This window comes from Pseudomonas sp. PDM13, assembly GCF_025685765.1.
In the GTDB taxonomy this organism is placed as follows: Bacteria; Pseudomonadota; Gammaproteobacteria; order Pseudomonadales; family Pseudomonadaceae; genus Metapseudomonas; species Metapseudomonas solani.
Map to the genome: position 1 here is coordinate 1 of NZ_JAOTQU010000034.1, position 56953 is coordinate 56953.

General features: G+C 67.5%; 45 protein-coding genes and 1 pseudogene (1 of these 46 cut by a window edge). 22 read left to right on the forward strand and 24 right to left on the reverse strand.

Features of this window, described 5'->3' with window-relative positions; translation table 11 throughout:
* From OEJ36_RS27030 to OEJ36_RS27045, 5 genes and pseudogenes are all read right to left on the reverse strand, one after another.
* A partial coding sequence (locus OEJ36_RS27030; RefSeq protein WP_411861061.1) for an RHS repeat domain-containing protein occupies positions 1-582 on the reverse strand: 582 nt, incomplete at its 3' end.
* A 315-nt stretch (positions 583-897) separates the two neighbouring features.
* Positions 898-1533, reverse strand: a pseudogene (locus tag OEJ36_RS30745) (DUF6531 domain-containing protein); the annotation flags it as partial.
* A 127-nt stretch (positions 1534-1660) separates the two neighbouring features.
* Positions 1661-3259: a DUF6531 domain-containing protein gene (locus tag OEJ36_RS27035; RefSeq protein WP_263404141.1), complete on the reverse strand. Its 1599-nt coding sequence runs from the start codon at positions 3257-3259 to the stop codon at positions 1661-1663.
* 256 nt (positions 3260-3515) lie between these two features.
* Complete coding sequence (locus OEJ36_RS27040; protein ID WP_263404142.1) at positions 3516-4241, reverse strand: TrmH family RNA methyltransferase; 726 nt, start codon at positions 4239-4241, stop codon at positions 3516-3518.
* Between the two features lie 11 nt (positions 4242-4252).
* On the reverse strand, positions 4253-5890 hold the full coding sequence (locus OEJ36_RS27045; protein ID WP_263404143.1) for an NAD(P)/FAD-dependent oxidoreductase: 1638 nt from the start codon (positions 5888-5890) through the stop codon (positions 4253-4255).
* A gap of 264 nt (positions 5891-6154) precedes the next feature.
* Between OEJ36_RS27045 and rlmE the strand changes: the two genes are divergently transcribed.
* Positions 6155-6775: a 23S rRNA (uridine(2552)-2'-O)-methyltransferase RlmE gene (gene rlmE / locus OEJ36_RS27050; RefSeq protein ID WP_021218112.1), complete on the forward strand. Its 621-nt coding sequence runs from the start codon at positions 6155-6157 to the stop codon at positions 6773-6775.
* A 45-nt stretch (positions 6776-6820) separates the two neighbouring features.
* Here the strand turns inward: rlmE and OEJ36_RS27055 are convergent, their stop codons facing one another.
* On the reverse strand, positions 6821-8314 hold the full coding sequence (locus OEJ36_RS27055; protein WP_263404144.1) for an aldehyde dehydrogenase family protein: 1494 nt from the start codon (positions 8312-8314) through the stop codon (positions 6821-6823).
* A 407-nt stretch (positions 8315-8721) separates the two neighbouring features.
* Here OEJ36_RS27055 and peaA point away from each other — a divergent pair, with 407 nt between their 5' ends.
* The 5 genes from peaA (at position 8722) to OEJ36_RS27080 (ending at position 15097) form a co-directional block, all read left to right on the forward strand.
* Complete coding sequence (gene peaA / locus OEJ36_RS27060; protein WP_263404145.1) at positions 8722-10287, forward strand: quinohemoprotein amine dehydrogenase subunit alpha; 1566 nt, start codon at positions 8722-8724, stop codon at positions 10285-10287.
* 49 nt (positions 10288-10336) lie between these two features.
* On the forward strand, positions 10337-11767 hold the full coding sequence (gene peaB / locus OEJ36_RS27065; protein ID WP_263404146.1) for a quinohemoprotein amine dehydrogenase maturation protein: 1431 nt from the start codon (positions 10337-10339) through the stop codon (positions 11765-11767).
* A 1-nt stretch (position 11768) separates the two neighbouring features.
* Positions 11769-12092 (forward strand): quinohemoprotein amine dehydrogenase subunit gamma, encoded by a 324-nt coding sequence (gene qhpC, locus OEJ36_RS27070; protein ID WP_263404147.1) that lies wholly within the window; start codon positions 11769-11771, stop codon positions 12090-12092.
* Between the two features lie 28 nt (positions 12093-12120).
* On the forward strand, positions 12121-13245 hold the full coding sequence (gene peaD, locus OEJ36_RS27075) for a quinohemoprotein amine dehydrogenase subunit beta (RefSeq protein ID WP_043245717.1): 1125 nt from the start codon (positions 12121-12123) through the stop codon (positions 13243-13245).
* A gap of 178 nt (positions 13246-13423) precedes the next feature.
* A complete protein-coding gene (locus tag OEJ36_RS27080; protein ID WP_263404148.1) occupies positions 13424-15097 on the forward strand; it encodes an AMP-binding protein in 1674 nt (557 codons plus the stop codon).
* Positions 15098-15388: 291 nt separating this feature from the next.
* On the opposite strand, the gene OEJ36_RS27085 is transcribed toward OEJ36_RS27080, so the two are convergent.
* Positions 15389-16150 (reverse strand): DUF695 domain-containing protein, encoded by a 762-nt coding sequence (locus OEJ36_RS27085; protein WP_263404149.1) that lies wholly within the window; start codon positions 16148-16150, stop codon positions 15389-15391.
* A 143-nt stretch (positions 16151-16293) separates the two neighbouring features.
* Between OEJ36_RS27085 and OEJ36_RS27090 the strand changes: the two genes are divergently transcribed.
* Both OEJ36_RS27090 and OEJ36_RS27095 read left to right on the forward strand, forming a co-directional pair.
* On the forward strand, positions 16294-17379 hold the full coding sequence (locus OEJ36_RS27090) for a DUF1615 domain-containing protein (RefSeq protein WP_263404150.1): 1086 nt from the start codon (positions 16294-16296) through the stop codon (positions 17377-17379).
* 120 nt (positions 17380-17499) lie between these two features.
* Positions 17500-18153, forward strand: a complete 654-nt coding sequence (locus tag OEJ36_RS27095) for a ferritin-like domain-containing protein (protein ID WP_263404151.1) — start codon at positions 17500-17502, stop codon at positions 18151-18153.
* An 18-nt stretch (positions 18154-18171) separates the two neighbouring features.
* Here the strand turns inward: OEJ36_RS27095 and OEJ36_RS27100 are convergent, their stop codons facing one another.
* The gene (locus OEJ36_RS27100) at positions 18172-18597 is read right to left on the reverse strand and encodes a VOC family protein (protein ID WP_263404152.1); all 426 of its coding nucleotides are present in this window, start codon (positions 18595-18597) and stop codon (positions 18172-18174) included.
* A 108-nt stretch (positions 18598-18705) separates the two neighbouring features.
* Here OEJ36_RS27100 and OEJ36_RS27105 point away from each other — a divergent pair, with 108 nt between their 5' ends.
* The 3 genes from OEJ36_RS27105 (at position 18706) to OEJ36_RS27115 (ending at position 20733) form a co-directional block, all read left to right on the forward strand.
* Positions 18706-19566 (forward strand): LysR family transcriptional regulator, encoded by an 861-nt coding sequence (locus OEJ36_RS27105; protein WP_184489352.1) that lies wholly within the window; start codon positions 18706-18708, stop codon positions 19564-19566.
* A 169-nt stretch (positions 19567-19735) separates the two neighbouring features.
* Positions 19736-20098 carry a DUF3509 domain-containing protein gene (locus tag OEJ36_RS27110; protein ID WP_043245722.1) on the forward strand — a complete coding sequence of 121 codons (363 nt, stop codon included), beginning with the start codon at positions 19736-19738 and terminating at the stop codon, positions 20096-20098.
* A 200-nt stretch (positions 20099-20298) separates the two neighbouring features.
* Positions 20299-20733 (forward strand): carboxymuconolactone decarboxylase family protein, encoded by a 435-nt coding sequence (locus OEJ36_RS27115; protein WP_263404153.1) that lies wholly within the window; start codon positions 20299-20301, stop codon positions 20731-20733.
* A gap of 590 nt (positions 20734-21323) precedes the next feature.
* Here the strand turns inward: OEJ36_RS27115 and tam are convergent.
* A complete protein-coding gene (tam, locus tag OEJ36_RS27120; RefSeq protein ID WP_263404154.1) occupies positions 21324-22094 on the reverse strand; it encodes a trans-aconitate 2-methyltransferase in 771 nt (256 codons plus the stop codon).
* A gap of 153 nt (positions 22095-22247) precedes the next feature.
* Between tam and OEJ36_RS27125 the strand changes: the two genes are divergently transcribed.
* On the forward strand, positions 22248-23444 hold the full coding sequence (locus OEJ36_RS27125; protein ID WP_411861060.1) for an MFS transporter: 1197 nt from the start codon (positions 22248-22250) through the stop codon (positions 23442-23444).
* Between the two features lie 364 nt (positions 23445-23808).
* Here OEJ36_RS27125 and OEJ36_RS27130 read toward each other — a convergent pair whose 3' ends face one another.
* The 5 genes from OEJ36_RS27130 to OEJ36_RS27150 all read right to left on the reverse strand — a co-directional run bounded on the left by OEJ36_RS27130 (position 23809) and on the right by OEJ36_RS27150 (position 28106).
* On the reverse strand, positions 23809-24678 hold the full coding sequence (locus OEJ36_RS27130; RefSeq protein WP_263404155.1) for a DMT family transporter: 870 nt from the start codon (positions 24676-24678) through the stop codon (positions 23809-23811).
* A gap of 212 nt (positions 24679-24890) precedes the next feature.
* Complete coding sequence (locus OEJ36_RS27135; protein ID WP_263404156.1) at positions 24891-25304, reverse strand: PaaI family thioesterase; 414 nt, start codon at positions 25302-25304, stop codon at positions 24891-24893.
* A gap of 25 nt (positions 25305-25329) precedes the next feature.
* Positions 25330-26193, reverse strand: coding sequence for a PAM family subclass B3 metallo-beta-lactamase (blaPAM, locus tag OEJ36_RS27140; protein WP_263404157.1), 864 nt, complete (start codon positions 26191-26193; stop codon positions 25330-25332).
* Between the two features lie 100 nt (positions 26194-26293).
* Positions 26294-26779: a GNAT family N-acetyltransferase gene (locus OEJ36_RS27145; protein ID WP_263404158.1), complete on the reverse strand. Its 486-nt coding sequence runs from the start codon at positions 26777-26779 to the stop codon at positions 26294-26296.
* Between the two features lie 67 nt (positions 26780-26846).
* Entirely contained in the window at positions 26847-28106 is a 1260-nt protein-coding gene (locus tag OEJ36_RS27150) for an HD-GYP domain-containing protein (RefSeq protein ID WP_263404194.1), read from the reverse strand.
* A gap of 294 nt (positions 28107-28400) precedes the next feature.
* Between OEJ36_RS27150 and OEJ36_RS27155 the strand changes: the two genes are divergently transcribed.
* The 5 genes from OEJ36_RS27155 to OEJ36_RS27175 all read left to right on the forward strand — a co-directional run bounded on the left by OEJ36_RS27155 (position 28401) and on the right by OEJ36_RS27175 (position 38266).
* Positions 28401-29528, forward strand: coding sequence for a response regulator (locus OEJ36_RS27155; RefSeq protein WP_263404159.1), 1128 nt, complete (start codon positions 28401-28403; stop codon positions 29526-29528).
* Between the two features lie 392 nt (positions 29529-29920).
* Positions 29921-31642 (forward strand): EAL domain-containing protein, encoded by a 1722-nt coding sequence (locus tag OEJ36_RS27160; protein ID WP_263404160.1) that lies wholly within the window; start codon positions 29921-29923, stop codon positions 31640-31642.
* Complete coding sequence (locus OEJ36_RS27165) at positions 31639-36543, forward strand: PAS domain S-box protein (RefSeq protein WP_263404161.1); 4905 nt, start codon at positions 31639-31641, stop codon at positions 36541-36543. The genes OEJ36_RS27160 and OEJ36_RS27165 overlap by 4 nt, the downstream gene beginning before the upstream one ends.
* A 79-nt stretch (positions 36544-36622) precedes the next feature.
* Complete coding sequence (locus OEJ36_RS27170) at positions 36623-37198, forward strand: hypothetical protein (RefSeq protein WP_263404162.1); 576 nt, start codon at positions 36623-36625, stop codon at positions 37196-37198.
* Between the two features lie 93 nt (positions 37199-37291).
* Positions 37292-38266 carry a sensor domain-containing diguanylate cyclase gene (locus tag OEJ36_RS27175; RefSeq protein ID WP_263404163.1) on the forward strand — a complete coding sequence of 325 codons (975 nt, stop codon included), beginning with the start codon at positions 37292-37294 and terminating at the stop codon, positions 38264-38266.
* A 382-nt stretch (positions 38267-38648) separates the two neighbouring features.
* On the opposite strand, the gene nirD is transcribed toward OEJ36_RS27175, so the two are convergent.
* The 3 genes from nirD to OEJ36_RS27190 form a co-directional block, all read right to left on the reverse strand.
* Positions 38649-39029: a nitrite reductase small subunit NirD gene (gene nirD / locus OEJ36_RS27180; RefSeq protein ID WP_263404164.1), complete on the reverse strand. Its 381-nt coding sequence runs from the start codon at positions 39027-39029 to the stop codon at positions 38649-38651.
* Complete coding sequence (nirB, locus tag OEJ36_RS27185; RefSeq protein ID WP_263404165.1) at positions 39029-41587, reverse strand: nitrite reductase large subunit NirB; 2559 nt, start codon at positions 41585-41587, stop codon at positions 39029-39031. Before nirB ends, nirD begins: the two co-directional genes overlap by 1 nt.
* Before the next feature lie 415 nt (positions 41588-42002).
* A complete protein-coding gene (locus OEJ36_RS27190) occupies positions 42003-42290 on the reverse strand; it encodes a hypothetical protein (protein WP_263404166.1) in 288 nt (95 codons plus the stop codon).
* Between the two features lie 232 nt (positions 42291-42522).
* Here OEJ36_RS27190 and OEJ36_RS27195 point away from each other — a divergent pair, with 232 nt between their 5' ends.
* Positions 42523-42726, forward strand: coding sequence for a DUF6021 family protein (locus tag OEJ36_RS27195; protein WP_263404167.1), 204 nt, complete (start codon positions 42523-42525; stop codon positions 42724-42726).
* Between the two features lie 257 nt (positions 42727-42983).
* Here OEJ36_RS27195 and treS read toward each other — a convergent pair whose 3' ends face one another.
* The 3 genes from treS to OEJ36_RS27210 all read right to left on the reverse strand — a co-directional run bounded on the left by treS (position 42984) and on the right by OEJ36_RS27210 (position 46866).
* Positions 42984-45053: a maltose alpha-D-glucosyltransferase gene (gene treS, locus OEJ36_RS27200; RefSeq protein ID WP_263404168.1), complete on the reverse strand. Its 2070-nt coding sequence runs from the start codon at positions 45051-45053 to the stop codon at positions 42984-42986.
* Positions 45054-45143: 90 nt separating this feature from the next.
* Complete coding sequence (locus OEJ36_RS27205; protein ID WP_263404169.1) at positions 45144-45812, reverse strand: HAD family hydrolase; 669 nt, start codon at positions 45810-45812, stop codon at positions 45144-45146.
* 271 nt (positions 45813-46083) lie between these two features.
* Positions 46084-46866: an AraC family transcriptional regulator gene (locus OEJ36_RS27210; RefSeq protein ID WP_263404170.1), complete on the reverse strand. Its 783-nt coding sequence runs from the start codon at positions 46864-46866 to the stop codon at positions 46084-46086.
* Positions 46867-46968: 102 nt separating this feature from the next.
* Here OEJ36_RS27210 and OEJ36_RS27215 point away from each other — a divergent pair, with 102 nt between their 5' ends.
* Entirely contained in the window at positions 46969-48156 is a 1188-nt protein-coding gene (locus OEJ36_RS27215) for an MFS transporter (RefSeq protein WP_263404171.1), read from the forward strand.
* Between the two features lie 103 nt (positions 48157-48259).
* The gene (locus OEJ36_RS27220) at positions 48260-48727 is read left to right on the forward strand and encodes a hypothetical protein (RefSeq protein WP_263404172.1); all 468 of its coding nucleotides are present in this window, start codon (positions 48260-48262) and stop codon (positions 48725-48727) included.
* Positions 48728-48883: 156 nt separating this feature from the next.
* Here the strand turns inward: OEJ36_RS27220 and pobA are convergent, their stop codons facing one another.
* A complete protein-coding gene (gene pobA, locus OEJ36_RS27225; RefSeq protein WP_263404173.1) occupies positions 48884-50068 on the reverse strand; it encodes a 4-hydroxybenzoate 3-monooxygenase in 1185 nt (394 codons plus the stop codon).
* A 134-nt stretch (positions 50069-50202) separates the two neighbouring features.
* Here pobA and OEJ36_RS27230 point away from each other — a divergent pair, with 134 nt between their 5' ends.
* Positions 50203-51066: a helix-turn-helix domain-containing protein gene (locus OEJ36_RS27230; protein WP_263404174.1), complete on the forward strand. Its 864-nt coding sequence runs from the start codon at positions 50203-50205 to the stop codon at positions 51064-51066.
* A gap of 152 nt (positions 51067-51218) precedes the next feature.
* On the opposite strand, the gene OEJ36_RS27235 is transcribed toward OEJ36_RS27230, so the two are convergent.
* A complete protein-coding gene (locus OEJ36_RS27235; protein ID WP_263404175.1) occupies positions 51219-51944 on the reverse strand; it encodes a metalloregulator ArsR/SmtB family transcription factor in 726 nt (241 codons plus the stop codon).
* 79 nt (positions 51945-52023) lie between these two features.
* On the opposite strand from OEJ36_RS27235, the gene OEJ36_RS27240 reads away from it, so the two are divergent.
* Positions 52024-53289 (forward strand): MFS transporter, encoded by a 1266-nt coding sequence (locus OEJ36_RS27240; protein WP_263404176.1) that lies wholly within the window; start codon positions 52024-52026, stop codon positions 53287-53289.
* Between the two features lie 100 nt (positions 53290-53389).
* On the opposite strand, the gene OEJ36_RS27245 is transcribed toward OEJ36_RS27240, so the two are convergent.
* Together OEJ36_RS27245 and OEJ36_RS27250 are read right to left on the reverse strand one after the other, a co-directional pair.
* A complete protein-coding gene (locus OEJ36_RS27245; RefSeq protein WP_263404177.1) occupies positions 53390-55852 on the reverse strand; it encodes a TonB-dependent siderophore receptor in 2463 nt (820 codons plus the stop codon).
* Between the two features lie 129 nt (positions 55853-55981).
* Positions 55982-56953, reverse strand: partial view of a FecR domain-containing protein gene (locus OEJ36_RS27250; protein WP_263404178.1) — the 3' portion only. 9 nt of this gene lie beyond the right edge of the window; only the last 972 of its 981 coding nucleotides appear in the window; its start codon lies beyond the right edge, outside the window; its stop codon occupies positions 55982-55984.

Consider the following 56953-nt stretch of genomic DNA (forward strand, 5'->3'; position numbering starts at 1 on the left):
CTGGCTTACGCTCTGGCTGAGTGGTCGTCCTTGGTCGTCGTAGCTGTAGGTGGTGGTGCGGTCGGGCTCGGTCACGGTGGCCGGCAGGAACAGGGTCGGGTGCCAGGTGGTGGTGACGGTGCGCGCCTGGGGCGTGCCGAAGGCTTCGGTGCGGGACACTTCGAGGCCACGGTCGTTGTAGTCGAAGGTGGTGACGTTGCCCTTGTTGTCGGTGCGGGTCTTCACCAGGCCACGGTCATCGTAGGTGAAGGTGGAGTTGCTGTTGGGGCAGTTGGTCGAGGGTTCGCCTTCGATGGCGGTAATGCGCCGTATGCCCTGAATGGTCTGGAAGCGGTAGGTAGTGCGCTTGCCCAGAGCGTTGGTGACGGTGGAAGAGCCATCGGCGTTGTAGCTCACCAGGGTGCGCTCGGCGCCGCCGGCGTGCTCGCTGGAGATGGCGCGGCCCTGGTCGTCATAGGCCCAGGTGGCGAAGCGAACGCCGCGTTCGTCGGTGATGCCGGTGAGGAGGTTGGGGTTGGCGTCTTCGTATTGATAGGTCTGATTGGAAATGGCCGCACCCCGAGTCGTCGTTACAGCGGTCAATCTCCTTATGGAGTTGTATGTGTAGCTGACGGACGTTTCTCCCATTGCAAATAGCTTGGGCTGATACTCAGCATCTTGGCGAAGAGTCGCCGTGTTGCCGAAAGAGTCGGTAATGGTTATGACCGCATCGAGATACGTCAACGTTTGCCATTGACCATTTTTTTCAGTGATTTTTGAAAGCCGAAGTGCCGAATTGAAGGCGAGTTTAGTGCCGTTAGGTTCTTCAAAAGACCACTCTTCCCCTTGGCGGGTGAGGATGCCGCTCGCAGCTATGCCATAGCTATTCACGCCATCCTGCAGCTGGAATTTTGTTTCGCGACCATCGGCACGAACAAAAATTAAAGAATTTTCATTTTTTTCGAGATGAGTCGAGTAGCTGTGCCGCCATACGCCATCAGCGCTGTTGTAGGTTCTCGTGAGGCCGATGAGCGAGTTGCTTGCAGCTGGGGCGTCTACAATAGTCTGGACCTTGTTTCCAATAGAGATATTTATTGGGTTTCCCTTGCGGTCACTGGGTATTGCGCAGGTTAAATCATTGGGTGGCAAGCCTTTGTTGGCATCCAGTATAGGAGGTTCAGTGCAGGTAGTTCCGCCGTTTGCGGAAGCAGTACCGGGCGGGCAGTTCTGTGGGTCGGGCTTACAAATTCCAGTATTGACATCCATTTTTGTATATTGGGAACATGCATGGCCCAAAAGAAGAATAGGGATGCTGCGATTAATGCCGGGAGGCCCCCAGTAAGATTCATTAAAGTTGCAGTAAGCAAAGCGACCGGCAATATCAATGGGGGTGTCAATATAAAAGCCAGAGTTGTAAGAGGCATTAAAAACACTCTTGCAGATGGCTAGGGGGTCTGGGCCTCTTTGGTTGGCATATTCCCAGTAATAATCAGCAGCTTTGGAATTCGAAACGAGAAGGAATGTGGAAATAAAGAAAGTTACGAGGTATCGCATATAGCGCCCTGCTACCAGTCCCTGGGCTGCGCCCGCAACTGGTAGCAGGGCGCTATCTTGAAATGAAATTCGAATCTGCAATTTAAATCATCCTTGTTTGCATGTTGGGCTTTGACCGTGTTAGCACTCAACGCTGGGTAGTGGTTTGCCCAATCAGTCTTCCCTGAGTGTCATAACTGTAACGGGTGGTTCTGTCAGGTTCTGTGATGGTCACCGGCAGAAACAGAGTCGGGTGCCACTCCGTAGTGACGGTGCGCGCCTGGGGCGTGCCGTAGGCTTCGGTGCGGGAGACTTCGAGGCCACGCTCGTTGTAATCGAACCTAGTGACATTGCCCTTGTTGTCGGTACGGGTTTTCACTAGGCCACGGTCGTCGTAGGTGAAGGTGGAGTTGCTGTTGGGGCAGTTGGCCGAGGGTTCGCCTTCGATGGTGGTGATGCGCCGTATGCCCTGGATGGTCTGGAAGCGGTAGGTGGTGCGTTTGCCAAGGGCGTTGGTGACGGTGGAAGAACCATCGGCGTTGTAGTTCACCAAGGTGCGTTCGGCGCCGCCGGCGTGCTCGCTGGAAATGGCACGGCCTTGGTCGTCATAGGTCCAGGTGGCGAAGCGGATGCCGCGTTCATCGGTGATGCCGGTGAGAAGCCGGGAGCCGGGCGTGGGGTCGTAGTGATAGGTGCGTTCGTTTACTTGGCCGTTGAGCGTCCTGGTGAGCTTCGTGAGGCGGCTGAGATAATCGTATGTGTACTGGATCTCGATCGAGTCGCCTGCAAGCCGGGTCGGGTGATGCTGTTCATCCTCGGTCAATGCAAGGCTGTTTCCCGCATCATCCTGCAAGGTGATCGCGCTGGCTCCATAGCTCAGCGTTGTCCTTTCCCCCGAGGGTTGAATGGCATAGCTGAGGCGCCCCTGGCTATCGAAGCCCATGCGTCGATTATCGGGCGCGGTGTATTCCCAGACCCCCGCAGTCTTACGCAGCTCCCCGACACCTTCACGGGTGGCGTGGGCCTGGTCGCCAGATACCTGGAAATAGATTTCCTTTCCGTCAGGCAGTGTGATCAGCGCGAAGCTCGTGCCGGCGCTCAGGTTTGCCGAGTAGTTGTGGCGCCAGAAACCATCGATGCTGTTGTAGGTTCGCTGCAAGGCAAGGGGCGAGTTCCCCTGAACGGTGAAATCCAGCTCGGTCTGGACCTTGTTTCCCGAGGCGAAGTTGATTGGGTTCCCTGCCGTCGCACCGCAGGAAGGGCCCGCTTCATACCCTTTCTGGCTGGGGGAGCGCGAAAGGCTCTTGCAGCTTCCGTCGATTTGCTTGAGAAGTGGATTGCCCGCAGTGGCTCCGGATTGGTCCAGGCACAAGGAGCCGGCGGAGGCATCCGGCATCGTGCACTTGAGCTTGGTGGGATCGTAGATCGAGCCGCCGGTGCAACCGTCGCCGAACCTGTAGACCCCCCAGTTCAACCACTCACCTTCTCCCTGATTTTCGCCTTGAGGGGTGATGTAGCTGAAGATGCATGCGGCCCTATCCGGGCTTGTGAGCCTGTAACCTCGATAGATGTATGTCTGGCCGTAGGAGTTAGTGTGCTCCCCGGCGCGGCAGCCTGCTTCAGGGTTTTCAACGACCGCACCCCATCCGATCCAGTTCCCGATTTCCCAGATGTAGTCATAACCGTAGAGCGCGAAGGCGTTGTTGGAGCAGGCGAGCAGAAGGAGGGGGAGAAGGTGCTTGCGCATCGAGCAATCCGTTGTCGTAGACAGCCGCAGAGGGGATGACCGCATCCGGCGATCAGTGCGCTAGTCAATCAGCTTGAAACGGGAAAATCCATACTGGCGAAGTGCTGTATTGACGCACCTGAGTGGCGGGTTCCGCGGGTTGAAATGGCGAGTGCCTGTTTGCACTTCCGCTCGAGGAAGAATGTGCCAACGGTAGTTGGCACAAGAAGCCAGGGATTGGCGTTGCACCGCTCCACTCGGCTCCCGCCAGGCCCTGTTACCTCTTCAACTCATACGCACACATATTCACCGTGGTCGCCAGGTTGAGCGATTCGATGGCGCCGCTGCCGGGGATGGTGAAGGGGTGGGCGTTGAGTGCGGTGAGTAGGTCGCGGGGGACGCCGCGGGCTTCGTTGCCGAAGAGGTAGCAGTCGAAGGTCTTGAAGGCGTCGGATTGCACGGGCTCGCCTTGCATGTCCAGGCAGGCGATGCGTTGGAAGCGACTGCCAAGGGATTCCAGTTCCACGTCCAGTTCCATCGGCGCGTGGAAGATGGCGCCCATGCTGGCGCGCACGACCTTGGGGTTGTATGGGTCGACGCTGCCCGGGCTGAGCAGGCAGCGGAAGCCACCGAACCAGGCCAGGGTGCGCAGGATGGTGCCGAGGTTGCCCGGGTCCTGGATCTCGTGCAGGTAGATGGCGCGTTCGTTGGCGGCGGCAGCCGGCGCGGCGGTCGGCAGCATCGGCACCAGGGCGATGATGCCCTGAGGCGTCTTGGTGTCGGCGATCTGTGCCATCTGCCGGTCGCTGATGACCTGGGTTTCGAACGGGCTGTGCCAGTGCTCGTAGGCGCCGGTCACGTACAGCTGGCTGCGCAGCAGCAGCGGGTTGTGCTCGGCGGCTTTCTGCAGTTCCAGCAGCAGGTGCTCGCCCTCCACCAGGAAGTGGCCGAACTCGGCCCGGTACTTCTTCTGGTGGAGCTTCTTGATGTCATCGAATTTCATCAATGCGGCGCTCAGTTGCTCTGCTCGTTGGCGTTGCCCAGTTCGGCCAGCATCGCCTTGGCCAGGGCCTCGGCGACCTTGATGCCGTCCACGCCCGCCGAGAGGATGCCGCCCGCGTAGCCGGCGCCTTCACCGGCCGGGTACAGGCCGCGCAGGTTGAGGCTTTGCAGCGTCTCGTGGTCGCGGGTGATGCGCACGGGGGAGGAGGTGCGGGTTTCGATGCCGGTGAGCACGGCGTCATTACGATCGAAGCCGCGGATCTGCTTGCCGAAGGCCGGCAGCGCTTCGCGGATGGCTTCGATGGCGTAGTCCGGCAGCGAGGGGGCGAGGTCGCCCAGGTGCACGCCGGGTTTGTAGGAGGGCTCGACGTCGCCGAACTCGCTGGAGGGCACGCCACGGATGAAGTCGCCCACCAGTTGCCCGGGGGCGCAGTAGTCGCTGCCGCCCAGCTCGTAGGCACGGGACTCCAGGCGCTCCTGGAACTCGACACCGGCCAGCGGGCCGCCGGGGAAGTCCTGCTCCGGGGTGATGCCGACGACGATGCCGGAGTTGGCGTTGCGCTCGTTGCGCGAGTACTGGCTCATGCCGTTGGTGACCACGCGGCCCGGCTCGGAGGTGGCCGCTACCACGGTGCCACCGGGGCACATGCAGAAGCTGTAGACGGCGCGGCCGTTCTTGGCGTGGTGCACCACCTTGTAGTCGGCGGCGCCGAGCTCCGGGTGGCCGGCGTACTTGCCCAGGCGGGCCTCGTCGATCAGGCCTTGCGGGTGCTCGATGCGGAAGCCGATGGCGAAGGGCTTGGCTTCGAGGAACACGTTCTGGCGGTGCAGCATGCGGAAGGTGTCGCGGGAGCTGTGGCCCAGGGCCAGGACGACATGGCGGCTGCGCAGGGTTTCGCCATTGGCCAGTACTACGCCTTCGAGCTGCCCGTCATCGATCACCAGGTCGGTGACCTTGCTCTCGAAGCGCACCTCGCCGCCCAGGGCGATGATCTCTTCGCGCATGGTGGCGACCACGCCGGTGAGGCGGAAGGTGCCGATGTGCGGCTTGCTCACGTACATGATCTCTTCCGGCGCGCCGGCGCGGACGAACTCGTGCATCACCTTGCGGGCGTAGAACTTGGGGTCCTTGATCTGGCTGTAGAGCTTGCCGTCGGAGAACAAACCGGCACCGCCCTCGCCGAACTGCACGTTGGATTCGGGGGTGAGGACCTTCTTGCGCCACAGCGCCCAGGTGTCCTTGGTGCGGCTGCGCACATCCTTGCCACGCTCCAGCACGATGGGTTTGAAGCCCATTTGTGCGAGCAGCAGCGCGGCGAACAGGCCGCAGGGGCCGAAGCCGATGATGATCGGGCGCTCGCCCAGGTCGGTCGGTGCCTGGCCCACCGGGTAGTAGTTCGTGTCCGGGGCCGGACGCACGTTGTTGTCGTCGGCGAAGCGCTTGAGGATCGCCGCCTCGTTACGCACTTCGAGGTCGATGATGTAGATGAACAGGATCACGCTGTTCTTCTTGCGGGCGTCGTAGCTGCGCTTGAATACGGTGAAATCCAGCAGGTCGGCGTCGCTGATGTTCAGGCGCTTGACGATGGCCTGGCGCAGTTCGTCGGCGGAGTGCTCGAGGGGCAGGGACAGTTCGTTGATGCGAATCATGGCGATATCCTGGCCGGTCGATCCGGCAAAGGAGGTAACAGAGGGGGTAGGGCGCGAATTGTACTCGCCGCCGCGGGCCCCTGTCAGGCCTGGCCTGCAGGTTTCCGCCGGGCGTTGCCGCGGGTGCGCGGGGCGCCACCGGCCGGCTTATTTAACCTGAGCGGGATTCTCGGCTTATAATTGCCGCCGCTTCGGGCCCGTACAGCTCCCCGCTGTGCCCAGGGTGGCCCGCTCCTCTACTGATTTTCCGTGGTTGGCTCTCTCATGAAACGATCCAAAAGCAGCCGCCGCTGGCTGGACGAACACGTCAATGACCCCTATGTGAAACGGGCCCAGAAGGATGGCTTGCGCTCGCGCTCCAGCTACAAGCTGATCGAGCTGAACGAGAAGGACAAGCTGATCCGCCCCGGCATGCTGGTCATGGACCTGGGCTCCGCCCCCGGTGGCTGGTCGCAGGTGGCCGGCAAGCTGGTGGGTGAGAGCGGGCGCGTCCTGGCCACCGACATCCTGCCGATGGACGGCCTCGACAACGTCGACTTCATCCAGGGCGACTTCACCGACGACGGCGTGTTCCAGCAGCTCCTCGACAAGCTCGACGGCCGCAAGCCCGACCTGATCGTCTCCGACATCGCGCCCAACATCAGCGGCGTCGCGGCGGCCGACCAGGCGTCCTCCATGTACCTGGTGGAACTCACCCTCGACATGGTCCGCCAGGTGCTCAAGCCCAATGGCAACTACGTGGTCAAGGTCTTCCAGGGCGAAGGCTCGGACGAGTTCCTCAAGGACGTGCGCACCTCGTTCGAGAAGGTCTTCATCCGCAAGCCGGAAGCCTCGCGCCCGCGCTCCCGCGAGGTCTATCTCGTAGGCAAGGGCTTCAAGGGCTGAGGCCCTGATCGCAGGCCGGTACCCGCGACCGGCCTGCCGCTCCGTTCACACCCTGATCAGCACCGACTTCACTTCCGTGTAGTGCTCGATCGCCGCCGCCCCCATCTCCCGGCCCACCCCCGACATCTTGTAGCCGCCGAACGGCAGCGCCGGGTCGAGCGCGCTGTGGCAGTTGACCCACACCGAGCCGGACTTGATGCGCGGAATCATCCGGTGCACCGCCGACAGGTCGTTGGACCAGATGCTCGCCCCCAGCCCGTAAGGGTTGTCGTTGGCCAGGCGCACGGCCTCGTCCAGGTCGTCGAAGGGCATGGCCACCAGCACCGGGCCGAAGATCTCCTCCTGCACCAGGCGGTGCTTCTGGTCGACGTCGACCATGACGGTGGGCTTGACGAAATACCCCGGCCCGAAGCCCTCGCCGCCGCAGGCGACAGTGGCACCCAGCTCGCGGCCAAGGTCGATGTAGCCGGTGACGCGGTCCTGCTGCTTGGCGGAGATCAGCGGGCCCATCTGCACGCTCGGGTCGAGGCCGTTGCCGAGCTTCATGGCGTTGGCGATGCCGGCGATGTCGGCGACCACGTTGTCGAAGTGCTTGCGGTGCACGTACAGGCGCGAGCCGGCGCAGCACACCTGGCCCTGGTTGAAGAAGATGGCCGTGGCGGCACCGGCGGTGGCCTCCTGCAGGTTGGCGTCGGGCATGACGATGGTGGGAGATTTGCCGCCCAGCTCCAGGGTCACGCGGGTCATGTTGTCCATGGCCGCCTTGCCGATCTGCTTGCCCACCTCGGTGGAGCCAGTGAAGGTCAGCTTGTCCACGCCCGGGTGGCGGGTGAGGGCGACGCCGGCGTTGAGGCCGGTGCCAGTCACCACGTTGAACACGCCCGCCGGGTAGCCCGCCTCCAGTACCAGCTCGGCCAGCTTGAGGGCGGTGAGTGGGGTTTCGTCGGCGGGCTTGAGCACCACCGTGCAGCCGGTGGCCAGTGCCGGGCCGAGCTTCCAGCAGGCCAACAGCAGGGGGAAATTCCAGGCGACGATGGCGCCCACCACGCCCACTGCCTCGCGGCGGATGAAGCCGTGGAAGCGGTCGTCGGGCATCAGCGGCAGGGAGGGCTCCACCGTGGTGCCTTCGATCTTGGTGGCCCAGCCGGCCATGTAGCGCAGGAAGTCGATGGCCAGTTGCACGTCCATCACCTGGGCGACCGCGGCGCTCTTGCCGTTGTTCAGGCACTCCAGCTCGGCCAGCTCCTGGGCGTCGCGTTCCATCAGCCCGGCCAGGCGCCACAGCAGGTTCTGCCGCTCGCGGGGGCGCATGCGGCTCCAGGGCGAATCATCGAAGGCCTGGCGCGCGGCGCGTACGGCGCGGTCCACATCCTCGGCTGCGGCGGAGGGCACATCGCCCAGCACCTCGCCAGTGGCGGGGTTGCGGAAGCTCATGGTGGCGCCGCTGACGGCGTCCTGCCATTGGGCGCCGATCAGCATCTTCAGCGGGCGTTGCAGGAAAGCCTGGGTCTGGGGCAGTACGGGCAGTTCGGCATGCATGGGTCAGGGCCTCTGTCTGTGGGCGTCCCCCAGGCGTGCGCAACCGCCGTGCCAAGGCTCCTGACAGCCGGTAACCCATTGATCTGCCGATGATTTTCGCGGGGGCTGGCGCGCGCTCACCAGGCCGGCGTGTTGCAGTTTGAGACGACCTGAGACAACCGCCGGACAGTCCCGCCGCCCGGCCCAGTCAGCGCGGTGGGTGCTCCTGTCTCAGCCTGTGACGACCTGTCGCGAAATTAGACGCCCGGCCCCGTTACCGAGGGGTCCGATATCGCGCTGGAAATGACCTAAGTCATTGTTCTGCAAGGGGCTGCCGGCCACTGGCACACATTGTGTATTTGCCATGACAGGCGCACCGCCGGCGAGACAGGTGCGAACCATAAGAACAATACCGTGGAGGTCTGACCTTGAAGACGATTCGACTCCGGTGGCGTGCGGGCAGCCTGGTCCTGGCTGCAGCCGCCTTGTTGTGCACCCAGGCCCAGGCGGCGGACGAGGGCCCGGCGCTGCTCAAGGGCAAGTGCATGGGGTGCCACATCCCCGAAGGCGGCGACAGCTACAGCCGCATCAGCCACCAGCGCAAGACCCCCGAAGGCTGGCTGATGAGCATCGCGCGCATGCAGGTGATGCATGGCCTCTCCATCAGCGACGACGATCGCCGCACCCTGGTCAAGTACCTGGCCGACAAGCAGGGCCTGGCCCCCAGCGAGACCGAAGGCGTGCGCTACGCCATGGAGCGGCGCCTCAACGCGGTCGAGCATTTCGACGAACAACTGACGCAGATGTGCGGCCGCTGCCACTCCGGCGCGCGGGTGGCCCTGCAACGGCGCCCGGCCAAGGAGTGGGAACACCTGGTCAACTTCCACCTCGGCCAGTGGCCCTCGCTGGAATACCAGGCCCAGTCCCGTGATCGCGACTGGCTGGAGCTGGCCCTCACGCAGATGGTGCCCGAGCTGGCCAAGCGCTTCCCGCTGGATAACCAGGCCTGGGCCGACTGGCAGAAAGCCCGGCCCAAGGCGCAGGCGCTGCCGGGGCAATGGAGCTTCAGCGGCCATATGCTGGCCAAGGGCGATGTGCGTGGGGTGATGACGGTCAGCGCCGACAGCGGCGACACCTTCAAGGTCGAGGTGCAGGGCCAGTACGCCGACGGCACGCCCTTCACCGGCTCGGGCTCGGCCATCCTCTACAACGGCTACGAATGGCGCGGCAATGTGAAGGTCGGCGACACCCCCATGCGCCAGGTCTTCGCCGCCCTGAACGGCGAGATGAAGGGCCGCATGTTCGAGGCCGAGCACGATGAGCGCGGCCTCGACTTCAGCGCCGCGAAGGACGGCAACGCCCGGCTGCTGTCGGTGCAGCCGGCCTTCCTCAAGGCGGGCGGCGAGGCCGAGCTGACCCTGGTGGGCAGCGGCCTGTCCGGCACCCCCGAGTTCGGCCCGGGCGTCGAGGTGGTCAAGGTGCTGGAGGTCACGCCCCGGCAGGTGCGGGTCAAGGTCAAGGCCGCCGCCGATGCCGCGGTCGGCACCCGCGCGGTGGCCCTGGGCGCGCTCAAGGGCGTGGACCTCGCGGTGTACAAGGACATCGCCGAGGTAAAGGTGGTGCCCGCCTTCTCCATCGCCCGAGTGGGCGAGAACGGCGGCTCCACGCCCAAGGTGCAGGGCCGCTTCGAGGCCGAGGCCTGGGGCAAGGATGCGGCCGGCCAGCCGTATCGCATCGGCTACCTGCCGGCCACCTGGTCGGTCGCGCCCTTCGATGAGCGCGCCGAGGAGGACCAGGACGTGAAGTTCGCCGGGCAGATGCAGAAGGACGGCGTGTTCGTCCCCGGCGCCGCCGGCCCCAACCCCGAGCGGCGGATGATGACCAACAACGCCGGCAACCTGAAGGTGATCGCCCAGCTGGAGGAGGGCGGCCAGAAAGGCGAAGGCCACCTGATCGTCACCGTGCAGCGCTGGAACAACCCGCCGCTGCCATGAACCGGCCGCGAACCGCATCGACGATTGGGCAAATTTCCCGGAGGTCGCCATGGGCGCAATCTTGAATCTGGTCGAGCGCAACCTGCATGAAGTGCAGGTGGACGCGGACCGCATGCTGTTCCACATCCCCAGCAGCTCGCTGTTCACCACCGACGCCGTCACCGGCGGCATCATCGACACGCTGCGCCAGCAGGGCTGCTCGCCCGAAGACCTGGTGCAGCGCCTGGCCGGGCGCTTCCCCGGGCAGGAGGTGAGCGAGACCCTGCGCGAGCTGATCGCGCTGGAACTGGTCAGCGACGGCTCGCCGTTGACGCCGGAAATCGGCGTCAAGCGGGTCGAGCGCACCGCGCTGAACACCGTGGTATTGAACGTCAACACCGGCTGCAACCTCAGCTGCACCTACTGCTACAAGGAAGACCTCGACAAGCCCTCGGCCGGCCGCAAGATGGCTGTCGAGACCGCGGAAGCCTCGGTGGAGATGCTGCTGCGCGAATCCCCCGACGAAACCCGCTACAGCGTGGTGTTCTTCGGCGGCGAGCCGCTTTCCAACCGCGCCTTGATCGAGCACATGGTGGATTACTGCGAGCGGCGCTTCGCGGCGGCCGGCAAGCAGGTGGAATTCATCATGACCACCAACGCCACGCTGCTCACCGAGGAGATCGTCGACTGGCTCGACGCCCATCGCTTCGGCCTCTCCATCAGCATCGACGGGCCGAAGACGGTGCACGACCGCAACCGCATCACCGTGGGCGGGCAGGGCACCTACGACGTGGTGCGGCGCAAGGCCGACATGCTGCTGTCGCGCTACCGCAGCCGCCCGGTGGGCGCGCGGGTGACCCTGACCCGCGGCATCACCGATGTGGAAACCATCTGGAACCACCTGTTCAACGAGATGGGTTTCGCCGAAGTCGGCTTCGCCCCGGTCACCTCGGGCGACCTCAGCGACTACAACCTCACGGGCGAGGAGCTGGTGCAGGTCTTCGCCAACATGAAGGCCCTCGGCCGGCGCTACCTGGAGGCGGCGCTGGAGCACCGCAACATCGGCTTCTCCAACCTGCACCAGCTCATCACCGACATCCACGAGGGGCAGAAGAAGGCGCTGCCCTGTGGCGCCGGGCTGAAGATGCTGGCCGTGGACCACGCCGGCGGGCTCAACCTCTGCCACCGCTTCACCGGCTCCAGCCTGCCCACCTTCGGCGACGTGCACAGTGGGGTGAAGCAGGCCGAGCTCAACGACTTCCTCTCCCAGCGCCTGGACCGGCAAGGCACCGGCTGCGACACCTGCCGCATCCGCAACCTCTGTTCCGGCGGCTGCTACCACGAGAGCTACGCCCGCTACGGTGACCCCACCCACCCGACCTACCACTACTGCGACCTGATGCGCGACTGGGTGGACTTCGGCATCGAGGTCTACAGCCGGATCATGGCCGCCAACCCGGCCTTCATCAGCCGCTACATCACCCCGCGGAAGGCGCACTGACATGAAGCATCTCAAGCCGCTGAACAACAAAGCCCAGTTGCTGGACCAGGCCGTGGCCGAAGACCGCGTCGAAGAAGTGGTGGCCATGAGCGCCGTGGCCGGCTGTACCGCCACCACCGACCCGGGCTGGGAAGTGGACGCCTTCGGTGGCGTCTCCTCGCTCTGTCAGCCGATGGAAGCCGACCTCTACGGTTGCTCCGACCCCTGCTGGTGGCCGGCCCAGGTGCCGGACATGATGAGCACCTACCAGGATTGGAACGCCAACGCCGCGGATTCCTCGCAGGACTGGCGCAACCTCGACACCGTCTTCCCGAAAGACAAGTGACGACAAGAAGAACAACAGGGGAATCCGCATGAAACTCACCGTCATCGCCCGCCTGGCCACCGCCGTAGCCGGGCTCGCCCTGGGCACCGGCGCCTGGGCCGCCGACAACGCCGGCCCGGCCCTCAAGCCCGGCAGCGAATACCTGATCGCCACCAACTACCCCAACAACCTCCACGTGGTCGACCTGGCCAGCGACAGCCTCTACAAGACCTGCCGCCTGCCCGACGCCTTCGGCCCCGGCACCGCGATGATGGCGCCGGACAACAAGACCGCCTACCTGCTCAACAACCACTTCGGCGACCTCTACGGCGTCGACCTGGATGACTGCAAGACCGTGTTCCACGCCCGGCTCTCGCGCAACCCGGGGGAGAAGGTGCGCTCGATGTTCTCCTTCGCCCTCAGCCCGGACGGCAAGGAGCTCTACACCACGGTCAACCCGACCCAGATGATGAGCGACCACTACGTGGTCAAGCCGCCGCGCCTGGAGGTGTTCCGCACCGCCGACGGCCTCGATGCCAAGCCCGTGCGCAGCTTCCCCATGCCGCGTCAGGTCTACCTGATGCGCGCCGCCGACGACGGCAGCCTGTTCGTGGCGGGGCCGGACATCTACAAGATGGACGTGCACACCGGCCAGTACACAGTGGCCGTGCCCGGGCGCAACTGGCAACGGCCCAACTACAGCGCGCCGGACGTGCTGTACTTCTGGCCGCACCAGAGCGCGCTGCACGACTTCTCCATGCTCTACACCACGGCGAAGTTCAAGGACGACAAGCAGGACCTGGCCACCGCCGATTTCATCTACGGCTTCGTCAGCGTCGACCTGAAGACCGGCAAGAGCACGGTGCAGGACTTCGCCCCGCTCACCGAGCTGTACTTCACCGGCATGCGCTCGCCCAAGGACCCGAACCTGATGTTCGGCGTGCTCAACCGCCTGGCCAAGTACGACATCAAGCAGCAGAAGCTGATCAAGGCCGCCAACCTCGAACACACCTACTACTGCGTGGCGTTCAACAAGGCCGGCAGCAAGCTCTACCTCGCCGGCACCTTCAACGACATCGCCGTGTTCGACCCGGACAGCCTCGAGAAGGTGAAGAACATCAAGCTGCCCGGCGGCGACATGGCCATCACCACCACCCAGGTGTTCGTCCGCTAGGGTGAGAGGGCAGGGCGTTGCGGCCGACATGGCGCAACGCCTTTACGACCAACGGAGCCATCCCCGACCCTGGCTTAACGTTTACGTAAAGGTTAAATATGACCGGCACCCCGCGTTGCCTGCCTGGCAGCGGCAGTCGGTTCTGCGTCTGTCCCAATAAGCACAAGAAGGGAAAGCCATGAATCACCCCAGCTACACCCGAGGGCGCCAGGACAAGCCATTGCTGGCCATGACCCTGGGCGCCGCCTTCGACGCCACCGTGGCGCGTTTCCCCGAGCGCGAAGCGCTGGTGGTGCGCCACCAGGGCCTGCGCCTGACCTGGGCGCAACTGGCGGCGGAAGTGGAACGCCACGCCCGCGCGCTCATGGCCATCGGCCTGGAGGCGGGCGATCGCCTCGGCATCTGGGCGCCCAACTGCGCCGAATGGACCATCACCCAGTTCGCCAGCGCCAAGGTCGGCGCCATCCTGGTCAACATCAACCCGGCCTACCGCAGCAGCGAGCTGGAATACGCCCTCAAGCAGTCCGGCTGCCGCTGGGTGATCTGCGCCGACGCCTTCAAGACTTCCGACTACCACGCCATGCTGCTGGAGCTGGTCCCGGCCCTGGCCGATGGCGAGCCGGGCACCCTGGCCAGCGACCGGCTGCCGGAGCTGCGCGGTGTGGTCAGCCTGGCCGCCGAGCCACCGGCCGGCTTCCTGCCCTGGGTCGTGTTGCAGCAATCGGCGGGGGCGGTGAGCACCGAGGCCCTGGCCGAACGCGAGGCCCGGCTGCAGTTCGACGAGCCGATCAACATCCAGTACACCTCCGGCACCACCGGCTTCCCCAAGGGCGCCACCCTCAGCCACTACAACATCCTCAACAACGGCTACATGGTCGGCGAAAGCCTGGGCCTCACCGAGCACGACCGCCTGGTGATCCCGGTGCCGCTCTACCACTGCTTCGGCATGGTCATGGGCAACCTCGGCTGCCTGACCCACGGCAGCACCATGATCTACCCGGGCGACGCCTTCGACCCGCTGGCCACCCTGGCCGCCGTGGCCGAGGAAAAGGCCACCGCGCTCTATGGCGTGCCCACCATGTTCATCGCCGAGCTGGACCACCCCCGGCGCCACGAATTCGACCTCTCCAGCCTGCGCACCGGGATCATGGCCGGCGCCACCTGCCCCATCGAAGTGATGCGCCGGGTGATCGACGAGATGCACATGGCCGAGGTGCAGATCGCCTACGGCATGACAGAGACCAGCCCGGTCTCCCTGCAGACCGGCCCCGATGACGGCCTCGAGCTGCGCGTCACCACCGTCGGCCGCACCCAGCCGCAACTGGAAAGCAAGATCGTCGACGCCGACGGCCGCATCGTCCCCCGTGGGCAGATCGGCGAGCTGTGCACCCGGGGCTACAGCGTGATGCTCGGCTACTGGAACAACCCGCTGGCGACGACGGACGCCATCGACCCCGGGCGCTGGATGCACACCGGCGACCTGGCGGCCATGGACGAGGAGGGCTACGTGCGCATCGTCGGGCGCAGCAAGGACATGATCATCCGCGGCGGCGAGAACATCTATCCGCGCGAGGTGGAGGAATTCTTCTTCACCCACCCGGCGGTGGCCGACGTCCAGGTGATCGGCATCCCCTGCAGCCGCTACGGCGAGGAACTGGTGGCCTGGGTCCAGCTGCACCCCGGCCACGACGCCACGGCGGAAGCACTGCGCGACTGGGCCCGCGCCCGCATCGCCCACTTCAAGGTCCCGCGGCACTTCCGCTTCGTCAGCGAATTCCCCATGACCGTCACCGGCAAGATCCAGAAATTCCGCATGCGCGAAATCAGCATCGAGGAAATCGGCAACCTGTAGGGGCGAATTCATTCGCCCGCTTCCATTGCGCCCCTAACGGTGGGAGCGAATTCATTCGCGAAAGGGCCGCGCAGCGGCCCCATTCCTGCCGTGACGATCCGAACCGAGGATTCGACAGGATGAACGCGTGCCGTAGGGTGTGCCGTGCGCACCGCCGCACGGTGCTTCCGGCGAGCCCCAAGCAACCTGTAGGGGCGAATTCATTCGCCCGCTTCTATTGCGCCATCCAATGGTGGGAGCGAATTCATTCGCGAAAAGGGCCGCACAGCGGCCCCATCAACCATCCCGACCTCAATGCAAGGTCGTCGGCTCGTCCGTCACCAGCACCGTCTCCCAACCGTCGTAATCGCCGTCGAAGGACAGGGCAAGGGCCAGCAGCGCCAGGGTCAGCTCATCGATGGTCCCGGGCTGGGGAATGTCCTCGCGCCACAGCTGCACCCGGTAGGCATCCTCGTCCTCGGTCCAGCCGCGATCGCGCAGGGTGAAGCCGAGGGTGGCGGCCTCGGCGATCAGCGCTTCGCCCCGGGCCTCGTCGGGCAGGTAGAACCAGTGGTCGATCTCGCGCGGAGTTTCCAGCGTGTCGCCGTTGCTTTCCAGCACCGCGCACAGGCGGCGGTTGCTGATGCGCTGCTGGTCCTCGGCGGGCGGGAAGAGGAAGTCGAAGTAGGTCGACCATTCCGGGTCTTCCTGGGTGCCGGATTCGTACTCGTACTCCGGGAAGGCCTCCAGCACGGCGGCGACCCGCTCGTTCCAGAGCGTCTCGTCGCCCACGTAGAAGAAGAAATCGCGCAGGCCGTTGCCGGTGTAGCGGCCCAGGTAAACGCAGCCTTCATTGAGCAGGCGCGCGGTCAGCTGGTCCTCGATCTCGATCAGCCGGTCGAACTCCTCCTGGCTGGAGAGTCCATCGTCCCGTGGCGTACGCATGTGCAGGCGCACGTAAGCCATGAACGGCAGGTGCTCCAGCGGCACTTCGCGCACCGCGCCGAGGTCGACGTAGATGGAGGCGGGACGGTCGTCGACCTGTGCGAAATAGAAATCCCAATCGTCAGTCATGCAGCAGCTCCTTGCGTGGATGAGGCGACTCTACAGAGGCGCGCGCCTTCGCGCACGGGTTGCTGGCATGTCGGTTGAACAGCTTCACTGCACATCTGTCGAAGCTGGGCCATGCCGTTTCGTTTATTGCCGCCGGAGCCCCCATGAATCTCGCCCCCGCCAGTCTCGTCCTCGTCGCCGCCGCGCTGCTGGCCGGCTGCGGCAGCCAGCGCAGCCAGGAGGGCCCGCAGCTCACCCCGGCCGAAGTGCGTGCCCAGGTGGCGCGACTGATCCCCAGCAACGTGGTGGACCGCCAGGGCTGGGCCACCGACATCCAGGTGGCCTTCACCGCCCAGGAGCTGGCCACGGTGAAGGGCAACTTCTGCGCGGTGCTGGCGGTGACCGAGCAGGAGTCCACCTACCAGGCCGACCCGCCGGTGCCGGGCCTGGCGAAGATCGCCCGCCAGGAGATCGACCGCCGCGCCGCGCGCCTGCACCTGCCGGGCTTCCTGGTGGATTCGGCGCTGGACATCCGCTCGCCCACCGGCAAGACCTACGCCCAGCGCCTCGCCGCCGTGCGCACCGAGCGCCAGCTGAGCGTGATCTTCGACGACTTCATCGGCATGGTGCCCCTCGGCCGCCAGCTGTTCGGCACCTTCAACCCGGTGCACACCGGCGGCCCCATGCAGGTCAGCATCGCCTTCGCCCAGCAGCACGCCGAGAACTACCCCTATACGACCACCGGCAGCGTGCGTGACGAGGTGTTCACCCGCCGTGGTGGCCTGTATTTCGGCATCGCCCACCTGCTGGGCTACGAGGCGGATTACCCCGAGCCGCTGTACCGCTTCGCCGACTTCAACGCCGGCTGGTACGCCAGCCGCAACGCCGCCTTCCAGCAGGCGGTGAGCCTGGCCAGCGGCATCCCCCTGGCGCTGGATGGCGACCTGATCATCCACGGCAGCCGCGACGCCGGCTCCACGGAAAAGGCGGTGCGCACCCTGGGGCGGCGCCTGGACATGGGCGACGGCGCCATCCGCCGCGCGCTGGAGCAGGGTGACGGGCCGGACTTCGCCGAAAGCGAGCTGTACGAGAAGGTCTACGCCCTGGCCGAGAAGGGCGCCGGGCGCACGCTGCCCCGCGCGGTGTTGCCGGGCATCACCCTGCAGAGCCCGAAGATCACCCGCAAGCTCACCACCGCCTGGTTCGCCCAGCGCGTGGATGAGCGCTACCGGCGCTGCATGGCGCGCTGAGGTGCACGCCATCCCGTCATCCCGGGTGAAAACTCCTTGAACCTCCCGCAGGGCAGATTTTCCCATGACCAAGGCCGGTAATCAGGCAAGTACCGGCCGGGTCACGAGAGGAGAATAACAATGCCCAGTGTCATGTCAGGACGCGCCACCCCCAGTGAACTCACCCAGGCCGGCATCATCGGCCAGAGCCCCGAGCAGCTGGACCTGCAGATCGAGGACGGCTGGCGCAGCCGGGGCGAGCAAGCCTTCGAAGCCATGGTCCGCAGCGACTCGCGGTTGTTCATCGCCAAGCTTGAGGAAGCGGTGCTCTCCGAAAGCATCTGCGTGCAGCTCTACGACATGCTGCTGGAGCGCGCCATGCACCATGACGGCTACCGCGCCGAACTGGTGGCCACCTTCCGGCAGATCCGCGACGAAGAGCTCGCCCACGTCTGGACCCTGATCGAAGCGCTGGAGCGGGTCGGCGTGCGTGCCCGCACCGCCCTCGCCGAACACCCGCGCAACTGGGGCATTGCCGCCCAGCGCGTGGCCCAGGTACTGGCCCAGCCGCACAACAGCATGTCGCAGTGCCTGCACGCCATGCTCATCTACGAACTGGGGGAACAGGCCGCCTGGGAAACCCTGGTGACTCTGATGGCCGCCAGCGGCGACGACACCTGGCTGCGCCGCTTCCAGGCGGTGCTGCAGGACGAACAGCGCCACGCCAACACCATCAAGGCGCTGCTCTCCCGCGAGCTGCCCGAAGAGGACAGCACCGCGCCGAGCGCGACCTAGGTCGCCATCACCTGGCCGTCATTTGGCGAACAGCTGCCCCATGTCCTTGAACGCCTTGAACTCCAGCGCATTGCCGCAGGGGTCGAAGAGGAACATGGTGGCTTGCTCGCCCACCTGGCCCTTGAAGCGCACGTAGGGTTCGATCACGAACGTCGTGCCCAGCCCGCGCAGGCGTTCGGCCAGCGCCTCCCATTCAGCCCAGCCCAGCACCACGCCGAAGTGCGGCACCGGCACATCGTGGCCGTCTACCGCATTGGTGTGGGCGGCTTCCTGGCTGGCAGTCTTCGGGTGTTCGTGGATCACCAGCTGGTGGCCGAAGAAGTCGAAATCCACCCAGTGCTCGCTGGAGCGGCCCTCGGCGAGGCCGAACACCTCGCCGTAGAAGTGCCGGGCGGCGGCCAGGTCGTAGACGGGAATGGCCAGGTGGAACGGGGAAAGACTCATGGCGCGCTGCCTCGTGGTGGTTTCCGGCCCATTCTAGAGATGGGATTGTCGATGGAAAGTCGGGATAATTTGTGCCGAGCACGAATAATTTCGATCAGAGGCCACGCCATGTTGCGCGAACTCCGTACCTTCATCGCCGTCGCCCGCCACGGCACCTTCGCCGCCGCCGGGATGCACATCGGCCTGACCCAGTCGGCGGTCAGCGCGCAGATCCGCAACCTCGAAAACGCCCTGGGCGTGCGCCTGTTCGACCGCACCGGGCGCCAGGCCATCCTCAACGCCGCCGGCCACCGCGCGCTGCCCATGGCGCGGGAGATGCTGGACATCTTCGCGCGCATGGCCACCCCCGAGGCGGCCGAGCAGTTCAGCGGCGAGCTGCGTATCGGCGCCATCGCCACGGTGCAGACCGGCCTGCTGGCCGCCGCGCTGCTGCGCCTGCGCGAGGCGGCGCCCCGGGTCGAGCCCAAGCTGATTCCCGGCGTCTCGCTGAACCTGCTGAACCAGGTGGATGCCGGCGAGCTGGACCTGGCGATCCTCATCGAGCCGCCGTTCGAGCTGCCCAAGGAGCTGCACGCCGAGGTGCTGCGCGAGGAGGATTTCGTGCTCATCGTGCCCCGTGGCCTGGAGGGCGATGACCCGCTGCAGATACTCGCCAGCCAGCCGCTGGTGCGTTACGACCGCACCTCGTTCGGCGGCCGGCAGGTCACCCGCTTCCTGCGCCGGCAACGCCTGGAGGTGCAGGTGGCGCTGGAACTGGACGAGCTCGACGCCATCGTGCGCATGGTCGAGGCTGGGCTGGGGGTGTCGCTGATCCCCGAGGCGGGGTTGTGGCTGGAGCGCGAAGCGGCCATCCGCGTCATCCGCCTGGGCGAGCTGACCTTCCAGCGGCGCATCCTCCTGCTCACCCGCCACGGGCAGCGCAACCTGCCTATCCAGCAGCTCTTCGCCCGCTGCCTGCGCGAGGGCTGAGGGCTTGCAGAATGCCGCGCCGTTCCGGGCCGCCCGTGCATCCTGCAAATGACAGCCTGATATCAATGTTTTTCAACTCATTGAATAAAAAGGAGTTTTTACAATCGGGAAAGCTGGCATGCCCGGTGCAATTGTCGTTGCGGCAATGAACCGGACTGGAGTGACAACAATGCAGATCGCCATCAAAGAATTCTTCGACGCCTTTCCCGGCTACACCGTTTCCATCAAACCGCGCCCGGACGGCAAGCTCCTGCTGAGCCTGGATCGCAAGGACCGCCCCACACTGCGCAAGGCCATCGACAGCGATGCGGTGTTCTGCCAGCAACGGGTGCGCTGCCTGATCCGCGAACTCACCCGCGACATCAAGCTGGCCGCCGGTGAAGTCAGCTGGAAAGGCGAGGGTAACCAATGGGTCCGTGGCGAACTGCCGACCTTCACCGGCGGCCCGATCCAGGTCACCGCCGCCAAGACCCTGTTCGCCCGCCGCGCGATCCGCCGCGACGGTGGCAGCCGCCACGCCGTGGCCGGTTGAGGCGCCTGCTACGCCGCTCGATGCCCACGCCTCGGTTGAGGTGCCGGTGGTGCCGGGCGGCGTAACGCTCCACCCCTTACGTATCCGCTGAACCCCATCGATTGGTCACCGCAAATCTCCCGCAATTGGCTATCGGGCCATCGCCGGCGCAGGGCTAACCTAGCGCCCATTCCCGCTACGCCACTTGATTGGAGATCGACATGAACAACCGCATCGAATGGGCCAAGGCCTCCCCCGACGCCTACAAGGCGATGGTCGCCCTGGAGCAGGCCATGGCCAGCACGGGCCTGGAAGACTCGCTGCTGGAACTGGTGCGCCTGCGCGCCTCGCAACTCAACGGCTGCGCCTACTGCGTGAACAAGCACGCCAATGACGCGCGCAAGGCCGGCGAAACCGAAGCCCGCCTGCAGACCCTCAGCGTGTGGGAGGAAACCCGCTTCTTCACCGAACGCGAACGCGCCGCCATGGCCTGGACGGAAAGCCTCACCCAGCTCTCCATCCACCACGCCCCGCAGCACCAGTACGAAGCCCTGCGCGAGCACTTCAGCGACGCCGAGGTCGCCAACCTGACCCTGGCCATCGCCACCATCAATGCCTGGAACCGATTTGGCGTCGGCTTCGCGATGATCCCCTGAAAAACTGCCTGCGTTGCCATCGCTGCGTTAGAAACAGGCTCGTACGCGAGTCCGATCAAAATGCTCATTTACAGAGCGTAAACTCCGCTTTTTCGCCTGTTTCTGCCTTGCGCTGGCTGCCTCGGCGACGTTTTTGGGGTTTCTGCACTCGGTGTGCATACGGGCTCTATCGCCACTCGTCGATGCCGGAGCTTGCATCGCTGGGCTTCGTACCTCAGCGCAACCTGCGGAGCTGCGGGCATGCCCTGTGGGAGCGGCTTCAGCCGCGAAAGACTCATCGCCGCCACCGGGCTGCGGGGTGTCGGGTGCGCCATCGCGAATGAATTCGCTCCTACCGATACCAGCGAGAGCTTCGCGAGCAGAGCTCGCTCCTACGGGGGCGTGCCCCGGTACCCGTAGGTTGGCGCCGAGCGCAGCGAGGCCCAACACGGCGATGCCTCAGGACTCGCTGGAAGCACCGCGCTCGTCGATGTTGCGGAGCTGCAGGCATTCCCTGTGGGAGCGGCTTCAGCCGCGAAAGACTCACCGCCGGCACCTGGCTGCGGGGTGTCGGATGCGCCATCGCGAATGAATTCGCTCCTACCTGCAACTTATCGCGTGGCGACGAAGAACAGCCGGGGGAAAGGCAGCAGCACGGTGCCGTCGGCATAGCCCGGGTAGGCCCCGGCCAGCGCCGCCTCGTAACGCGCCAGGTACTCCTCTTGCTCCGCCGCCGACAGCGGCGCCAGGAAGGGACGCAGGCCGCTGCCCTTGAACCACTCCACGATGGCCCTCGGGCCGCCCGCCAACTGATGGTGGTAGACGGTGCGCCACAGGTTCACCTGCGCGCCCGCGTCCCGCAGCACGCTGAAATACCACTGCGCCGGCTGGCGGCTGCCGCGGGCGCGGTGGGCCTCCGCCAGGCGCTCGGCCCAGGGGCCTTCGGCGGCGATCTCGCGCATCAGCCGGTGGGCCGGTTCGTCCAGGTTGTCGGGCATCTGCACGGCCAGGCTGCCGCCGGGGGCGAGCTTTTCCAGCAGCGCCGGGAGCAGGTGCGCGTGGTCCGGCACCCATTGCAGCGAGGCGTTGGCGAGGATCAGGTCCACCGGTTCGGCGCCGCTCCAGCTGGCGATGTCACCCACCTTGAAGTCCACGCCCGGCAGGCGTTTGCGCGCGGCCTCGATCATGTCGTCGGAGCTGTCCAGGCCGGTCACCTGCGCCTCGGGGAAGCGTTGCAGCAGGAACTCCGTGGAGTTGCCCGGGCCGCAGCCCAGGTCGACCGCGCGGGCCACGGGGCGTTCGGGCACCTGCGCCAGCAGGTCGTGGATGGGGCGGTTGCGCTCGTCTTCGAACTTCCGGTATTGCGCGGCGGACCAGCTCATCGAAAGGCTCCAGGCTGCGGGAAGAGGTGCCCATGATCCCCCTCGGCGGCGCATCCTTCCAGCCCGACCAAGGTCGGCGCGGTGATCTGGAACCCTCCCGCCCGGCGGAGTAGATTGGCCAGCTCATCGGCACGGACGCCCACAAGGACTCCCATGCACCTGCGCCACCTGCTGCGCGCCTACCCGGCGGACGTCAACCTGCTGTTCGGCGCCAACCTGCTCATCACCCTGGGCCGTGCGATCACCCTGCCGTACCTGGTCATCTACCTGTCCGAGCGCTTCGGCCTGTCCATTGGCGGCATCGGCCTGTTCGTCGGCAGCGCGCTGATCCTCAGTTCGGTGCTGAGCCTCTATGGCGGCTTCCTGGTGGATCGCCTGGACAACTTCCGGGTGATCCTCGGCGCCGCCTCGCTGTTCGCCGGCGGCCTGCTGCTGGGCTATTTCGCCAGCGACGCCCGGCTGCTCTACGGCCTGTTGCTGGCCATCAACCTGGCGTTCTCGGTGGTCGATATCGCGGTGAAGTCCGGCATCGGCCAGTTCCTTCCCGAGGCGCGGCGGCCGGCGGCCTTCTCGGTGAAGTACACCCTCACCAACATCGCCTATGCCGTGGGGCCCTTCATCGGCGCGGCGGTGGCGGTGCTCGACAGCGGCTTGCCGTTCCTGGTCTCGGCGGCCATCGCCTTGGGGTTCTGCGCGCTCTACCTGCGCAAGGGCCGGCGCGGCGTGACCATGCAGCTGGACGCCACGCCGGGCGTGGGCTTTCTCGCCCTGGGGCGCTACCTGCTGAAGGATTCGCGCCTGGTCTGCTTCACCGTCGGCGGCATCCTCAGCGCCGTGGTGTTCGGCCAGTTCTCCGCCTATCTCTCGCAATATCTGGTGGCCACCTCCAGCCCCGAGAACGCCTACCGGATCATCAGCTACGTGCTGGCCACCAACGCATTGGTGGTGATCCTCCTGCAATACCCGGTGGGCCGGCGCATCCGCGTGGAGCGCATCTTCGGCTTTCTCATGGCGGGGCTGGGCATGTTCCTGCTCGGGCTGCTGGGTTTCGCCCTGGCCGATGGCCCCCTCGGCTGGGTGCTGGCGATGGCGGTCTTCACCCTGGGGGAGATCGTGGTCATCCCGGCCGAATTCCTCTTCATCGACCGCATCGCCCCGGAAGGCATGCGCGGCATGTACTACAGCGCGCAGAACCTCTCGAACCTCGGCGGCGCCTTCGGCCCGGTGCTCTGTGGCGCCGTGCTGGCACTGGCCGCGCCGGGCTGGATGTTCCCCATGCTGGCGTTGTTCGTGGTGATTTCGGCGGGCTTCTACTTCCTCGGCGCGCGGGTGGGCCAGGGAGGGGGCTGAGGCGGGGGGCTGCGCAAACGCAGAAAAGCAAAAAGCCCGCCGAAGCGGGCTTTTTCCAGACCGTCCGACATCCTGTCGGCTGCCATCCTGGCGTTGGTCGATCTTCCCTGACCTAGCGCGTCCTGCGCTTCAGTCATGTGTGTAGGATAGGGCTGTCAGATAAAGCCCAAAAGAGGAGAATCCATCCGCCTCTTGTAAGCCTTTCGCTATAGCGAGACGGCAAAGCGCTGACAGATCACTGAAACTGAAAGCGTAAGCGAGGCAGCCAGCGCCAGCCGAAAACAGCCGAGAAGGCGGAGTCTACGAGCCGTAAATGAGCACTTCGAGGCTGTTTTCAACGCCGCGATGGCCACGTAGCTAGCTTTCAGCGCTTCATCTTGCTGCTTAATACCAGCCCTACACCCCCGAGTACTGCCAGGGAGGCGATCGCCAGCGGCAGGGTCAGCGCCTCGCCGAGAAACAGGATGCCCGCCGCCGCCGCGAGGATCGGCACGCTGAGCTGCACCGTGGCGGCCTGGATCGACGCCAGCCGTGCTACCGCCGCATACCAGATGGCGTAGCCCATGCCCGAGGCGACGGCGCCGGAAAGCAGGGCGAAACCGGCGCCGGCGGGGTCGAAGTGCAAGCCCTGGAGAAAGGGCAGGGCGCAGGCCAGGGCCAGGGGGATGCCACGCACGAAGTTGCCGGTGGTGGCCGCCAGAGGGTCACCGGAGCCCTTGCCCAGCAGCGAATACACCGCCCAGGCGAACCCCGCCATCAGCATCAGCAGCGCACTGCCCAGGGGCGGCGCGCTGGCGCCCGGCAACAGCAGCACCAGCAACCCGGCGATGGCCAGCAGCAGGCCGGCCACACCCTGCAGGCCCAGGCGTTCGCCGCGCAGGAAGCCATACAGCAGCATGCTCAGTTGCACCGCGCCGAACAGCAGCAGGGCGCCGGTGCCGGTGTCCAGGTGGATATAGGCCAGGGAAAAGCCCGCCGCGTACACCACCAGCGCCAGGGCCCCGGGCCAGCTGCCCGCCATGGGCTTGCCGGCGTTGCGCCACTTGAGCAGGAACCACAGCATCAGCGCGCCGCTGGCGATGCGCAGCACGGTGAAGCTGGGGGCGTCGATGCCGGTGTGCTTGAGGGCGAGGCGGCACAGCACGGAGTTGCCGGCGAAGGCGAGCATGGCCAGGGCAGTGAGCAGCAGCGTGGAGCCTCGGGTGGTGGCAAGGCCGGTGGCGGGGGCGGTCATGGGCGGGTCCCGTAGCGTCGGGTGGTCGTTGTTATGCCGCCCATACAAACGCGGCCACGCGGCGCCGGTCAATGCGACCAAGGTGCTGGTCCGTCGGCGCGAATGAGTTCTCCGGGCTGTAGGTTGGGCCGAGGTACGAGGCCCAACGCAGCGGGGTTCGGCCTTGCACCGTTGGGCCCCGCTGCGCTCGGCGCCAACCTAAGGTTTTGCGGTCAACGCAGGTGTTCCGGGGGGATGGCGTAGGTGCCGACCACATGGGCCACCGGGTCGTCGAGGCCTTCGGAGTAGAGGGAGACCTCGCCCATGGCCAGGGTCTTGCCCAGCTTCATCAGCCGGCATTCGCCGATCACCCGGCGGCCGCTTTCCGGGCGGCGCAGAAAGTTGATGGTCAGGCTGGTGGTGACCGTCAGCGGCACGATGCCGATCTGCCCCAGCACGGCGACATAGAGCGCGACATCGGCCACGGCCATGAGGGTGGGGCCGGATACGGTGCCGCCGGGGCGCAGGTCGCTGTCGTCCACCTGCAGCGACACGGTGGCGCTCATCGGGCCCACGGCCTCGATCACCACGCGCGTCTGCGGGAAGGCGTCGCCGATGAAGCGGGCGATCTCGTCTTTGCTGGCCATATCCGGGCTCCCAGTGGGGTGGTTGTCAGCGCGACTTTGCCTGCTCGGCGAGCATCTGGTCGAGCTTCTGCTCGGCTTTGTCCGCATAGGCCTTGCAGCTCACCGGGGCCGGGTGCGGCTTCTCGGCGTTGGTGTAGTCCCAGCCGCTGCCTTCGGCGTGGGGCGTCAGCAGCAGGTCGCAGGGCAGGGCGCGGACGGCGGCGAAGCTGGCACGGAAGGCGTCGACCAGGTGCGGGTAGCGGGCGTTGTCACGCAGCTTGTAGCCCGGCGCGCTGAGGCTGTCGGCATAGGCGATGCGCAGGGGCTTGCCGTCCTGGGTATCGGTCCAGGTCCAGCTCATGCTGCCCGGGGTGTGGCCCGGGGTGAAATGCACGGTGAAGGTGGTGTCGCCCAGGGTCACCGCCTCGCCGTCCTGCACCAGGCGGTCAGGCTGCAGCGGGGCGAAGAGCATGCCGCTGCCGAAGTGGATGTCGTCGGCGCCGCCGCGTTGCAGCAGCACGGCGGATTCGGCGTTGCTCACCAGCACGGCGCCGGTGGCGCGTTTGATCGCCGCCAGCGGGCCGACGTGGTCGATGTGGGCGTGGCTGTGGAGGATCAGGCGCAGGTCCTGGGGCTGCACGCCGAGCTTCTTCATATTGGCCAGCAGGTGGTCGGCCACCTGGGGCATGCCGCCGTCGATGAGCACCGCGCCGGCGTCGGTCTTCACCAGCAAGGCGCTGATGCTGGCGGTGCCGATCTGCCAGACGTGGTCGCTGATGCGCAGCGGCTCCACCGGCACCAGCCAGGCTTGCAGGCCTTCATAGGCCTCCAGCTGCGGCAGGGGCTTGGGGGCGGCGACCGCCAGGTTGGCGGCGAACAGGGGCAGCGCGAGGCTGGCGAGGAAACGCATTGGAACACTCCATTGATCACGGGGGCGGCATTCTGCCCGGCCATTGCGCCGGGCACCATGGAGCCGCTCTGACTCTTTTTCGCGGGCAGGGTTCACCGGCTCAGGCGACACCGTCCAGGACATCGGGTTGCAGGGCACGCCACATCAGGGTGTGCTCGGCGCCCCAGGCCTGGAAGCGCTCCAGCGGCACCCAGCCCCGGCGGGCGTAGTAGTCGGCGCGGTCCTGGGTGTGCAGGTAGAGGCGCCCATGGCCCTGGCTGCGGGCCTGTTCGCAGATGCCTTCGATCAGGCGTTCGGCGATGCCCTGGCCACGCGCCTCGGGGGTGGTGAACACGCAGGCCAGCCAGGGGGCCAGGTCGTCGCGGCCGGGCAGGTCGTCCTCGGCCAGGGCCGCGCCGCCGAGCAGGCGCTCGCCGTCCAGGGCCACCAGGCACTGCCATTCGCCGCTGCGCTGGCCCTCGGCGAACTCGCGCTGCCAGGCGTCCAGCGGCTGGTCGGCGAACTCGTAGGCGAATTGCTGGTGCAGCCAGCGGGCATAGGTGTCGCTGTGCTGCATGTGGTTGCGCAGCCAGTCCAGGCGGTACATGGGGTCGTCCTTGCAGGTTCGGGAGCGCACATGGAACAGCAGCGCCGCCGTCCGTACAAGCGCCGCGTCAGCGTTGCCCATCCCCGGCGCGGGTGCGGCGCACGTCGGCGATGCCCGACCAGAGCTCGTCGAGGTTCTTGAACGGCCAGTCGGCGGAGGATTCCCGCGCGACGATCTTGTCGCGCCCGGCGAGCTTGGCCAGGTCGATCACCTCCACCGGGATGGCCGCCTTCATGCGCACGGAATAGAACACCTTGACCCGCGGCATGGTCAGGGATTTCGGGTGCTGCTCCAGCACCACGCCCAGGCGCCCGCTGTCCAGGCGCACCAGCGAGCCGGTGGGGTAGATGCCGATGGATTTGACGAAGGCCTGGAACACCGCCTCGTCGAAGTGCGATTTGCTCCACTCGGCCATGCGGCGGATGGATTCGGCCGGGTCCCAGCCGCGCTTGTAGGGGCGGTCGGAGGTGATCGCGTCGTACACGTCGCAGACCGCGCCCATCTTCGCCAGCAGGCTGATCTGGTCGCTGTGCAGGCGGTGCGGGTAGCCGCTGCCGTCGACCTTCTCGTGGTGGTGCAGGCACACGTCCAGCACCAGTGCGCTGACCTGGCCGCTCTCCAGGAGGATGCGCGCGCCGGCCTCGGGGTGGCCGCGCACCTGTTCGAATTCATTGTCGGTGAGCTTGTCCGGCTTGTTCAGCACCGCCATGGGGATGGCCATCTTGCCGATGTCGTGGAGCAGCCCGGCCATGCCCGCCTCGCGCACCTGGGCCTCGGCCAGGCCGAGCTGGCGGGCGAGGGCGATCATCAGCGCGCAGACCGCCACCGAGTGCATGTAGGTGTATTCGTCCGCCGACTTCAGGCGCGCCAGGCTGATCAGCGCGTTGGGGCTGCGCAGCACCGAATCGGCGATTTCCTCCACCAGCACCTGGGCGTTCTCGACGTCGATGGCCTTGCCCATGCGCGCGTCGCCGAACATCGATATCACCGCTTCCTTGGAGCGGGCGCAGAGCTTGGCGGCGCGTGCCACCTCGTCCTCCAGGCTGGCCAGGCGCGGCGGCGGTTTCTGCTCGGCGGCGGCCAGGCGCTCGTCGATCTCCGCCTCCACTTCCTCCACGGTGCGGCTGGGCAGGTGCTCGGCCACGTCCTTGCCCTTGCTGGTATCGATCCACACCTCGGTGATCTCGCTGCTGCGGATGCGTTGCAGGTCCTTCTCGGTCTTGACCACGAATTTGGCGCGGAAGAAGGGGTGGTCCATCCAGGATCCGCAGAACTCCTGCACGTACATGCCGAGCTGCAGGTCGGCGGTAGCGATTCGCTTTAACACCATTCGACATCTCGTTAGGGGGGTGTCCGGCCCGACGCCTGGCACGGCCTGGCCGCCACCCACCGGGTGCGGTCCGCAGGGTTGGATCGCGGCACGGAGGGCGCCGTTCAGGTTGCGCGTCGATACGCACTCACTATAGGCAACGCTGGCCATTGCAGAGGCCTTTGTGCATCGCCGAACCAACCTGCCAGGGATGCGGCCGGGCACTGCCGGCGAGGCTGTTCTATTTTTTTTGCCGGGGCTGGGAAGCCACGCCTTGGCATCGTCCCGATGGCGCAACGATGAGGGTTGCAGATGAGGGTTCAGATAGTTGATGACGATCCGTGGATTGCCAATCTGCTGGAACAATTGGTCCTGAGCATCCGCTCCGGCGCCGAAATCGAATGCTTCGCCTCGGTGCAGGCTGCCGTCGACGCCTGGCAACCGAACCGCTACCAGTTGGTGATCGTCGACTGGAACCTGCCAGACGGCACCGGGCTGGACGTGATGCAGAAGATCCGCCGGCTGGACAAGGACGTGCCGCTGCTGGTGGTGACCGGTCGCGCCGACCGCGAAAGCGTGCTGGCGGCCCGGCCCATGGGCATCAGCGCCTACATCACCAAGCCCTTCGATGTGCCAAAGGTGCTCGCCTGCCTGGAAAGCCTGTTGCCTGCCGATGTAACGGCGGCGGAGCCGGAGGCGCGGCAGGTCAGCTTCGAGGAGCACCTGCGCAGCCTCACCCCGGAGCAGCTGGATGTGCCGCTGCTCTCCGATGTGAAGGACAAGCTGCAGCAGGCCAGCCGTGGCGTGCCCATGGACTTCCAGGAGCTGGCCGCGGACTGGAACCGCGACCCGGCGCTCTGCGCCTACCTCATCGCCGCCGCCAACAGCGCGGTCTACGGCGGCGGCCAGTCGCCCTGCATCAGCCTGCCCGACGCGCTCAAGCGCCTGGGCGCGCGCACCTGCATGAACCTCGCCACCGCCCTGGCCCTGCGCCAGGCCGGCAGCACCACCGACCCCTTCCTGAAGATCTTCCTGCAGAACTACCTCGACGAGATCGAGCAACTGGCCGAGATCGTGGTGCGCACCGCCCGGCAGTGCGGCCTCGACCATGGCGCCCTGCAGGCGGCGGCCTTGCTCTACCGCCTGGGCGAGATGTGCGTGATCTTCCAGGCCCAGGAATGGGCGCGGCAAAGCCGCCAGAGCATCGACGACAACACCCTGATGAAGGCCTTCGCCGACTTCGCCGAACCCCTGGCCATCCGCCTCAAGGCGCAATGGGGCCTGCCCATGGCCCTGCGCGAGCTGATCGGCGCCTGCTACGCGCTGCCGCAGTTCCAGGTGCGCCAGGAACAGGCGGTCATGCGCCTCGCCGCCGCCCAATGCGGCAAGGAACCCGCCGCCGAGATCGAACGCCTCAAGCGCCTGGCAGGGGTGGGGTAGGGAAGACACGGGGCACGGCGTCGCCCGTCTGCCCCGACCTGCATACGGCTCCCTGCCTGTAGGGGCGACTTCAGTCGCCAAGCGGCGCGCAGCGCCGCCGCCCTTTTAGGAGCAAATTCATTCGCGAAATGGTGTGAGCGCAGCGTTGCCCACCCTCACAGCCCAGACGGGCCGCCAGCGGTGGATGAAAAAAGCGCCATCCACCCTACGCATCGGTCGGCGCCGTAGGGCGGGTGAAACCCGCGTGTTCCAGGGTCGCTCCGGCAACGCCCGTCACAGCGGCTAACCTGTTGGAGTCCTTCCCTACACGGCCGGGTGGAGCCGGGGCGTCGGATATCTTCGTCTAGGCTGTCAGTTAACCAGCGTCACAGCGTCCAGCGGGTAGCCAGGGAATGCACGATCTCTTCAGCCACGACCCAGTGATCCTTATCGTCGACGACCAGGCGACCCACATCCGCGTGCTCAGCGAAGCGGTGCGCGACCTGGCCGCCGTGCATATCGCCAACGGTGGGCCGGGCACCCTGGAGATCGCCCGTTCCTGCCGCCCGGACGTGGTGCTGCTGGATATCGAAATGCCGCAGATGAACGGCTTCGAGATCTGCCGTGCGTTCAAGGCCGACCCCAAGCTGTGCGATGCCTCGATCATCTTCGTCACCTCCCACAGCGAGCCGGAAAACGAGCTGCAGGCCCTGGAATCCGGCGCACTCGGCTTTATCCAGAAGCCGCTCAACCTGCCCGTGGTGCGCGCCCATGTGAAGGCCCACCTGAGCCTGCGCGAACAGGCCAAGCGGGTGGCCTACGTCGATGCGCTCACCGGCCTGCCCAACCGCTCTCTGCTCAAGGACCGCGCCGCCCAGGCGCTGCAGAAGGCGCAGCGTGGCCAAGGCAAGGTGGCGATGCTGATGCTCGACCTCGACAACTTCAAATTCATCAACGACTCCATCGGCCACTCCACCGGCGACCAGGTGCTGCGCGAGGTGGCGCTGCGCCTCTCGGGCTCGGCGCGCGCCGTCGACACCGTCAGCCGCCAGGGCGGCGACGAGTTCGTGGTGCTGTTGCCGGATATCCAGGGCTTCGAAGCGGTGAGCGACTTCGCCGAGCGCCTGCTGTCGATCATCGCCCTGCCGCTGACCATCAATGGCGCCCGCTACGACCTCTCCGCCAGCATCGGCATCAGCGTCTACCCGGACGATTGCGAGGACCTCGAATCCCTCTACCGCTACGCCGACTCGGCCATGTACCAGGCCAAGGTCGAGGGGCGGAACCGCTTCCGCTTCTTCTCCGAGAAGATCGAGGCCAGTACCCGCGCCCGCCACATGCTCGAACGCCACATGCGCCGGGCCCTGGAGCAGCGGGTGTTCGAGGTTTTCTACCAGGCCAAGATCAACGCCGCCGAAGGCCGCCCCACGGGCATCGAGGCGCTGATCCGCTGGCGCACGGCCGACGGCTCACTGGTCTCCCCGGCGGATTTCATCCCCCTCGCCGAGGAAACCGGGCTGATCATCCCCATCGGCAAGTACGTGATGCTGCAGGCCTGCAACGACGCCAAGCGCCTGCTGGAAATGGGCTACCCGCTGTGCCTCAGCGTGAACATCTCCGCCGTGCAGTTCCGCGAGGAAAGCTTCCTCGGCATGGTCAAGGACATCCTCCAGGAGTCGGGCCTGCCGCCCAGCCACCTGGAGCTGGAAATCACCGAAGGGGTGCTGGCCCACGACATCGACAAGACCCGCAAGACCCTGCTCGAGCTCAAGGAAGTGGGCGTGCGCATCGCCATCGACGATTTCGGCACCGGCTACTCCAGCCTCGCCTACCTCAAGCGCCTGCCCATCGACGTGCTGAAGATCGACCAGAGCTTCGTCCGCGAGATGCTCACCGACCGCAGCGATGCCGCCATCATCGAAGCGGTGATCCGCCTCGCCCAGGCCCTGGAGCTGGACCTGGTGGCCGAAGGCGTGGAGAAGCGCGAGCAGGCAGGGCAGTTGCACAACCTCGGCTGCCACATCATGCAGGGCTACCTGTTCTGCCGGCCGTTGCCGTTCCCCGAGGCCAGCCGCTTCCTCGCCGAACACACCGACAACCCGCAGCGCTGGCTCGACGACGGGGCCGAGGGATGAGCCGACGCCTGTCCGCACCCGTTGTCAGCGTGGTGGTGGTGGCCCTCGCCGGTGTGCTGCTCACCGCCCTGGTGGCCGGCCAGCTGCAGCAGCGCAACCAGCAGCGGGTGCATGAAGCGCTGGAGAAGGCCACCGACAGCATGGCCGATGCCGTGGTGCACCGGCTCAGCCTCTACCAGTACGGCCTGCGCGGCGCCCGTGGGTCCCTGCTCACCACCGGTGATGCGGGCATGACCCGTGAGGTCTTCCACCGCTACAGCCGTTCCCGCGATATCGCCACCGAGTTCCCCGGTGCCCGCGGCTTCGGCCTGGTGCGCAAGGTGACGGCCGCCGAGGAGGCCGGGTTCCTGCAGCGTGCCCGCGCCGACGGCAAGCCGGACTTCAGCATCCACCAGATCACCCCCCACGAAGGCGACCGCTTCGTCATCCAGTACCTGGAGCCGGTGGGCGCCAACTCCCCGGCCATCGGCCTGGATATCGCCTCGGAAGACAGCCGCCGCGAAGCCGCGCTGTCGTCCATGCGCAGCGGCGAGGTGCGCCTCACCGCGCCCATCACCCTGGTCCAGGCCATCGGCAGCCCGCTGCAATCCTTCCTCATGCTGATGCCCATCTACCGCAGCGGCGTGACCCCCGACAGCGTCGCCGAGCGTGAGCGGCAGATCATCGGCTGGAGCTATGCGCCGCTGCTCACCGTCGAGGTGCTCGACGGCCTGGCGCTGGACGCCAGCGCCCTGCAGCTGCGCCTGCGCGACATCACCACGCCGAACACCGGGGCGCTGTTCTATGCAAGCGCCCAGGCCCCCGATGGCGCGGCCGAGGTGCTGAGCCAGCGAGCCGAGCGCGACCTCTACGGGCGGCGCTGGGAGGTTGAGTTGGCCGCCCACCCGCGCTTCATCGCCCAGCTCAACCTGCTGTCGCCGCGCCTGGCCTGGGGCATCGGCCTGGCGCTGAGCTGCCTGCTGGCGGCGCTGGTGGGCGCCAACGGCGTCAGTGGGCGGCGCAAGCAGCAGGTGCTGGAAGAGCAGGCGCGCCTGGCGGCCATAGTCGAGAGCTCGCCGGACGGCATCATCGGCCAGGCCCTGGACGGCACGGTGACGGCCTGGAACCCCGGCGCCGAGGCGCTTTTCGGCTACGACGCCGAGGAAGCCATCGGCCGGCCGCTGATGGAACTGATCGTCCCCGAGCGGCGCTTCGACGAAGAGCGCGACATTCTCCGCCGGGTCGGCCAGGGCGAGCGCATCGCCCTGTTCGACACCCAGCGCCACCGCAAGGACGGCAGCCTGGTGGACGCCTCGCTGTCCATCGCCCCCATTCACGACCGCCTGCGCCAGGTGGTGGGCATCTCCAATACGGTGCGCGACATCTCCGCGCAGAAGCACGCCGAGGCGCGCATCCTCGAACTCAACGCCGGGCTGGAAGAGCAGGTGGCGGTGCGCACCAAGGAGCTGCAGGCCACCAACGTGCTGCTCGACAGCGTGCTCAGCTCGGCGTCGGAGGTGTCCATCATCGCCACCGACGCCGACGGCCTGATCCGCGTGTTCAACCGGGGCGCCGAGCGCCTGCTGGGCTACTCGGCGGACGAGCTGGTGGGGCGCCAGTCGCCGGCGCTGTTCCACGACACCGGCGAAGTGGTGTCCCGCAGCGAGGAGCTGAGCGAGCGCTACCACCAGCCGATCCGCGGCTTCCGCGCCTTCGTCCATGTGCCCGAGCACGAGGGCGTCGAGGCCCGCGAGTGGACCTACGTGCGCAAGGACGGCACGCGCTTCCCCGTGACCCTGGTGATCACCGCCATCCGCGACCCCGGTGGCAAGGTCACCGGCTACCTGGGCATCGCCCTGGATATCACCGAGCGCAAGGCCGCCGAGCACCAGCTGGAGGAAAGCCTCGCCACCACCCGCGCCGTGCTCGATACGGCGGTCAACCCGGTCATCACCTTCGGCACCGACGGCCGCATCCAGACCTTCAACCCCGCCGGCGGCGTGGTCTTCGGCTGCGACCCCCAGGCCATGCCCGGGCGCCTGCTGGCCGAGCTGGTCGCCCCCGGCTCGCGAGACGCCTTCGCCGAGCTGGTGGCCAGCTACACCGACCAGGCCACCGCCGCCGGGCCCAGTGGCCAGGAGCTCTGGGGCCTGCGCGGCGACGGCAGCAGCTTCCCCATGCAACTGACCCTGGCCGCCATGGGCAGCAATGGCGAGCAGCGGCTGGTGTGCGTGGTCACGGACCTCACCCAGCAGCACCTGCAGCGCAAGAGCCTGCTGGCCGCCCGCGACCAGTTGCTGCTGGCCGCCGAGGTGGCCGAGCTGGGCATCTGGTCGTGGAACCTGGCGGACGACTCGTTGCAGTGGAACGAGCGCATGTACGAGATCTACGGCCTGCCGCCCGAGCAGAACGAGAAGGGCCTGCTGCTCCAGCACTGGCAAGCGCGCGTTCACCCGGAAGACGTCGACCAGGTGGCCAAGCAACTGCTCGCCGCCATCGATGGCAGCGCGCGCTACGAGCCGATCTTCCGCATCGTCCGCCCCGACGGCCAGGTGCTGTTCATCCAGGCGGCGGCGCAGATCGAGCGCGACGCCCAGGGTGCGCCGACCAAGGTCACCGGCATCAACCGCGACATCACCGCCCAGCGCGAACTGGAAGCACGCCTGCTGGAGGCCCGTGACAAGGCCGATGCCGCCAGCGCCGCGAAGAGCTTCTTCCTGGCCAACATGAGCCACGAGATCCGCACGCCGATGAACGCCGTGCTGGGCATGCTGCAGCTGGTCCAGGGCACCGACCTCAACAACCGCCAGCTGGACTACGTGGTCAAGGCGCAGACCGCCGCGCGCTCGCTGCTGGGGCTGCTCAACGACATCCTCGACTACTCCAAGATCGAGGCCGGCAAGCTGCAGCTCGATCCCCACGACTTCGAGCTGGAAGCGCTGATGCGCGACCTCGCCGTGGTGCTCGCCGGCAACCAGGGCGACAAGGACGTGGAGGTGATGTTCGACCTCGACGCACGTCTGCCACGGCGCCTGGTGGGCGACAGCTTCCGCCTGCAGCAGGTGCTCATCAACCTCGCCGGCAACGCCCTCAAGTTCACCAGCGTCGGCCAGGTGGTGGTGGGCTTCCGCCTGCTCGGCCTGTTCGAGGGCTCGGCCCTGCTGCGGGTCTCGGTCAGCGACACCGGCATCGGCATCAGCCCCGAGCAGCTGGAGCGCATCTTCGACGGCTTCACCCAGGCCGAAGCCTCCACCTCGCGGCGCTTCGGCGGTACCGGGCTGGGGCTGGTGATCTGCAAACGGCTGATCGAGCTGATGGGCGGCGACCTGCAGGTGGAAAGCCAGCCGGGCAAGGGCAGCCGCTTCTGGTTCGACGTGTCCATGGAGCTGGCCGAGCCCGGTGCCCTGCGCGCCGCCTGCCCCGGGGTGGACGCACCGCTGCGCCTGCTGGTGGTGGACGACAACCCGGCGGCCGGCGAAGTGCTGCTGCGCACCTTGCTGTCCCTTGGCTGGCAGGCCGAGTACGCCTCCACGGGCGAAGCCGCCGTCGGCCATGTGCGCGAAGCGGCGCGGCGCCTGGAGCCCTTCGACCTGGTGCTGATGGACTGGCGCATGCCCGGCCTCGACGGCCTCGCCACCAGCCAGGCGATCCAGGCCCTGGCCGGCGAGCTGGAGGTGCCGCGTATCCTCATGATCACCGCCCATGGCAGCGAGGTCCTGGCCGATCGGCAGCAGCAGGGCAGCGCGCCATTCGCCGGCTTCCTCACCAAACCGGTCACCCCCATGCAGCTGGCCAGCGCCGTGCAGCGCGCCCTCGGCCAGATGGAAGCGCCGCCACCGGTGGCGCTGGAGGGGCCGGCGAAGCGCCTGCAGGGGCTGCGCCTGCTGGTGGTGGAAGACAACCCGCTCAACCGCCAGGTGGCTTCAGAGCTGCTGGCAGGCGAGGGCGCCCGCGTGCGCCTGGCCGAAGGCGGCCTGGAGGGCGTGCAGGCCGTGCTGGGGGACGCCCATGGCTACGACGCGGTGCTGATGGACATCCAGATGCCCGATATCGATGGCCTGGAAGCCACCCGCCGCATCCGTGCCGACGGACGTCACCCGACCCTGCCGATCATCGCCATGACTGCCAACGCCGCGGCCCAGGACCGCCAGAACTGCCTCGACGCCGGCATGGACGACCACGTCGGCAAACCCATCGACATCCACCAGCTGGTGGCCACCCTGTTGCGCTGGACCGAGCCCGGTGGGGTGGCGCGGCCCGAACCGGCCATCGTCGAGCGCACGGACGATGCCGCAGTGGTGGAGTCCCGGGATTCGATCCTGGCGCGCTTCGGCGGCAACCTGAAGCTGTTGCTCACGGTGCTCGCCAGCTTCGACACCGAGATGCAGAAGCAACTGGTGCGCCTGCGCGAATCCGTGGCCGCCGGTGACCTGCGCAGCGTGGTCGGCGCCTTGCACGGGCTCAAGGGCAGCTCCGGCACCATGGGCGCCAGCGCGCTGTGCGCGCGCACCGGGGAACTGGAGCAGCAGGGCATGCATGTCGCCGCCGAAGACGCCGCGGCCTTCCTCCACGAGCCGCCCTGGCTCGACGAGCTGCAGGGCCTGCTCGACCGCAGCAGCACCGCACTGTTCTCGCACTTCCCGGAAGGCAGTGCCGCCCCCGCGACCGCGCCGCGCGGGGTGCCCGCCGAGCAGATTGGCGCCCTGGCCATGGCGGACTGGCAGACCATCCTCGCCAAGGTGCTGGAGCTGCTGGAAACCGGCAGCCTGGCGGCCCTGGACCACACCGAGCCACTGCTGCACAAGGCGCCGCCGCCCCTGCGCGATGCCTGCCTCACCTTCGTCCGCCTGGTGGAAGAGCTGGACTTCGACGGCGCCCGCGAATGCGGCTGGCGCCTGCAGCAGGGCGGTGGCCACGGCTGAGTGCCGGAGAGCTGTCCTACGCCCTTCGCAGCAGGTATCGTGCGCACCTTCCCCAGGTGTTTGTCAGGGTTTTCGCTTCATGATCAGCTCGTCGTTCCGGTTCGCGGTGTTCGCTATCGCCACCTTCTGCTCGGCCGCCGCCTTCGCCCGGGTCGAGGTGGAGGCCGTGCAGCACAAGAGCGGCCCCATGCTGGTGGCCAAGGTTTCCGAAGACATCGCCACTGGCGACTACGACACGCTGATGAAGGGCGTGCTCGGCAACCCCGGGAAATTCGTGCGCAAGATCGTCATCCTCGACAGCATCGGCGGCAGCGTGCCGGAGGCCATCCGCATGGGTCGCCTGTTGCGCGAAACCGGCTTCGACGCGCTGGTGCCGTCCACCGGCCTGTGCCAGGGCACCTGCGTCTACCTGCTGGCCGCCGGGCGCGGCAAGATCGTCAGCGGCTCGGTGGGCCTGCACCGTCCGTACTACGCCCACGGCGACTCCTCCCGCGACCAGGCGCTGTACAAGGGCGTGCGCTATAACTCCGCCGCCTACTTCAAGGAAATGAACATCCCGCCCAGCCTGCTGGAGGACATGCAACGCATTGACCCCCGGCAGATGCGCGTCCTTTCCACCGTCGAGCTGGCGCGCTATCGCCTCTCCGGGAAATAAACCCGCAAAAGCCGACCAAACGCCCTGTTGGCGCGGGTTGTGCGCCTGTATAAGAGGCGATAGGCCATCACGCAGTCGCCGAGATCAACCGTCATGAGAGAAGAAGTCGAAACCACCAACGCGGTCTACAAGACGTTGCTGGAATCCACCAAGGCGATCCCCTGGAAGATCGACTGGAAGACCATGACCTTCGCCTACATCGGCCCGCAGATCGAAACCCTGCTGGGCTGGAGCCCGGCCAGCTGGGTCGGGGTCAACGACTGGGCCGAGCGCATGCACCCCGAGGACCGCGACGCGGTGGTCGCCTTCTGCGTCTCCCAATCCCAGGCCGGCACCGACCATGAAGCCGACTATCGCGCCCTGACCGCCGCCGGCGACTATGTGTGGATACGCGACGTGGTGCACGTGATGCGCGACGAGGCGGGCGAGGTGGAAGCGCTGATCGGCTTCATGTTCGACATCAGCGAGCGCAAGCACGCCGAGCAGAAGCTGGTGGAGTTGCAGAAGCAGCTGGAGGAGTACTCCTACAAGGACGGCCTCACCGGCGTCGCCAACCGGCGCATGTTCGACTCGACCCTGGACGTGGAATGGGCCAACGCCCAGCGCACCCTGCAGCCGCTGTCGCTGATCCTCCTCGATATCGACTACTTCAAGCAGTACAACGACCACTACGGCCATATCCAGGGCGACGACTGCCTGAAGAGCGTCGGCCAGGCGCTCACCGCCGCCGCCAACCGCCCACGGGACCTGGTGGGCCGCTTCGGTGGCGAGGAATTTGTCCTCATCCTCCCGGAAACCGACGCCGACGCCGCCCGCCAGGTGGCCGAACGCTGCCGCCGCCTGCTGCGCGAGCGCTGCATCCCCCACGAGAAGTCCGGCGTCGCCGCGCTGCTCACCGTCAGCCTCGGCGTCGGCACCATCATCCCCACCCGCCACGACCGCGCCCTGGCCTTCGTCGAAGCCGTCGACCGCCTGCTCTACCGTGCCAAACAGGGCGGCCGCAACCGTTTCGAAGCCGGCCAATGGCTGGACGCCGACGCCCAGCAGGAGCAGGGCGGAACCGCCTGAACGGCTGCACTCCCGCCCGTAGGTTGGCGCCGAGCGCAGCGAGGCCCAACGCAGCGGCCTTCATCCATTTCGCGAATGAATTCGCTCCCACGACACTAGGCCGAGGCACGGAGTGGCCCCGTAGGGCGGGTGCAACCCGCGTGTGGCGCCGTGCCTGGATCGCCGGGTTTCACCCGACCTACGTGCTCCGTTCCATTCCCGGGCTGAAGCCCGGGCTATATCAGGCACGGCGTAGACCGTAGGTTGGCGCCGAGCGCAGCGAGGCCCAACGCAGCGGCCTTCACCCATTTCGCGAATGAACTCGCTCCCACGACGGTGGGTGGTGACGCGCCGTGGTTGCCGGGTTTCACCCGACCTACGCCCTGGGCGAATGAATTCGTCCCTACAACGCGTCTATCGCCACTTCCACCGCATCGCCGTTGACCCGTACCGGCCAGGTGCGCAGGCGTTGTTCGGGGTATTCCAGGCAGCTGCCGTCTTCCAGGCGGAAGTGCTGCTTGTACAGCGGCGAGGCGATCACCAGGTCACCCTTGAGCTGGCCGACGATGCCGCGGCCGATGACGTTGGCGCCGGATTTCGGGTCGCGGTTGTCGAGGGCGAAGACGCGCTCGCCGTCCGCCTGGGGCAGGTGGAAAAGGGCCACCTGCTCGCCATCGAGCCAGGCGACCACGCCGGAGTTGGCCACCAGGTCGTGGCGGCTGCACAGCGGGCGCCATTGGGTGGTGGTGGAGGTGTCGAGTTGCAGGGCGTTGGATGGGCTCATCAGAGTGCCTCCTCGGTGACGGGGATCAGGTGGAGTTCGCGTGCGCTGATCGGCCGGCGCTGGCCGCGTTCCTGCACGAAGTGGATGTCCGGGTCGCCGCGCCGGTCGTTGACGAAGGTGCGGAAGCGCTTGAGCTTCTCCGGGTCCTTCAGGGCGTTGGCCCATTCGCATTCGTAGCGGTCCACCACCAGCTGCATCTGCGCCTCCAGCTCGGCGCCCAGGCCCAGGCTGTCGTCGAGGATCACCGCCTTGAGGTAGTCCAGCCCGCCTTCCAGGCTCTCGCGCCACACCGAGGTGCGCTGCAGCTTGTCGGCGGTGCGCACGTAGAACATCAGCACGCGGTCGATGGCGCGCACCAGGCCCTCGTCATCGAGGTCGGTGGCGAACAGCTCGGCGTGGCGCGGGCGCATGCCGCCGTTGCCGCAGATGTAGAGGTTCCAGCCCTTTTCGGTGGCGATCACGCCGATGTCCTTGCTCTGCGCCTCGGCGCATTCGCGGGTGCAGCCGGAGACGGCGAACTTGATCTTGTGCGGCGAGCGCAGGCCCTTGTAGCGGTTCTCCAGGTGCAGGGCCATGGCCACGCTGTCCTGCACGCCGTAGCGGCACCAGGTGCTGCCGACGCAGGATTTCACCGTGCGCAGGGACTTGCCGTAGGCGTGGCCGGTCTCGAAGCCCGCGGCGATCAGCTCGCCCCAGATATCCGGCAGCTCGTGCAGCTGGGCGCCGAACAGGTCGATGCGCTGGCCGCCGGTGATCTTGGTGTAGAGGTCGTACTTCTTCGCCACCTGGCCGAGGACGATCAGCTTGTCCGGGGTGATCTCGCCCCCGGCGATGCGCGGCACGATGGAGTAGGTGCCGTTCTTCTGCATGTTGGCCATGAAGGTGTCGTTGGTGTCCTGCAGCGGCACCAGCGACGGGTCGGTGATGGACTGGTTCCAGCAGGACGCGAGGATCGAGCCCACCGCCGGCTTGCAGGTGTCGCAGCCGGTGTGGCCACGGCCGTGGCGGGCCAGCAGCTCCTCGAAGGTCTGGATGCCCTCCACCCGCACCAGTGCGTAGAGCTCCTGGCGGGTGTGGGCGAAGTGTTCGCACAGGCTCTTGTCCACGGCCACGCCCCGGGCGCTCAGCTCGTGCTCGAACACCTGCTTGAGCAGGGCGCTGCAACCGCCGCAGCCGGTGGCCGCCTTGGTCTGCGCCTTGAGTTCGCCGAGGTCGGTGCAGCCGGCGTCCACCGCGCAGCACACCGCGCCCTTGCTGACGTTGTGGCACGAGCAGATGGTGGCGCTGGCGGGCAGGGCGTCGGCACCCAGGGTCGGCGTGGCGTCGCCGAGGGGCAGGATCAGGCCCGAGGGCTCCGCCGGCAGCTTGATGCCGTTCTGGGCGTATTGCAGCAGGGTGTCGTAGTAGCTGTTGTCGCCCACCAGCACCGCGCCCAGCACGTGCTGGCCATCGGCGGACACCACCAGGCGCCGGTAGCTGGCGCTGGCTTCGTCGATGAAGCGGTAGCTGCGTGCGCCGGGGGTGGCGGCGTGGGCATCGCCGATGGAGCCCACGTCCACCCCCAGCAGCTTGAGCTTGGTGGACATGTCGGCGCCGGTGAAGGGCTCGTGGGGCTGGCCGGCCAGCAGCGCGGCGAGGTTGCGCGCCATGCTGTAGCCGGGGGCAACCAGGCCGAAGACGCTGCCGTTCCAGGAGGCGCACTCGCCGATGGCGAAGATCGCCGGGTCGCTGGTGCGGCAGTCGTTGTCGATCACCACGCCGCCGCGCGGCGCCACCTCCAGGCCGGCGGCGCGGCCGAGGGCGTCCTGGGGGCGGATGCCGGCGGAGAAGACGATCAGGTCGGTTTCGAGGAATTCGCCGTCATTGAACTGCATGCGGTAGGCGTATTCCTCGCCGACGACGATCTCCTGGGTGGCGCGCGACAGGTGCACGCCCACGCCCAGGGCTTCGATACGGGCACGCAGGGCGGCGCCGCCGTCGGTATCCAGCTGCACGGGCATCAGCCGGGGGGCGAACTCCACCACGTGGGCCTCCAGGCCCAGGGATTTCAGCGCGTTGGCGGCCTCCAGGCCCAGCAGGCCACCGCCCACCACCACGCCACGGCGGGCGCTGGCGGCGGCCTCGCGGATGCCGTCCAGGTCGTCCAGGGTGCGGTAGACCAGGCGCGAGCGGCCCTCGGCCCCGGGGATCGGCGGCACGAAGGGGTAGGAGCCGGTGGCCAGCACCAGGCGGTCGTAAGGCTGGCGGCCCGTCGCGGTGACCACCTCGCGGCGCTCACGGTCGATCTCCAGCACCGCCTCGCCCAGGTGCAGGTGCACGCCGTGGCGGGCATAGAGACCGGCGTCGCCCAGGGCCAGGGCCTCGGCATCCTTGCCGGCGAAGTATTCGGAGAGGTGCACGCGGTCGTAGGCGCGTTGGCGCTCCTCGCCGTAGACGTGCACCTGGTAGCGCGCCAGGGCACCGCGTTCGATCAACTGCTCCACGCAGTGGTGACCGACCATGCCGTTGCCGATGACGACCAGGATCTCGCTTTTGATCGGGGTGACGATGGCGTTCATGTGCCTTCCTCTGTCGAAGCCGCTGCCGGGGCGTGCGGAAAAAAACGCAAAAAAAAACGCCTGGAACCGTCTAGCGGCTCCAGGCGCCTTTGCCTGGTGTTCGTGTGGTGTGCGGAAGGGCCGCGCGGGCGTCGTTGCCCTGGCCCTCCGTCCCGGTGGGTGGGTCATCGGCGACCGCCCGGGAGGCTGCTGCGGGGTTGTCCCCTCAGTGCCGAGGTAGCAAAAGCAGGTTGCATGCCAGGTGCCGGGGCGGCGGATGCGCGAGGGGGATGCAGCCCTTGCGGGGCAAGGAATGCAGCGTTGCGAGGGGCGCTGGGGGTGGCGTGGATTCAGCCCGCTGCGGTGGCGCCTGGCTGAACCATAACGGGGCGGGTCGGCGCGCGCGTCCCTTTTTTGGAGCAGCGCGCCGGGGTGGTCACTTGAGCAGTTCGGGGTCGAGCATGTCGCATTCGAAGCTCAGCCAGCCGCCTTCGGCATTGGCGTCGCCACCGGTGATCGGGCCGTAGTAGGACAGGCCGTTGTTCAGGGTGATGCACACGTGGGTGGGCTCGTCCGGAGCGGCCAGTTGGCCGTTGAAGTGCACCTTCATCACGCCGGCGGTGACGGTCTCCAGGCCGATGTCCACGCCGGCGTTGTCCACCGCCTCGTTCTCGCGGCCGTGGTGTTCGGCGCTGACGGTCAGGGTGACGGTGTCCTGGTACATGGGGGATCTCCAACAGGGGAAGGGCGCGAGGCCGGAAGGCCGCTAGGTTATGTCAGCGCCGGGTGCGCGGCCATGGATGGCGGCGAAAAAAACGCGCGCCCGCACGTCAGATAGAGCGAACCCGGCCCGGCATGCTCCCTCGAACCCTCTACAGCCCTAGAGGAGAGACGTCATGACCCAACAGGCGAAAACCGAACCGCGAAACTGGCCCCGGCAAGACTCGCAGGGAGACATGCGTGGCCTGCCCGGCTACCCGAAAGCCACCGACAAGGCCCAGGGGCAACCCACGACCGGCGACGAGCTGGGCTTCGACCCGGACTCCCCGGACCTGGCCGACCCGCAGATCGACCCGCCCACACCGCCGCGCATCCCCACCGACAGCGCCCGGCCCGCCAAGCCCCGTGCGCCCGGCAAGCAATACCCGCCCTACGATTGAGCCGCGTATGCCCGTAGCCCGGGCTTCAGCCCGGGAGCGGTGGTGGATAAGGGCTTCGCGAGCAGAGCTCGCTCCTACGTCCGTGTCCCGGGTGGGCATTGGGTGGCGTAGGTCGGGTGCAATCGGACGATCCCGCGCACAGCGATTCGCAGGTCGCCCCGTAGCCCGGGCTTCAGCCCGGGGGCGGTGATGGGGGAGCGCTTCGCGAGCAGAGCTCGCTCCTACATCAGAGCCTCGGGCGGGCGCCGTTCCGCGCTCTACATGCCCAATGGCGCATGGGTCACCACGCGCAGGGCCAGGCCTTCGTAGCCATCCAGCTCCAGGCGCAGTTCGCCCTGTTCGGTGAGGTCGCCTTCCAGGCGCTCGTTGATCATGTCCACCACCGGACCCGGTGGGACGTTGGGCAGGACGATGACCTCGCTCAGCGGCTCGGCGCCGAAGTTCAGCGCGGTGACCTGGATGCCGCGGCCGGCCGGCAGCTCGTGGACCATCACCAGCAACGCCGGGTGCTGCGTCTCGGGGATGAGGATCTGCCGGCTCGACGCCACGCCGTAAGCGCGGCGCACCGCCAGCATGCGCCGCGCCTGGGCGGCGAAGGAGTCCGGGTCCTGCAGCTGCTCCACCAGGCTGCCGTAGAGGCTGCGGGCCTTGGGCAGGCCTTCGCTGGAGCGTTCGGCGCTGGGGTCGAGGTCGGCCAGGTCGTAGGCGCCGCGGTGGATCCAGCGTGTGTCGCCGTCGGCGAGCAATGCCTCCACCTGTTCGGGCGCCAGGGGCAGGGCGCCCACCAGGTCCCAGCCGGAGAGGGCGACGATGCCCGGCTGCATGGCGTTGAACATCAGCAGCAACAGGTGCACCTGGCGGATGCGCGCGATGTCCGTCGGGCCGATGGCGTCGAGGTCGGTGATACCCAGGGCGGCGGTGATGATGCTCACCGTGGTGCAGGCCACGCCGTTGGTGACGAACTTGAGGTTGTAGGGCGCATCCTTGCCGGCCAGGCGCTCGTACATCTCGCTGCGGATGTGCTCGCGAAGGATGGACCCCGGCAGGCTCTGGCCCTTGAACACATAGGTGTCGTTGGCGTGCAGGGTCCAGAAGTGCACCAGCTCCAGGGTCAGCTCGTCGTGGTTCTGCAGGGCGTGGATCAGCGAGGCCGGGTCGATGCCGAAAGCGTGCATCTGGTTGAGCATCAGGCGCAGGAACTCGGTGTCGCCGGTGAGCAGCGCGTGCTGGTAGGCGGGCCGGGTGATGAAGTCGTAGGAGAGGTCGGCGCCGCCCTGGGACATGGCGGCGATGTCGTCCAGGGTCAGGTTCAGTTCCTGGAAGCTGAAGCCGCCGGCCTTGCGGATCATGCCGCCGAGCAACTGGTTGCCGGTGACCGACAGCGGGTGGCTCTCCGACCAGGCGTTGCCCTGGGCGCGCCGCTCGACGCCGAGGAAGCCGTTGGCATCCAGGCGCAGCACACGGGCGCCGAGCACGTCGATGGAGTGCAGGGCGTCGCCGATGATCAGTTGCTGCGCGGCGAAGGTCGGGTCCAGCCAGTTCAGCGACGGCTGGCCCTCCTTGAAGTAGTGCAGGTACACCCAGCGCCGCAGCTTGCCGTCCACGCCCTTCACCGGCAGCGTGGCGCTCCAGTCGGTCTCCTTGACCCCGGGCTCGAAGAAGATCACCCGCTGCAACTGGCCCACCAGGTAGTTGCGGTCGCGCAGGGCGTCCACCGTTTCCGGCGACAGGTTCACCGCGTCGCGCCCCTCGGGCACCTCCGGCAGCAACGGCCAGTCGGCTTCCTGGATCTCCACCATGTGGTAGATGCCGGGGTAGTCGCCGTAGGCCATCTCCGCCAGGCGGAAATCGGCGCCCTTGCCGGTGTGGGCGGGGATGGTGTCGTCGATGGTCACCGCGTTGTGGGCGGCAGCCACGCGGCTGAGGTGCATCTGCTGCTCGTCGGTGCCGAAGCTCGGGTCGATATCCAGGCCGATGCGGTCGAAGTTGCCGTCCACGGTGGGGGTGTAGTCACGCCCGCGCAGCCCGCCGGAGCGCTTCAGCGGCCCGGTGTGGATGCCCTGGATGCCCAGGTCGGAGAAGGCCGCCCAGAGCCGTTCGTCCCCCAGGGCCTGGAGCACCGAGCCGCCCTCGGCGGTGATGATCGAGGCGGGGTAGACGGTCACCCAGACCGAGGCCACGGCTGTGACGCTGCGCGGGCGCGTCTGCGCATAGGGGTGCTGCCACAGGCGTGGCTGGCCGGCGTAGAGGCGCGCGCGCTGGCGCGCGGTTTCGAGCATGGAATGTTCGACCAGCCAGGTGACCTGGTCGCTGTCGTGGGTAGGCATCGCTCGCTCCCGGGTGGGTGGCCACCGGGAACCGGCCGGCGGCACTTCCCTTGTTGAGAGCGGCGTAGCGCGGGCTTTGTTCAGGTGATCTCAGACCACGCCCTGGCGCCTGAGCAATTCCAGCACCTGCACCAGGCTCGGCAATACGTCCAGGCACAGGGCGCGGGTCGCCTCGGGCGGCTGGCGCAGGTCCGGCACCATCAGCGTCGGCACGCCGGCAGCGTGGGCGGCGGCGACGCCGGGGATGGAGTCCTCGATGGCCAGGCAATGGCCGGGGCGGCGGTCGATATGCCGGGCGGCGAGCAGGTACAGGGCCGGGTCGGGCTTGCCCAGGGGCACGTCGTCACGGGTGGCGACGGCGTCGAAGTAATGGGCGATGCCGCCCAATTCCAGATGCTCCTCGGCGGTCTCGCGGCCGGAGGAGGTGGCGATGGCCATGGGCCGGCCGCTGGCGCGCATGGCTTCCAGCAGCGGTACCACACCGGCCTTCAGCGGCAGGCCGTTCTCCATGATCTTCGCCTTGTGGGCGAAGTAGGCGGCGCCGAAATCCTTGAGCGGGAAGTCATCGCCGTAATGGTCGAACAGGCGCTGGCGGTAGGCCGGCCAGTCGATGCCCACCAGCGCCTCGCACAGCTCGGCGGCGCCCACCAGGCCCAGGGCCTCGATGGCGGCCACGGTGCTCGCCAGGTTGATGCTCTCGGTATCCACCAGGGTGCCGTCCAGATCCAGCAGGAAACCTTCGATACGTGCCGCGTCCATTGCCTCTCCCCCGATGACTGCTGCAGGACGGGCGACAGAATCGCATCCACGGGCGGGCTGCGCCAAGGGGGAAGGGCTTGGGTGCCAGGCCCGGCCTCGCTTGGTGGACCGGTGAAGCGGGGTCCACCGACGGTGCGGCTTCCGGGCGCGTGCGTATCCGGCGCGGGTAGGGTGGATGACGCTTTTTTCATCCACCAGGCGGGGTCGATTGAAACCCCGGGCTGAAGCCCGGGCTACGGGCCATCCACCGGCACGGATCGGCCGTGGCTTTCTAGCCCTCCAGCGCCGCGAAGTAGCGGGCCGGCGGCATGCCCAGGGCCTTCTTGAACATGGTGATGAAGGCGCTCACCGATTCGTAGCCCAGCTCCCCCGAGACCCATTGCACCGTGGCGCCGCCGGCCAGCAGGCGCAGGGCGATCAGCAGGTGCAGTTGCTGGCGCCAGCGGCCGAAGCTGAGGCCGGTTTCCTTCAGCACCAGGCGCGCCAGGCTGCGTTCGCTCATGGCCACCCGCGCGGCCCACTGCGCCAGGGTGCCGCGGTCGGCCGGGTCGTCGGCCAGGGCCTGGGCGATCAGGCGGATGCGCGGGTCGTCGGAGATCGGCAGCAGGTGCCGCTCGCGGGGCATGCGTGCCAGCTCGGCGAGGAGGAAGCGCACCAGGTGGTCGGTGGCGCTGCCGGGCGGGTAGTCCCAGGGCAGCTCGGCCAGGTGGCGGATGCCTTCGCGCAGCAGCGGGGTGATGTTCAGGGTGCAGCACTCGTCCGGCAGCTCGGCGCAGCCGGGTTCGACGAAGAGGAACCAGATGTGCGCGTTGGCCGTGGCACGGTTGCTGTGGGGCGTACCGCCGGGCAGCCAGATGGCGCATTGCGGCGGCACCATCAGCATGGCGTTGGGCACCTCGCAGGTGAGGCCGCCGCGCAGGGCGATGATCAGCTGGCCCTTGCGGTGGCTGTGCATGGGCGCTTCGCTGCGGCTGTCGGAGGTGTCCACCTTCATCGCCACGGCGGGGCTGTGGGAGAGGTCCGGGTCGATGCGCAGGGCGCGTTCCAGTGACATGGCGAATTCTGGCCGGATTTGAAAATAGATCGGCAATATATCCAGATTCAGCCGGCGGGAGTAGGCCGTAACGTAGCGGCTTTCCCTTCGCTGGCCCTGTCCATGAACACCCGCACCTTCACCGCTTCGGTCGCCCGCCCCGTGCTGCTGATCCTCGGCATCCTGTTGATCGCCGCCAACCTGCGTGCCCCCGTCACCGGCGTGGCCCCGCTGCTGGGGCTGATCCAGCCGGAGTTCGGCCTGTCCAATGCCGAAGCCGGCATCCTCACCACCCTGCCGCTGCTGGCCTTCGCTCTGATCTCGCCGTTCTCCGCCATGCTGGCGCGGGAATACGGCCTGGAACCCACCCTGTTCGGCGCACTGCTGCTCATCGCCGGCGGCATCGTGCTGCGCTCGCTGGGTTCGGTCTGGTGCCTGTACCTGGGCACCTGGGTGATCGGCTCGGGCATCGCCGTGGGCAACGTGCTGCTGCCGAGCCTGCTCAAGCGCGACTTCCCCAACAGCATCGCCAGCCTCACCGGCGCCTACGCGGTGACCATGGGCGTCGCCGCCGCCCTGGCCTCCATGGTCGCGGTGCCCCTGGCCGGGGGCGCCGAGCATGGCTGGCGCCTGGCGCTGGGCGCGGTGATCGTCCTGCCGCTGCTGGCGATGGTGGCCTGGAGCCCGCAGCTCGCCCAGCACAGCGCGCCGGCCCAAGGCACGCCCGGGCCGCTGCATGGCGGGCCCATCTGGCGCTCGGCGCTGGCCTGGCAGATCACCCTGTTCATGGGCATCAACTCCTTCCTCTACTACGTGCTGGTGGGCTGGCTGCCGTCGATCATGGCCAGCGCCGGCTATTCCCCGGCCGAGGCGGGCACCGCCCACGGCCTGCTGCAACTGGCCTCGGCGTTGCCGGGGCTGGTGCTGGCGCCGCTGGTCAACCGCATGAAGGACCAGCGCCTTATCGCCCTGGCCATGGCCCTGCTGGCCGGTGTCGGGCTGCTCGGCCTGATGCTGGCGCCAGGCTGGTCGATCCTCTGGGCCATGCTCTTCGGCGCCGGGGCGGGCGCGGTGATCATCCTCGGCCTGACCTTCATCAGCCTGCGCGCCGGCAACCCCCAGCAGGCCGCCGCGCTCTCCGGCATGGTGCAGTGCGTGGGCTACCTGCTGGCCGCCTTCGGCCCACCGCTGATGGGCCGCCTGCACGACGCTGCCGGCGGCTGGGGCCTGGCGCTGGCCCTGTGCCTGGCGCTGTCCCTGGCCATGGCGGTGGCCGGGCTGCTGGCGGGCCGGGCGCGGCAGATCGGCTAGGGCAGGGCGGTCGTCGCCGGTTTTCCTTCCGTTGTGCAGCATCCCGGTGCGGCGGCGGGCTTCGCGCGCTAGGATGACGCTCCCCGAAAGACGGACCTTTCCCATGCGCTTCAAGACATTCATCGGCACCTGCCTGGCACTCCTCATCAGCGGCCCGGTGGCGGCGGCCCAGACGGTCGACCCCAACAGCGTGCGCCTCAACGACCGCGTGCACGAGCAACTGCCGGCGCCACTGCTGGCGCGCATCCGTGCGGTGACGCAGGTGTTCGAGCCCATCGACGGCATCAGCTACGAGCGGGCGGTGGACCTCTACAAGCGCGACGCCGACCCCGAGGCCAACCTGGTCATCTTCGAGGAGATGGCGCGGGTCTACCGCCAGTTCTGCGCCAGCCGCTGCAGCACGCCGGAGGAACGCATGGACGTGTACCGGTTGGTGCTGCTGCGCTCGATGTACAGCTCCGAGGAGACCCTGCGCCAGGCGCAGCTCGACGTGCTGTCGAAGGCGGAGGCGAAGGCCATCGTCGACGCCTATCGGCTCCGCGCTATCCCTATCACCGTAGAGAAACGCTAACAGGCTGCTGAAAAACTAGCTGCGTTGCCGCTGCAGCGTTGAAAACTCTCTCAAAATGCTCATTTACCCCACGTAAACTGCGCTTTTTCGGCCGTTTTCGCCTTGCATCGGCTGCCTCGCCTACGTTTTTCAACGGCCTGTAAACCAGCTCGCTGTTTACTCCACCGGCTCATAGGGCAACCCGACGTAGTTCTCGGCGATGCTGGTGCGCCCGGCCGCGGAGCCGACGAAGTAGTCCAGCTCGGCCTGCTGCATGCGCCGGCTGAAGGCGTCGGTGTCGGGGAAGCGGTGCAGCATCGAGGTCATCCACCAGGAGAAGCGTTCGGCCTTCCAGATGCGTTTCAGGCAGATCTCCGAGTGGCGCGCGGTCAGTTCATGGCGGCCTTCGCGGTACACGGCCAGGAGGATGCGGTGGAGGGTGCTGACGTCGCTGGCGGCGAGGTTCAGGCCCTTGGCGCCGGTGGGTGGGACGATGTGCGCGGCGTCGCCCACCAGGAACAGCCGGCCGTGCTGCATGGGCTCGACCACGAAGCTGCGCAGGGGCGCGATGCTCTTCTCGATGGACGGCCCGGTGACCAGACTCGCGGCCGTCTCGGCGGGCAGGCGGCGCTTGAGCTCCTCCCAGAAACGCGCGTCGGGCCAGTCCTCCACCCGCTCGTCCATGCCCACCTGCACGTAGTAACGGGTACGGGTCGGCGAGCGCATGCTGCACAGGGCGAAGCCGCGTTCGTGGGCGACGTAGATCAGCTCCTCGGCCACCGGCGGGGTGTCGGCCAGCACGCCGAGCCAGCCGAAGGGGTAGACCCGTTCGAATGCCTTGAGCACCCCGGCGGGGATGGACTGGCGTGCCACGCCGTGGAAGCCGTCGCAGCCGGCGATGTAGTCGCAGTCCAGGCGATGCACCTCGCCCCCGTGGGTGAAGGTGACGTGGGGGCTGTTGCCTTGCAGACCGTGCAGGGCGACGTCGGTGGCGCTATAGAAGGTCGGCGCGCCGCAGGCCTGGCGGGCCTCCATCAGGTCACGGGTGACTTCGGTCTGACCGTAGATCATCACCGTGCGGCCGCCGGTGAGGCCCTTGAGGTCGATGCGTTCGCGGCGGCCGTCGAAGGCCAGTTCGAAACCGTCGTGGACCAGCCCTTCGCGGTCCATGCGCGCGCTGACGCCGGCTTCGCGCAGCAGCTCGACCATGCCCTGTTCCAGCACGCCGGCACGGATGCGGCCGAGCACGTGGTCGGCGGACTGGCGTTCGAGGATGACGTTGTCGATACCGGCCTTGTGCAGCAGTTGGCCGAGCAGGAGGCCGGAGGGGCCGGCGCCGATGATGGCGATGCGAGTCTTCATTGTTGTTGTCCTCATGGGGCCTAGGTCGACACGCCGCCGGGCCCGCTGTTGTTGTATGCCCCTGTATTTTTGGTGGATGGCGGGTGCCTTTGAAGGCACTATCCAGTTGGTTTCATGGACTTTCCGAGGGTGTCATGCCGCAGCATTCCCCGGTCCCGGTGTTCCGCCTCTATGGCGAGACCGACGCCTGGCCGACGCCGGACCTGATCCATTGCGAGTCGATTCCCGCGCGCAGCGCCCTGCATGACTGGGACATCCGCCCCCATCGCCATGGCGAGTTGGTGCAGTTGCTCTACGTGCAGGGCGGCACCGCAGAGCTGGAGGTGGAGGGCGTGGTCAGCCGCGTGGACGTGGCTGCGTTGCAGGTGGTGCCGGCGCTCTGTGTGCACGGTTTCCGCTTCTCGGAAGACATCCGTGGCTATGTGCTGAGCCTGGCGCTGCCGCTGGTGGAGCAGCTCGGCGCGGCCCTCGACGAGCCGCCGCTGGCCCGCGCCGCCTGCTACCCCGTGGCGGGGCAGAAGCGCTACCTGGATGCGCTGTTCGAATCCCTGGCCCAGGAATACGCCGAGCAGGCACCGGGGCGCGAGCTGATGCTGCAATCGCTGATCAGCGCGCTGCTGGTGTGGGTGGGGCGCCGCTCCCTGGCGCTGTCCCGCGCCGAGGCGCCGGTGCAGGACCGTGGCCGCGAACACCTGCAGGGCTTCACCCGCCTGCTCGAAGCCCATTACCGCGAGCACCGCCCCATCGACTGGTACGCCGCCGCCCTCGGCATCAGCGCCGCCCACCTCAACGCCCTGTGCCGGCGCCTGGCCGGGCAATCGGCCTTGCAGATGATCAGCGCCCGCCTGCTGCTGGAGGCCAAGCGCTGCCTGGTCTACACGGCCATGACCATCAACCAGGTCTCCGACAGCCTGGGCTTCTCCGAACCGGCCTACTTCTCGCGCTTCTTCAAGCGCGGCACCGGGCAATCACCCAAGGCATTCCGCATACGGCGGTAGGGGCGACTTCAGTCGCCAAGCAGGCCGCAGGACTGCCCTGGCTCCGTACTCCCCGGTGGCACCGTCTGGTGGACGAAAAGAGCGTCGTCCACCCGCATGGGTTGGCTTCGTGGTTTGGGCAGGGCGCCGTAGGGCGGGTGAAACCCGCGAGGTCAGCTCGCCTGGCTGTGCAGGCCGTCGTCGATTGTCTTGGCCTTGATGCCGAAGCGGCGCTGGAGCTGGGCGCTGCCCTTGGGGGTGATGCGCAGGGCGCGGGAGTCGAGGTGGCGGGTGAGCCAGCCGCGCTTGAGCATCAACTCCAGCAGCAGCGCGCCGAGGGCGCCGCCCAGGTGCGGGGCGCGTTGGCTCCAGTCCATGCAGGGGTAGGCGAGGCGGCGGCGTTGCTGGTGCAGGCCGTCGAGGTCCAGGCCCAGTTCGGCCAGGGCGTCGGCGCCGCTGGCGGTGAGACGGTAGTCGCGGCCATCGGCTTCGATCCAACCGGAGCCCAGCAGCACGTCGTGCAGTTTCACCGCCAGCTCACCCGCGCAGTGGTCGTAACAGGTGCGCGCATAGCGCAGGGCGGATGGGGTGGAGGGCTTGAAGGTGGGGCGGGGCAGGTCGGAGACGATCAGCAGCGCTTCCAGCGCCGTGGCCACCCGGGCGTTGGCCAGCCGGTAGTAGCGGTGGCGGCCCTGGACCAGCATCTCCACCAGGCCGCTGTCACGCAGGCGGGCGAAGTGGCTGCTGGCGGTGGAGGCGCTGATGTCGGCGACGGCGGCCAGCTCGGTGGCGGTGCGCGCGTGGCCGTCGAGAAGGCTGCAGAGCATCCGCGCGCGAGCAGGGTCGGCGATGGCCCCGGCGATGCCGGAGAGCTGGTGGTCGGCGGTCTGTGCATCCATGTTTCGATGGCCCTCGAAGTGTCCCTTTTGCGCCTGAGCATACTGCCATTCACTCACTGGACGGGAATGGAGTGTGCACATGAAAACCTCGGATTTTTTCGGCGCCAGGGTGGTACTGGCGACCTTCGTACTGGCCATGTTCGGCTGGGGCATCGGCTTCTACGGGCCGCCCATCTACCTCTATGCGGTGATCCAGCGCACCGGCTGGTCGGTGGAGCTGTGCTCGGCAGCGGTCACCCTGCATTTTCTCGCCGGCACCCTGGTGATCGCCAACCTGCCACGGCTCTATGGGCGCTTCGGGATTCCCCGGGTCACCGTCACGGGCACCCTGTCGCTGGTGCTGGGGGTGTTCGGCTGGGCGGTGGCGGTGCAGCCCTGGCAGCTGTTCCTGGCGGCGACCCTGAGCGGCTTGGGCTGGGTGACGCTGGGGGCGGCGGCGGTGAACGCGATCATCTCGCCCTGGTTCGTGGCGAAGCGCCCGGCGGCGCTGGCCATGGCCTATAACGGCGCGAGCCTGGGCGGGGTGGTGTTTTCCTCGGCCTGGGTCTTCCTGATCGCGCGCCTGGGGTTCGCGCCGGCATCGCTGCTGGTGGGCGCGCTGGCGTTGCTGGTGATCGGATTCTGCGCCTGGCGGGTGTTCCGCTTCACGCCGGAACGCCTCGGCCAGCAGCCCGATGGCCTGGATGCGCCGAGCGCTGCTGTCGCCCAGGTCGCCCCGGCGCGCACGCTGGCAGGACGCGCGCTATGGACTGACCGGCGCTTCCTCAGCCTGGCGGCGGGCATGGCCCTGGGGCTGTTCGCGCAGATCGGCCTGATCGCCCACCTGTTCCTGCTGCTGGTGCCCCGGCTGGGTGAGCAGCAGGCCGGGCTGGCCATGGGCCTGGCGACCCTGTGCGCCATAGTCGGGCGCACCCTGGTGGGCGCCTGCATCCGCCCCGGCACCAACCGGCGCACGGTGGCTTGCATGAGCTATGGGGTGCAGTTGCTGGGTTGCCTGGCGTTGCTGATGGCCGATGCCCATGTGGTGCTGGTGTGGCTGGGCGTGGCGCTGTTCGGGGTGGGGATCGGCAATGCCACCTCCTTGCCGCCGCTGATCGCCCAGAGCGAGTTCGAGCGTGGCGACGTGCCCCGCGTGGTGGCGTTGATCGTGGCCATGGCCCAGGGCTGCTACGCCTTTGCCCCGGCCATCTTCGGCGTGTTGCTGGCGATGGGCGATGCGGCTGCAGCGTCCAGCGCGTTGTTCATCGGCGCTGGCGCCGTGCAGCTGCTGGCGATCCTGGCGCTGAGCCTGGGCGCCGCGCGGGGCGTGACGGCTGCCGCCCGGCAACAGGCATTGGGGCGTTGAATGGCCCTTGGAAGGCCCGTGCTCCCTGGCGGCACCGATTGGTGGACGAGAAGAGCGTCGTCCACCCGCATCGGTCGGCGTGGTGGCTTGGGTGGGCCGTTTACCAGTGGAAGGAGACCGAGCCCAGCAGGCTGCGTTCTTCGCCCCAGTAGCAGCGCCCGGCGTTGTTGCAGCCGGCGACGTATTCCTTGTCGAGGAGGTTCTTGGCGTTCACCTCGGCGGACCAGTTGTCGTTGATGGTGTAGCCGACGGCGGCGTCCAGCAGGGTCACGTCGCCGGTGTCCAGGCGGCCGTAGAGCGAGGCGGCGGTGTAGGCGAAGGTGCTGTCGAAGTGGCGCACGCCACCGCCGATGCGCAGGCCCTTGAGGGCGCCGTCGAGGAAGCGGTAGCTGGCCCAGGCCGAGGCCTGGTTGCGCGGTACGCCGGTCATCTGGTGGTCTTCGAGCAGCGAGCCCTGGGCGTCCTTGGTGATGCGCGAGTCGGTGTAGGTGTAGGCGGCGGTGAGGTTGATGTTCTCGGTGACGTCGCTGTTGAGTTCCAGCTCCACGCCCTTGGCGCGGCTCTCGCCCACCTGGCGGTAGTCGTTGGCGGCGCTGTCGAAGATCACGTCATCGGTCTTGCGCAGGTCGTAGACGGAGGCGGTGAAGGAGGTGTTCCAGCCCTTGGGCTCGTACTTGATGCCGGCCTCGTACTGCTCGGCGGTGGTCGGGTCCAGGGGGCCGGAGCGGCTGGAGGTCTGCTGGGTCGGGGCGAAGGCCGTGGAGTAGCTGACGTAGGGCGAGAGGCCGTTGTCGAACTGGTACATCAGGCCGGCCTGCCAGGTGAAGTCGGTGTCCCAGTAGTCGAGGTCGGCGGCGGCGTTGGTGGTGCCGGGCTTGTTGCGGTACTGGCTGTTGACGCGGTCGAGGCGGCCACCGAGCAGCAGCACCCAGTTGTCGTAGCGGGTCTGCAGCTGGCTGTAGGCGGCGTACATCGACTGGTCGAGCTGGGCGTTCTGGATGTGCACCGGGGTGGTTGGGGTGCTGGTCCAGACCGGGTTGAAGACGTTGATCAGGCCGCCGGCGCCGGCGTCCCAGTTCTGGTTGAACGAGGTGCGGTCGAGGCTGGCGCCGAGCAGCACGGTGTGGTCGAAATCGCCGCTGGCGAAGTGGCCTTCGAACTGGTTGTCCAGGGAGTAGGCGATGGACTTGTTGGTGCGGTCGTAGGCGGTGTAGGCGAGGGTGGTGCCGAAGCCGCCGGCGTTGAGGCTGCCGGGCCACATCTCGTGGCGGTCGATGCGCGACTGCATGTAGCGCGAGTTCTGGCGGAACTGCCAGGTGTCGTTGAGCTGGTGGGAGAACTCGTAGCCCAGGGTCCAGGTCTCGCGCTCGAACTTGTCCCAGTCGGGGTGGCCGAGCAGGGTGTCCTTGTCGATCTTGCCGTTGGGGTTGTGCAGCAGGGTGCCGGCGGCAGGGTAGCCCAGCTCCATCAGGGTGCGGTCGCGCTGGTAGGTCGACAGCAGCGTCAGCGAGGTGGCGTCGCTGAGGTTGAGGGTCATGGACGGGGCGATGTAGAGGCGGTCGTCCGGCTGGCCGTCGACCTGGCTGTCGGCGTTGCGGCCCAGCATCACCAGGCGGCCGAGGACGTTGTCGCCTTCGCTCAGCGAGCCGGAGACGTCGATGCCCAGCTGGCGGCGGTTGTTGCTGCCGTAGGTGAGCTCGACCTCGCCGCGCGGGTTGGCGGTGGGGCGCTTGCTGACCATGTTGACCACGCCACCCGGGGCGTTCTCGCCGTACAGGATCGAGGTCGGGCCGCGGAACACCTCGACCCGCTCCAGGCCATAGGGCTCGCTGCTGGTGTCGTAGCGGTTGCCCTGCACGCGCAGGCCGTCGCGGAGCAGGCCGTAGCCCCAGTCGGTGGCGTTGAAGCCACGGACGAAGAACAGGTCGCCGGCCTGGCCGTCACCGGCGGCGAAGGGCGGCGCGAAGATGCCGGGCACGTAGCCGAGCACGTCGGTAAGGGTCTGGGATTTCTGGTCTTCCATGCGCTGGCGGGTGACCACGGACACCGAGCGCGGCGTGTCGGCCAGGGCGGTGGCGGTCTTGCCGGCGGTGGTGCTGACTTCGGCGCGGTAGCCACGGTCGGCCTGGCCCAGGCCGCTGGCGAGGCCGGCGCCGACGATGGAGGTCGGGTCCAGTTGCATCACGCCGTCCTGGGGGGCCGGCTGCAGGACGTAGCCGCCGTTGCCCTGGTCGATGGCGCGCAGGCCGCTGTTCTGCAGCAGCAGGGCGAGGCCCTGGGCGACGCTGTAGCGGCCGTGCAGGCCGGCGCTGGTCTTGCCGGCGGCCAGGCTGTTGTGGCCGGCGAGGTAGATGCCGGCCTGGCTGCTGAATTCGTTGAGCGAGGCGACCAGGGGGCCCGGGGCGATGTCGTACTGACGCTCGGCAACGCCCTGTTGCGCGGTTTCGGCCTGGGCCAGCGAGGCGGGCAGGGCCAGTTGCGCGGCGCCGAGCAGGGCGACCGGGATGGCGAGCGCGAGCGGCCGCAGGGCGAAACGGAGGGTCGGGTTGGCGAGCAGTTGCATGGTGTCCCCTGGAAATGTTCGGTGGCGGATGGCGTTGTTGTCTGGTTGAACCGAACGAGAAATGGAAAAGGGAACCGCTCGTTGAAAATTATTTTCCGGGGCGTCGGCGTGACGGGGTCAGCGGGGTGTTCAGGCGGGCTCAACGCTGAGCCACCAGTCGGTAAGGCGTTGCACGCGGATGGGCAGGGCGGCGCTGAGCAGTTCCAGCGCCTGCTCGGTGTCGCCCAGGGGGAAGGCGCCCATCACCGGTAGCTGGGCGACCGCCGGGTGGCAGCCGAGGTGGCCGTGGCGGTAGCGGGCGAGGGCGGTTATCAGCTCGCCCAGGGGCATGTCGTCGGCCACCAGCACCTGGCGGGTCCAGGATTCGCCGGCGAGTTGCACCGGGGCCGGGGTGCCGAGGGACAGGCCGTCGAAGTCGATCCGCTGGCCGGCCTCGATGACGCTGAGCTGGCCGCTGTCGGCGGTGCGCACTTCCACCGCGCCCTGGTAGACGCTGAGGCGGGTGATGCCGTCGTCCTGGCGCACGCCGAAGCGCGTGCCGAGGGCGTGCAGGCGGCCGTGCTGGTTTTCCAGCAGGAAGGGCTGTGTCGCATCCTTGGCGGTGTCGATCAGCACTTCGCCGAAGCGCAGCCGCAGCAGGCGCTGTTCGGTGTCGAAGGCGGCGTCCACGGCGCTCTGCGCGCGCAGCCACAGGTGGCTGCCGTCGGCCAGCAGGGTTTCGCGGGTTTCGCCGGTGCCGGTGACGAAGTCCGCCGACCAGCCGGCCACCAGGCGCGGCAGCGGCGTGGTACGCCAGGTGCCCCAGCCGAGCAGCGAGCCGGCGCCCACCACCAGCAGGGTCTTGAGGCCCTGGCGGCGGCTGATGCGGCGCGGGTCGTCACGGAGCATGCGGCTGGCCAGCTCGCGCTCGCCGCCGGCTTGCAGCGGGGCGAAGCGCTGGCCCACCCGCTCGACGTAGCGCCAGGCATCGCGGTGTTCGGGTTGCTGGTCGAGCCAGGCCTGCCACTGCGCCCGCAGCTGGGCGCTGGGGGCGTCGTCGTGGAGCAGCACGTACCAGTTGGCGGCCTGTTGCAGGCTGGCGTGGCTGAGGGTGCGTTCCGG

Coding starts and splice junctions, on each gene's coding strand:
- OEJ36_RS27110 (WP_043245722.1), top strand. CDS start 19,736: ATGCAGATCGCCATCAAAGAATTCTTCGACGCCTTTCCCGGCTACACC.
- OEJ36_RS27240 (WP_263404176.1), top strand. CDS start 52,024: ATGAAAACCTCGGATTTTTTCGGCGCCAGGGTGGTACTGGCGACCTTC.
- OEJ36_RS27145 (WP_263404158.1), bottom strand. CDS start 26,779: ATGTACCGCCTGGACTGGCTGCGCAACCACATGCAGCACAGCGACACC.
- OEJ36_RS27085 (WP_263404149.1), bottom strand. CDS start 16,150: ATGACTGACGATTGGGATTTCTATTTCGCACAGGTCGACGACCGTCCC.
- treS (WP_263404168.1), bottom strand. CDS start 45,053: ATGCCTACCCACGACAGCGACCAGGTCACCTGGCTGGTCGAACATTCC.
- OEJ36_RS27080 (WP_263404148.1), top strand. CDS start 13,424: ATGAATCACCCCAGCTACACCCGAGGGCGCCAGGACAAGCCATTGCTG.
- OEJ36_RS27175 (WP_263404163.1), top strand. CDS start 37,292: ATGAGAGAAGAAGTCGAAACCACCAACGCGGTCTACAAGACGTTGCTG.
- peaD (WP_043245717.1), top strand. CDS start 12,121: ATGAAACTCACCGTCATCGCCCGCCTGGCCACCGCCGTAGCCGGGCTC.
- OEJ36_RS27230 (WP_263404174.1), top strand. CDS start 50,203: ATGCCGCAGCATTCCCCGGTCCCGGTGTTCCGCCTCTATGGCGAGACC.
- OEJ36_RS27190 (WP_263404166.1), bottom strand. CDS start 42,290: ATGTACCAGGACACCGTCACCCTGACCGTCAGCGCCGAACACCACGGC.
- OEJ36_RS27115 (WP_263404153.1), top strand. CDS start 20,299: ATGAACAACCGCATCGAATGGGCCAAGGCCTCCCCCGACGCCTACAAG.
- OEJ36_RS27035 (WP_263404141.1), bottom strand. CDS start 3,259: ATGCGCAAGCACCTTCTCCCCCTCCTTCTGCTCGCCTGCTCCAACAAC.
- OEJ36_RS27195 (WP_263404167.1), top strand. CDS start 42,523: ATGCGTGGCCTGCCCGGCTACCCGAAAGCCACCGACAAGGCCCAGGGG.
- peaB (WP_263404146.1), top strand. CDS start 10,337: ATGGGCGCAATCTTGAATCTGGTCGAGCGCAACCTGCATGAAGTGCAG.
- OEJ36_RS27040 (WP_263404142.1), bottom strand. CDS start 4,241: ATGAAATTCGATGACATCAAGAAGCTCCACCAGAAGAAGTACCGGGCC.
- blaPAM (WP_263404157.1), bottom strand. CDS start 26,193: ATGCGTTTCCTCGCCAGCCTCGCGCTGCCCCTGTTCGCCGCCAACCTG.
- OEJ36_RS27215 (WP_263404171.1), top strand. CDS start 46,969: ATGAACACCCGCACCTTCACCGCTTCGGTCGCCCGCCCCGTGCTGCTG.
- OEJ36_RS27245 (WP_263404177.1), bottom strand. CDS start 55,852: ATGCAACTGCTCGCCAACCCGACCCTCCGTTTCGCCCTGCGGCCGCTC.
- OEJ36_RS27165 (WP_263404161.1), top strand. CDS start 31,639: ATGAGCCGACGCCTGTCCGCACCCGTTGTCAGCGTGGTGGTGGTGGCC.
- tam (WP_263404154.1), bottom strand. CDS start 22,094: ATGAGCTGGTCCGCCGCGCAATACCGGAAGTTCGAAGACGAGCGCAAC.
- OEJ36_RS27095 (WP_263404151.1), top strand. CDS start 17,500: ATGCCCAGTGTCATGTCAGGACGCGCCACCCCCAGTGAACTCACCCAG.
- OEJ36_RS27220 (WP_263404172.1), top strand. CDS start 48,260: ATGCGCTTCAAGACATTCATCGGCACCTGCCTGGCACTCCTCATCAGC.
- qhpC (WP_263404147.1), top strand. CDS start 11,769: ATGAAGCATCTCAAGCCGCTGAACAACAAAGCCCAGTTGCTGGACCAG.
- OEJ36_RS27155 (WP_263404159.1), top strand. CDS start 28,401: ATGAGGGTTCAGATAGTTGATGACGATCCGTGGATTGCCAATCTGCTG.
- nirD (WP_263404164.1), bottom strand. CDS start 39,029: ATGAGCCCATCCAACGCCCTGCAACTCGACACCTCCACCACCACCCAA.
- OEJ36_RS27170 (WP_263404162.1), top strand. CDS start 36,623: ATGATCAGCTCGTCGTTCCGGTTCGCGGTGTTCGCTATCGCCACCTTC.
- nirB (WP_263404165.1), bottom strand. CDS start 41,587: ATGAACGCCATCGTCACCCCGATCAAAAGCGAGATCCTGGTCGTCATC.
- OEJ36_RS27160 (WP_263404160.1), top strand. CDS start 29,921: ATGCACGATCTCTTCAGCCACGACCCAGTGATCCTTATCGTCGACGAC.
- OEJ36_RS27235 (WP_263404175.1), bottom strand. CDS start 51,944: ATGGATGCACAGACCGCCGACCACCAGCTCTCCGGCATCGCCGGGGCC.
- OEJ36_RS27125 (WP_411861060.1), top strand. CDS start 22,248: ATGCACCTGCGCCACCTGCTGCGCGCCTACCCGGCGGACGTCAACCTG.
- OEJ36_RS27205 (WP_263404169.1), bottom strand. CDS start 45,812: ATGGACGCGGCACGTATCGAAGGTTTCCTGCTGGATCTGGACGGCACC.
- pobA (WP_263404173.1), bottom strand. CDS start 50,068: ATGAAGACTCGCATCGCCATCATCGGCGCCGGCCCCTCCGGCCTCCTG.
- OEJ36_RS27135 (WP_263404156.1), bottom strand. CDS start 25,304: ATGGCCAGCAAAGACGAGATCGCCCGCTTCATCGGCGACGCCTTCCCG.
- OEJ36_RS27105 (WP_184489352.1), top strand. CDS start 18,706: ATGTTGCGCGAACTCCGTACCTTCATCGCCGTCGCCCGCCACGGCACC.
- rlmE (WP_021218112.1), top strand. CDS start 6,155: ATGAAACGATCCAAAAGCAGCCGCCGCTGGCTGGACGAACACGTCAAT.
- OEJ36_RS27045 (WP_263404143.1), bottom strand. CDS start 5,890: ATGATTCGCATCAACGAACTGTCCCTGCCCCTCGAGCACTCCGCCGAC.
- OEJ36_RS27090 (WP_263404150.1), top strand. CDS start 16,294: ATGAATCTCGCCCCCGCCAGTCTCGTCCTCGTCGCCGCCGCGCTGCTG.
- OEJ36_RS27130 (WP_263404155.1), bottom strand. CDS start 24,678: ATGACCGCCCCCGCCACCGGCCTTGCCACCACCCGAGGCTCCACGCTG.
- OEJ36_RS27210 (WP_263404170.1), bottom strand. CDS start 46,866: ATGTCACTGGAACGCGCCCTGCGCATCGACCCGGACCTCTCCCACAGC.
- OEJ36_RS27100 (WP_263404152.1), bottom strand. CDS start 18,597: ATGAGTCTTTCCCCGTTCCACCTGGCCATTCCCGTCTACGACCTGGCC.
- OEJ36_RS27055 (WP_263404144.1), bottom strand. CDS start 8,314: ATGCATGCCGAACTGCCCGTACTGCCCCAGACCCAGGCTTTCCTGCAA.